The sequence below is a fragment of the Mesorhizobium sp. M1342 genome, from assembly GCF_040317955.1.
Classification (GTDB): Bacteria; Pseudomonadota; Alphaproteobacteria; order Rhizobiales; family Rhizobiaceae; genus Mesorhizobium.
In genome coordinates this window covers 57,241-111,033 of the sequence record NZ_JAMYLI010000022.1, presented here as the reverse complement: position 1 = coordinate 111,033, position 53,793 = coordinate 57,241, and the positions used below count along the sequence as shown (strand labels likewise).

General features: G+C 63.3%; 51 protein-coding genes and 1 other RNA gene (1 of these 52 only partly in view). 35 read left to right on the top strand and 17 right to left on the bottom strand.

Annotated elements, in window-relative coordinates:
• Positions 1-137: 137 nt before the first annotated feature.
• From NKH06_RS22605 to NKH06_RS22595, 3 genes are all read right to left on the bottom strand, one after another.
• Complete coding sequence (locus NKH06_RS22605) at positions 138-1,787, bottom strand: thiamine pyrophosphate-binding protein (RefSeq protein ID WP_023813179.1); 1,650 nt, start codon at positions 1,785-1,787, stop codon at positions 138-140.
• On the bottom strand, positions 1,784-2,959 hold the full coding sequence (locus tag NKH06_RS22600; RefSeq protein ID WP_128303462.1) for a CaiB/BaiF CoA transferase family protein: 1,176 nt from the start codon (positions 2,957-2,959) through the stop codon (positions 1,784-1,786). The genes NKH06_RS22605 and NKH06_RS22600 overlap by 4 nt, the downstream gene beginning before the upstream one ends.
• A 99-nt stretch (positions 2,960-3,058) precedes the next feature.
• A complete protein-coding gene (locus tag NKH06_RS22595; protein ID WP_352894046.1) occupies positions 3,059-3,991 on the bottom strand; it encodes an alpha/beta fold hydrolase in 933 nt (310 codons plus the stop codon).
• A gap of 182 nt (positions 3,992-4,173) precedes the next feature.
• On the opposite strand from NKH06_RS22595, the gene NKH06_RS22590 reads away from it, so the two are divergent.
• Positions 4,174-5,181: a ribonuclease T2 family protein gene (locus NKH06_RS22590; RefSeq protein WP_128303464.1), complete on the top strand. Its 1,008-nt coding sequence runs from the start codon at positions 4,174-4,176 to the stop codon at positions 5,179-5,181.
• Positions 5,182-5,270: 89 nt separating this feature from the next.
• Positions 5,271-5,873, top strand: coding sequence for a hypothetical protein (locus NKH06_RS22585; protein ID WP_352442212.1), 603 nt, complete (start codon positions 5,271-5,273; stop codon positions 5,871-5,873).
• A gap of 4 nt (positions 5,874-5,877) precedes the next feature.
• Here the strand turns inward: NKH06_RS22585 and NKH06_RS22580 are convergent, their stop codons facing one another.
• On the bottom strand, positions 5,878-7,164 hold the full coding sequence (locus tag NKH06_RS22580) for a GGDEF domain-containing protein (protein ID WP_023813174.1): 1,287 nt from the start codon (positions 7,162-7,164) through the stop codon (positions 5,878-5,880).
• Between the two features lie 275 nt (positions 7,165-7,439).
• On the opposite strand from NKH06_RS22580, the gene ettA reads away from it, so the two are divergent.
• The 3 genes from ettA to NKH06_RS22565 all read left to right on the top strand — a co-directional run bounded on the left by ettA (position 7,440) and on the right by NKH06_RS22565 (position 11,210).
• Positions 7,440-9,089, top strand: coding sequence for an energy-dependent translational throttle protein EttA (ettA, locus tag NKH06_RS22575; RefSeq protein ID WP_013530923.1), 1,650 nt, complete (start codon positions 7,440-7,442; stop codon positions 9,087-9,089).
• A gap of 46 nt (positions 9,090-9,135) precedes the next feature.
• A complete protein-coding gene (gene tam / locus NKH06_RS22570) occupies positions 9,136-9,903 on the top strand; it encodes a trans-aconitate 2-methyltransferase (RefSeq protein ID WP_023813173.1) in 768 nt (255 codons plus the stop codon).
• Positions 9,904-10,088: 185 nt separating this feature from the next.
• Positions 10,089-11,210, top strand: coding sequence for a beta-ketoacyl-ACP synthase III (locus NKH06_RS22565; protein ID WP_023813172.1), 1,122 nt, complete (start codon positions 10,089-10,091; stop codon positions 11,208-11,210).
• A gap of 10 nt (positions 11,211-11,220) precedes the next feature.
• On the opposite strand, the gene NKH06_RS22560 is transcribed toward NKH06_RS22565, so the two are convergent.
• On the bottom strand, positions 11,221-11,751 hold the full coding sequence (locus tag NKH06_RS22560) for a methyltransferase family protein (protein ID WP_352442213.1): 531 nt from the start codon (positions 11,749-11,751) through the stop codon (positions 11,221-11,223).
• A 197-nt stretch (positions 11,752-11,948) separates the two neighbouring features.
• On the opposite strand from NKH06_RS22560, the gene NKH06_RS22555 reads away from it, so the two are divergent.
• Entirely contained in the window at positions 11,949-12,566 is a 618-nt protein-coding gene (locus tag NKH06_RS22555) for an MOSC domain-containing protein (RefSeq protein ID WP_352442214.1), read from the top strand.
• 80 nt (positions 12,567-12,646) lie between these two features.
• Here the strand turns inward: NKH06_RS22555 and NKH06_RS22550 are convergent, their stop codons facing one another.
• Positions 12,647-13,609: a D-amino acid aminotransferase gene (locus NKH06_RS22550; RefSeq protein WP_352442215.1), complete on the bottom strand. Its 963-nt coding sequence runs from the start codon at positions 13,607-13,609 to the stop codon at positions 12,647-12,649.
• 150 nt (positions 13,610-13,759) lie between these two features.
• On the opposite strand from NKH06_RS22550, the gene NKH06_RS22545 reads away from it, so the two are divergent.
• Positions 13,760-14,263 carry a hypothetical protein gene (locus NKH06_RS22545; RefSeq protein WP_352442216.1) on the top strand — a complete coding sequence of 168 codons (504 nt, stop codon included), beginning with the start codon at positions 13,760-13,762 and terminating at the stop codon, positions 14,261-14,263.
• 6 nt (positions 14,264-14,269) lie between these two features.
• Here the strand turns inward: NKH06_RS22545 and NKH06_RS22540 are convergent, their stop codons facing one another.
• Both NKH06_RS22540 and tsaA read right to left on the bottom strand, forming a co-directional pair.
• Positions 14,270-14,584, bottom strand: a complete 315-nt coding sequence (locus tag NKH06_RS22540) for a DUF2293 domain-containing protein (RefSeq protein ID WP_127260329.1) — start codon at positions 14,582-14,584, stop codon at positions 14,270-14,272.
• Positions 14,581-15,120, bottom strand: a complete 540-nt coding sequence (gene tsaA, locus NKH06_RS22535) for a tRNA (N6-threonylcarbamoyladenosine(37)-N6)-methyltransferase TrmO (protein WP_352442217.1) — start codon at positions 15,118-15,120, stop codon at positions 14,581-14,583. The genes NKH06_RS22540 and tsaA overlap by 4 nt, the downstream gene beginning before the upstream one ends.
• A 122-nt stretch (positions 15,121-15,242) precedes the next feature.
• Here tsaA and NKH06_RS22530 point away from each other — a divergent pair, with 122 nt between their 5' ends.
• Both NKH06_RS22530 and metF read left to right on the top strand, forming a co-directional pair.
• Positions 15,243-16,265: an ArsR/SmtB family transcription factor gene (locus NKH06_RS22530; protein ID WP_352442218.1), complete on the top strand. Its 1,023-nt coding sequence runs from the start codon at positions 15,243-15,245 to the stop codon at positions 16,263-16,265.
• Positions 16,262-17,179 (top strand): methylenetetrahydrofolate reductase [NAD(P)H], encoded by a 918-nt coding sequence (gene metF / locus NKH06_RS22525; RefSeq protein WP_352442219.1) that lies wholly within the window; start codon positions 16,262-16,264, stop codon positions 17,177-17,179. Before NKH06_RS22530 ends, metF begins: the two co-directional genes overlap by 4 nt.
• Positions 17,180-17,650: 471 nt before the next feature.
• On the opposite strand, the gene NKH06_RS22520 is transcribed toward metF, so the two are convergent.
• Entirely contained in the window at positions 17,651-18,568 is a 918-nt protein-coding gene (locus NKH06_RS22520) for a DMT family transporter (protein WP_352442220.1), read from the bottom strand.
• 209 nt (positions 18,569-18,777) lie between these two features.
• On the opposite strand from NKH06_RS22520, the gene NKH06_RS22515 reads away from it, so the two are divergent.
• Positions 18,778-19,998, top strand: a complete 1,221-nt coding sequence (locus NKH06_RS22515; RefSeq protein ID WP_013530936.1) for an alanine racemase — start codon at positions 18,778-18,780, stop codon at positions 19,996-19,998.
• A 109-nt stretch (positions 19,999-20,107) separates the two neighbouring features.
• Here the strand turns inward: NKH06_RS22515 and NKH06_RS22510 are convergent, their stop codons facing one another.
• Together NKH06_RS22510 and NKH06_RS22505 are read right to left on the bottom strand one after the other, a co-directional pair.
• On the bottom strand, positions 20,108-21,289 hold the full coding sequence (locus tag NKH06_RS22510) for a lytic murein transglycosylase (RefSeq protein ID WP_128303477.1): 1,182 nt from the start codon (positions 21,287-21,289) through the stop codon (positions 20,108-20,110).
• A 123-nt stretch (positions 21,290-21,412) separates the two neighbouring features.
• On the bottom strand, positions 21,413-22,213 hold the full coding sequence (locus NKH06_RS22505; protein WP_352442222.1) for a glycoside hydrolase family 25 protein: 801 nt from the start codon (positions 22,211-22,213) through the stop codon (positions 21,413-21,415).
• 229 nt (positions 22,214-22,442) lie between these two features.
• Here NKH06_RS22505 and NKH06_RS22500 point away from each other — a divergent pair, with 229 nt between their 5' ends.
• Positions 22,443-23,822 (top strand): serine hydrolase domain-containing protein, encoded by a 1,380-nt coding sequence (locus NKH06_RS22500; protein ID WP_352442223.1) that lies wholly within the window; start codon positions 22,443-22,445, stop codon positions 23,820-23,822.
• 22 nt (positions 23,823-23,844) lie between these two features.
• Here NKH06_RS22500 and NKH06_RS22495 read toward each other — a convergent pair whose 3' ends face one another.
• The 5 genes from NKH06_RS22495 to NKH06_RS22475 all read right to left on the bottom strand — a co-directional run bounded on the left by NKH06_RS22495 (position 23,845) and on the right by NKH06_RS22475 (position 30,203).
• Positions 23,845-24,153 carry a HigA family addiction module antitoxin gene (locus NKH06_RS22495; protein WP_023813159.1) on the bottom strand — a complete coding sequence of 103 codons (309 nt, stop codon included), beginning with the start codon at positions 24,151-24,153 and terminating at the stop codon, positions 23,845-23,847.
• A gap of 9 nt (positions 24,154-24,162) precedes the next feature.
• Complete coding sequence (locus NKH06_RS22490) at positions 24,163-24,459, bottom strand: type II toxin-antitoxin system RelE/ParE family toxin (RefSeq protein WP_352442224.1); 297 nt, start codon at positions 24,457-24,459, stop codon at positions 24,163-24,165.
• A 110-nt stretch (positions 24,460-24,569) separates the two neighbouring features.
• On the bottom strand, positions 24,570-25,253 hold the full coding sequence (locus NKH06_RS22485) for a class I SAM-dependent methyltransferase (protein WP_352442225.1): 684 nt from the start codon (positions 25,251-25,253) through the stop codon (positions 24,570-24,572).
• Positions 25,250-26,548, bottom strand: a complete 1,299-nt coding sequence (locus NKH06_RS22480) for a BtaA family protein (RefSeq protein WP_128303481.1) — start codon at positions 26,546-26,548, stop codon at positions 25,250-25,252. Before NKH06_RS22480 ends, NKH06_RS22485 begins: the two co-directional genes overlap by 4 nt.
• Before the next feature lie 31 nt (positions 26,549-26,579).
• Positions 26,580-30,203, bottom strand: coding sequence for a hydantoinase B/oxoprolinase family protein (locus NKH06_RS22475; RefSeq protein ID WP_352442227.1), 3,624 nt, complete (start codon positions 30,201-30,203; stop codon positions 26,580-26,582).
• Between the two features lie 192 nt (positions 30,204-30,395).
• Between NKH06_RS22475 and NKH06_RS22470 the strand changes: the two genes are divergently transcribed.
• The 8 genes from NKH06_RS22470 (at position 30,396) to NKH06_RS22435 (ending at position 34,437) form a co-directional block, all read left to right on the top strand.
• Positions 30,396-30,656, top strand: coding sequence for a hypothetical protein (locus NKH06_RS22470; protein ID WP_081734943.1), 261 nt, complete (start codon positions 30,396-30,398; stop codon positions 30,654-30,656).
• Between the two features lie 164 nt (positions 30,657-30,820).
• Positions 30,821-31,540 (top strand): J domain-containing protein, encoded by a 720-nt coding sequence (locus NKH06_RS22465; protein ID WP_128303483.1) that lies wholly within the window; start codon positions 30,821-30,823, stop codon positions 31,538-31,540.
• Positions 31,537-32,292, top strand: a complete 756-nt coding sequence (locus tag NKH06_RS22460; protein WP_352442228.1) for an N-acetylmuramoyl-L-alanine amidase — start codon at positions 31,537-31,539, stop codon at positions 32,290-32,292. The genes NKH06_RS22465 and NKH06_RS22460 overlap by 4 nt, the downstream gene beginning before the upstream one ends.
• 208 nt (positions 32,293-32,500) lie before the next feature.
• The gene (locus NKH06_RS22455) at positions 32,501-33,226 is read left to right on the top strand and encodes a lytic transglycosylase domain-containing protein (RefSeq protein ID WP_352442229.1); all 726 of its coding nucleotides are present in this window, start codon (positions 32,501-32,503) and stop codon (positions 33,224-33,226) included.
• Between the two features lie 50 nt (positions 33,227-33,276).
• Positions 33,277-33,686: RNase P RNA component class A (gene rnpB / locus NKH06_RS22450), an RNA gene on the top strand.
• A 177-nt stretch (positions 33,687-33,863) separates the two neighbouring features.
• Positions 33,864-34,139 carry a type II toxin-antitoxin system ParD family antitoxin gene (locus NKH06_RS22445; RefSeq protein WP_352442230.1) on the top strand — a complete coding sequence of 92 codons (276 nt, stop codon included), beginning with the start codon at positions 33,864-33,866 and terminating at the stop codon, positions 34,137-34,139.
• The gene (locus NKH06_RS22440) at positions 34,136-34,288 is read left to right on the top strand and encodes a hypothetical protein (RefSeq protein WP_352442231.1); all 153 of its coding nucleotides are present in this window, start codon (positions 34,136-34,138) and stop codon (positions 34,286-34,288) included. The genes NKH06_RS22445 and NKH06_RS22440 overlap by 4 nt, the downstream gene beginning before the upstream one ends.
• Positions 34,258-34,437 (top strand): type II toxin-antitoxin system RelE/ParE family toxin, encoded by a 180-nt coding sequence (locus tag NKH06_RS22435; protein ID WP_352442232.1) that lies wholly within the window; start codon positions 34,258-34,260, stop codon positions 34,435-34,437. The genes NKH06_RS22440 and NKH06_RS22435 overlap by 31 nt, the downstream gene beginning before the upstream one ends.
• Positions 34,438-34,445: 8 nt before the next feature.
• Here NKH06_RS22435 and NKH06_RS22430 read toward each other — a convergent pair whose 3' ends face one another.
• Positions 34,446-35,561, bottom strand: a complete 1,116-nt coding sequence (locus tag NKH06_RS22430) for a cystathionine gamma-lyase (RefSeq protein ID WP_352442233.1) — start codon at positions 35,559-35,561, stop codon at positions 34,446-34,448.
• A 410-nt stretch (positions 35,562-35,971) separates the two neighbouring features.
• Between NKH06_RS22430 and mraZ the strand changes: the two genes are divergently transcribed.
• The 16 genes from mraZ to ftsZ form a co-directional block, all read left to right on the top strand.
• Positions 35,972-36,430, top strand: a complete 459-nt coding sequence (gene mraZ / locus NKH06_RS22425; RefSeq protein ID WP_056582893.1) for a division/cell wall cluster transcriptional repressor MraZ — start codon at positions 35,972-35,974, stop codon at positions 36,428-36,430.
• Positions 36,427-37,461: a 16S rRNA (cytosine(1402)-N(4))-methyltransferase RsmH gene (gene rsmH, locus NKH06_RS22420; protein ID WP_352442235.1), complete on the top strand. Its 1,035-nt coding sequence runs from the start codon at positions 36,427-36,429 to the stop codon at positions 37,459-37,461. Before mraZ ends, rsmH begins: the two co-directional genes overlap by 4 nt.
• Positions 37,462-37,465: 4 nt before the next feature.
• Positions 37,466-37,864, top strand: coding sequence for a cell division protein FtsL (gene ftsL / locus NKH06_RS22415; RefSeq protein ID WP_128303489.1), 399 nt, complete (start codon positions 37,466-37,468; stop codon positions 37,862-37,864).
• Positions 37,861-39,570: a peptidoglycan D,D-transpeptidase FtsI family protein gene (locus NKH06_RS22410; protein WP_128303490.1), complete on the top strand. Its 1,710-nt coding sequence runs from the start codon at positions 37,861-37,863 to the stop codon at positions 39,568-39,570. Before ftsL ends, NKH06_RS22410 begins: the two co-directional genes overlap by 4 nt.
• A 54-nt stretch (positions 39,571-39,624) precedes the next feature.
• Positions 39,625-41,079, top strand: a complete 1,455-nt coding sequence (locus NKH06_RS22405; RefSeq protein ID WP_128303491.1) for a UDP-N-acetylmuramoyl-L-alanyl-D-glutamate--2,6-diaminopimelate ligase — start codon at positions 39,625-39,627, stop codon at positions 41,077-41,079.
• Positions 41,076-42,533 carry a UDP-N-acetylmuramoylalanyl-D-glutamyl-2,6-diaminopimelate--D-alanyl-D-alanine ligase gene (locus NKH06_RS22400; protein WP_352442236.1) on the top strand — a complete coding sequence of 486 codons (1,458 nt, stop codon included), beginning with the start codon at positions 41,076-41,078 and terminating at the stop codon, positions 42,531-42,533. The genes NKH06_RS22405 and NKH06_RS22400 overlap by 4 nt, the downstream gene beginning before the upstream one ends.
• Positions 42,534-42,551: 18 nt before the next feature.
• Positions 42,552-43,634, top strand: a complete 1,083-nt coding sequence (gene mraY, locus NKH06_RS22395; protein WP_013530954.1) for a phospho-N-acetylmuramoyl-pentapeptide-transferase — start codon at positions 42,552-42,554, stop codon at positions 43,632-43,634.
• Positions 43,635-43,642: 8 nt separating this feature from the next.
• Positions 43,643-45,043 (top strand): UDP-N-acetylmuramoyl-L-alanine--D-glutamate ligase, encoded by a 1,401-nt coding sequence (murD, locus tag NKH06_RS22390; protein ID WP_352442237.1) that lies wholly within the window; start codon positions 43,643-43,645, stop codon positions 45,041-45,043.
• Complete coding sequence (gene ftsW, locus NKH06_RS22385; RefSeq protein ID WP_128303494.1) at positions 45,043-46,194, top strand: putative lipid II flippase FtsW; 1,152 nt, start codon at positions 45,043-45,045, stop codon at positions 46,192-46,194. The genes murD and ftsW overlap by 1 nt, the downstream gene beginning before the upstream one ends.
• Before the next feature lies 1 nt (position 46,195).
• On the top strand, positions 46,196-47,323 hold the full coding sequence (gene murG / locus NKH06_RS22380) for an undecaprenyldiphospho-muramoylpentapeptide beta-N-acetylglucosaminyltransferase (RefSeq protein ID WP_128303495.1): 1,128 nt from the start codon (positions 46,196-46,198) through the stop codon (positions 47,321-47,323).
• Positions 47,320-48,726 carry a UDP-N-acetylmuramate--L-alanine ligase gene (gene murC, locus NKH06_RS22375; protein ID WP_023813140.1) on the top strand — a complete coding sequence of 469 codons (1,407 nt, stop codon included), beginning with the start codon at positions 47,320-47,322 and terminating at the stop codon, positions 48,724-48,726. Before murG ends, murC begins: the two co-directional genes overlap by 4 nt.
• Entirely contained in the window at positions 48,723-49,688 is a 966-nt protein-coding gene (gene murB, locus NKH06_RS22370) for a UDP-N-acetylmuramate dehydrogenase (protein ID WP_031213597.1), read from the top strand. Before murC ends, murB begins: the two co-directional genes overlap by 4 nt.
• Before the next feature lie 313 nt (positions 49,689-50,001).
• The gene (locus tag NKH06_RS22365; protein WP_023813138.1) at positions 50,002-50,928 is read left to right on the top strand and encodes a D-alanine--D-alanine ligase; all 927 of its coding nucleotides are present in this window, start codon (positions 50,002-50,004) and stop codon (positions 50,926-50,928) included.
• The gene (locus NKH06_RS22360) at positions 50,916-51,857 is read left to right on the top strand and encodes a cell division protein FtsQ/DivIB (protein WP_352442239.1); all 942 of its coding nucleotides are present in this window, start codon (positions 50,916-50,918) and stop codon (positions 51,855-51,857) included. The genes NKH06_RS22365 and NKH06_RS22360 overlap by 13 nt, the downstream gene beginning before the upstream one ends.
• On the top strand, positions 51,854-53,161 hold the full coding sequence (gene ftsA / locus NKH06_RS22355; RefSeq protein ID WP_023813136.1) for a cell division protein FtsA: 1,308 nt from the start codon (positions 51,854-51,856) through the stop codon (positions 53,159-53,161). The genes NKH06_RS22360 and ftsA overlap by 4 nt, the downstream gene beginning before the upstream one ends.
• Before the next feature lie 68 nt (positions 53,162-53,229).
• Positions 53,230-53,793: the beginning of a cell division protein FtsZ gene (gene ftsZ, locus NKH06_RS22350; RefSeq protein WP_352551797.1), read on the top strand. It continues 1,119 nt past the right edge of the window; 564 of the gene's 1,683 nt are visible here — the first part of the coding sequence; its start codon is at positions 53,230-53,232; the stop codon falls past the right edge of the window.

Sequence of the window (53,793 nt, the reverse complement as noted above, 5' to 3'; positions counted from 1 at the left end):
CTCGTCGAAACCATCGAGGCAGCCGAATGCAAGAACTACTTCGAAAACGCAGGCTACGCTTCCGTCAAAATATGAAACGCTCTAGCGCAAGCCGCATGACGAAAAGGGGCGGGCGACCGCCTCTTTTTTTGTTTGGACTACGCCTTGTCGCGTATCTGCGTCATCGTCTTGGTCGGCGTGATCGCTTCGGGGTCGAGGCGGATTTCCACGATCGCCGGCTTGCCGCTGGCGCGGGCACGTTCGAAGGCGGGAGCGAAATCGGCGGTCTTGTCGACCGTTTCGCCATGGCCGCCATAGGCGCGGGCGAGAGCCGCGAAGTCGGGGTTCTTAAGATCGGTGGCGACGACGCGGCCGGGATATTCGCGCTCCTGATGCATGCGGATGGTGCCATAGATGCCGTTGTTGACGACGACCACAATGATAGGCAGGTCATACTGCACGGCGGTGGCGAATTCCTGCCCGTTCATCAGGAAGCAGCCGTCGCCGGCGAAGGCGACCACGGTGCGCTCCGGAAACAGCTCTTTGGCAGCGACGGCCGCAGGCGTGCCATAGCCCATCGAGCCCGATGTCGGCGCACCTTGAGTGGCGAAGCGGCGGAAGCGGTGGAAGCGATGCACCCAGGTCGCGTAATTGCCGGCGCCGTTGGTGAGAATGGCGTCGTCGGGCAGCATCTTTTCGAGGTAGTTCATGATCGGGCCCATCTGGACCGAGCCGGGGCCGCCTTCCGGTGGCGTCGACCAGTCGAGATAGGAGGCATGCAGCTTTGGTGTCTCGGCTGCCCAAGTCGGCTCAGAGGCCGGCTTGCGCTTGGCGAAAGCGTCGATGAAGGCAGAAGGCGAGGCGTTGATCGCCAGTGTCGGCCTGTAGACGCGGCCGAGCTCGCCAGCGTCGGCATGGACATGGACCAGTGTCTGGTCGGGGTAGGGGCTTTTCAGCAGCGTGTAGTCCGAGGACGGCATTTCGCCCATGCGGCCGCCGATCAGGAGCACGAGATCGGCCTGCTTGATCGCTGTGGCCAGCTTGGGGTTGATGCCGATGCCGACATCGCCGGCATAGTTCGGATGTAGATGATCGAACAGCATCTGCCGGCGGAAGGAACAACCGACCGGCAGCGACCACGCCTCGGCGACCGTGCGCATTTGCGCCACCGCCTCGGCGTCCCAGCGCGTGCCGCCGAGGATGACGAACGGCCGCTTGGCCTTAGCCAGCAGCTTTTCCAGCGCATCGAGCTCCGCTTCGCCCGGCCGTGTCTCAACCGGCGTGTGCGGCAAGGCGATAGGTGCTTCGACGATGCTGGTCAGCATGTCTTCGGGCAGCGAGATCACCACCGGGCCGGGCCGGCCCGATGTCGCCACCGCGAAGGCGCGGGTGACGAATTCGGGGATGCGCGAGGCGTCGTCGATCTCGACCACCCATTTGGCGATATCGCCGAAGAACCTCTTATAATCGACCTCTTGGAACGCTTCACGCTCCTTGGCGTGGCTGGCGACCTGGCCGATGAACAGGATGACGGGTATAGAATCCTGCATGGCGATGTGGATGCCGGCCGAGGCGTTGGTGGCGCCGGGGCCGCGGGTGACGAAGCAGATGCCGGGCTTCCCGGTCAGGCGGCCGTGGCAATCGGCCATCATCGCGGCACCGCCTTCCTGGCGGCAGACGATGGTGCGGATCGCAGAATCGTGCAGCGCGTCGAGCACCGCCAGATAGGATTCACCCGGCACACAATAGATGCGGTCGGTGCCGTTGGCTTCGAGCGCGTCGACGATGAGTTGTCCGCCGGTCTTCATTGTCCAGACTTCTCCAGTTCGGCAAGGATTTCTTGCGTGTGCTCGCCCAGGCGCGGCGAGGGGCGCTCATAGACCAGCGGCGTGCCCGACATCACCATCGGCGCACGCACCGAAGGCAGAAGATTGCCATGGCCGTCGTCGAGATCAAGCCGCATGCCGCGCGCGATCGTCTGCGGATCGGCAAACATCTGGCCGATCGTGTTGATCGGGCTCGCCGGCACGCTGGCCGCTTCCAGCTTGGCCAGCAGCGGATCGCGGTCAAAAACCTTCAGCGCCTCGATCATGCGCTCATGCAATTTCACCCGGTTGGCGACCCGGGCGGGGTTGGTGGCGAAGTCGGGATTGGCAGGCAGGTCGCCCAGTCCGACAGCGGCGCAGAATTTGGCGAACTGGCCGTCATTGCCGACCGCCAGGATGATGTGCCCATCCCGGACCGGCACCACCTCGTATGGGGCGATGTTCATATGCGCATTGCCCATCTGCACCGGCGATTTGCCGGAGACGAGATAGTTCAAATTCTGGTTGCCGAGCGCCGAGATTTGGGTGTCGAAGAGCGCCATGTCGACGTGCTGGCCTTCGCCGGTTTGTTCGGCATGGCGCAATGCTGCCTGGATGGCGATGACCGAATAAAGGCCGGTGAAGATGTCGGAGATGGCGACGCCCGCTTTTTGCGGCTCGCGGCCGACCTCGCCGGTGATCGACATCATGCCGGCCATGGCCTGGATGATGAAGTCGTAGCCGGCGCGCGGCGCATAGGGTCCGTCCTGGCCGAAGCCGGTGATCGAGCAATAGACGAGGCGCGGGTTGATCTTGCGCAGGCTGTCATAGTCGAGGCCGTATTTCTTCAGACCGCCGAGCTTGAAGTTCTCGATCAGCACGTCCGAGGTGGCGACCAGCCGGCGCACGGTCTCGGCCCCTTCCGGTGTCGAGAAATCGATGGCGATGGAGCGCTTGCCGCGATTGCAGGAATGGTAATAGGCGGCCGACAGGTTCTCGCCGTCCTTGCCCATGACGAAGGGTGGCCCCCATTTGCGGGTGTCGTCGCCGCCATCGGGGCTTTCGACCTTGATGACATCGGCGCCGAGATCGGCAAGCAACTGCCCGGCCCATGGCCCGGCAAGGATGCGGGCGAGTTCGACGACGCGGACGCCTTTCAGCGGGGGCTCAGCCATGGATCACCGTGGTTGCCGCAATCACCGTGACTGCTGCGAAAGCAGAGCCTCTATCAAGCCCTGCAACGGCTGTCACGGCTCTTGCAATGGGCCAATCCGTCACGCTTTGAGGACTTTGTCGGCCCAGGCGGCGAAATCATCCATGATGATGTCGCGATTCACCTCGTTCAGGCTTTCGTGGCGGGTGCCGGCGTAAACCTTTGAAACCAGATTCGAAAAGCCCATCGCGCGCATGCGGCTGGCAAGATGCGTGATCCCTTTGCCATAATCCGAGGCGGGATCTCTTTCGCCGCCGACGATGCTGATGGGCAGGTCGCGCCGGATGCCGGCAAAGCCGGCATCCTTGCCGCCGTTCAGCGCCATCGAGACCACATCGCGCCACATCGACACCGAGGCATCCCAGCCGCAGAGCGGATCGGCGATGTATTTCGCCACTTCCGCCTCGTCGCGCGACAGCCAGTCGAACAATGTGCGGTGATTGGGCACCGCCTTGCCCCAGGCCTGGAAGGTGAGCTTCGGCAGCAGACGCGATGGCACGTCGGAGCCGAGCCGCATCCGTTCCCAGGCAAGGATGCCCAGCGCCACCTGTCCGAGCAGGCCTTGGGAGAAATTGCCGTTCCAGATACCGGCGGCATGAACGCGCGGCGAGTGGCGTAACAGGTAGTTCAGCGCGACCGACGCTCCCATCGAATGACCAAACAGGATGACCGGTCTGTTTGGCTGTTCGCGGGCGATAAGATCATGGATGGCGCCGACGTCGGCTATCACCTTGGCCGGGCCGTCGCTGGCGGCGAACCTGCCGAGCGGCGCGTCGGGCGCCTTGGTCGCGCCATGGCCGCGATGATCGTGGACATAGACATCGAAGCCGCGGGAGCCAAGAAAATCGGCAAAGCGGGCATAGCGCGCTGCGTACTCGGCCAGGCCATGATTGATCTGGACGACGGCGCGTGCCCGGCCATCGGCCTGCCTGACGAAAAGATTGAGCTCGGCACCGGTTGGGGAGCGAACCACGCGCTGCTGGCTGAATGACATGCCGCTCGGTCCCGCCCTTGCATTATCGTCGTTGGCTTTGTTTGCGCCGGCCCACATTATGCGTCAATCCAGCAAACCCGCTTTTCGCGACGATGTTTCTTGCGTTTGGCCAGCAAAATATCGCAATTCTGACATGGAGACAGCTTCAGTCTGTCGCCCACTTGTCCAGCCGAGGATTTTCCATGCGCATTGGTGTCGTTTTCGGATTGGCCATGCTGGCCGCGTCGCTGGCCGGTGCCGCGCGTGCCGACGTCAAGATGAGCGGCTCCTTTGTGGCCGACGCTGCCTGTCCGGCAACGCAAGCCATCAAGAACGGCAAGAACCCCGGCAATGTCTCGACCGATGCCGGGCAGAGCTATCGGCTGCTTGCCGGCAACAAGGATACGCCGACGCATTATCTCATCCTGGTGCCGGGCGCCGATCCGGAGCGCCGCTGGGTGAAGGTCAGCTGCGGCCACGTTTCCGGCAGCAGCGCGGCGACCGTGCCGGCCGCACCTGACGGGCAAGGCAAGCCGGCGGCATCGGGGAAACCCGAATACGTCTTCGCGCTGAGCTGGCAGCCGGCGTTTTGCGAGACAAAGTCGAACAAGACCGAATGCAGGGCGCAGAGTGCTGGTGATTTCGACGCCACGCATTTCACCTTGCACGGTCTCTGGCCGCAGCCGAACGGCAATTTCTATTGCCAGGCGACGGCGAGCGACAAGGCCAACGACAATCCGGCCCACTGGAAAGACCTGCCGCCGGTCAATCTTGACGCCAACACCCGCACGGAACTCGATCAGGTGATGCCCGGCACGGCCTCCCACCTCGATCGGCATGAATGGATCAAGCACGGCACCTGCTACGGCAAGAGCCAGCAGGACTATTTCTCCGATGCGCTCAACCTGATGCGCGCGGTGAACAGCTCGCCGGTGCGCGAACTCTTTGCCAAGAACATCGGCGGCAAGCTGACGGCGGACCAGATCCGCGGCGCTTTCGACACTGCCTTCGGGGCGGGAGCAGGGGATCGCGTGCGCGTTTCCTGCGTCATCGATCCGTCGAGCGGCAGGCGGCTGATCGGCGAACTGACGCTCGGCCTCGCGGGTCCGATCGGGCCCAACAGCTCGCTTAAGGATCTGCTGCTGGCTTCGGTGCCGACCAACAAGGCCGGCTGCCCGACAGGCAATGTCGACGCGATCGGCTTCCAGTAACTCTCAACAGAGATACCGGACTGTCGCGCTGCCGCGCCCTGGTGCTATGCTGCGAGCGCATCATTCTGGCGGGGGCGGCAATGGATGGCATGACGAGCAGCGCGCTGGCGCGGCTGGCTTTCTGGGCCAAGGGCATGGTCTCGATAAACGATGCCCGCATGGAATGGCCGGGCTTTTCGTATACCGACGCCGAGTGGGCACGCATGCGGACGCTCTCCGAACCGATCGGCGTCGGCACCTACCAGCTGTTCACGATCGTCAATGCGGCGATCTTCATCACGATCGCGGCGATCGGCATTTTCGGTGTCTTCCTGCCGCTGGCGACGCTGCTGTTTCCCATAGCGGCGGAAACCAGCGCGCTGAAGTTTTCGCTCCTGCTGGCCGCTTGCGCTTTCCTGATCATCGGGCTCGGTCTGCCGATCTCGATGCACCTTTCGGCCATGCTGGTGGGCGGCAAGACGGTGCGGGCGGTGCTGGTTCCAGCACTCGGCGACGAGGCGTTGGCGTCAAAAGTGTCCTGGCAGATCAACCGCATCATGCTGGTCATGTGCGGCTTGCTGGTGCCGGGCATCCTGCTGTTCATTGCCTACGATATCCAGGCCGGGCCGATCATCACGGTGCTGAAATGGCTGGCGATCGCGCTGATGGCGGTTTCGACCGTGACGGGCTTTCGACGGCAGAGGAATTCGTAACGAACTAGATCTGTGCGGATTTGGTCCGCGCAGCGGCTGTGTCGGCTTCTTGGCCGCCCGGCTCGCCGACGACGCGATCGCGGCCGGTCGACTTCGCCTTGTAGAGACGCTGGTCGGCAAGCGCGAACAGGTCGGCAAGGCAGCGCGTGGTTTCGCTGACGCTGGAAACGCCAGCGCTGACGGTGAGCTCGAAGCGACTGGTGGCGGCCGAGCCCTTGACCGCGTGGCGAATGCTTTCGCCGAACAGCCTGGCGACCGAGTGCGGACGCGAACTGAGGATGGCGAATTCCTCGCCGCCGATGCGGAACACCTGGTCCTCGGCGCTTGCCGTCTCGCCAAGCAGGGCCGCGACCGCCTTCAACACCTTGTCGCCTTCGGCATGGCCGAAACGGTCATTGATCGATTTGAAATGGTCGACATCGATGATCAGCAGGCTGAGCGGCCTGGCGGTGCGCAGGCTGGCCTGGACGGCGGCTTCACCGTCGGCGTCGAAGCGCCCGCGGTGCAGCAGGCCGGTCAGGCCGTCCCGCCCGACATGTTCGACCAGCGCTTCGTAGCGTTCGCGATAGGTCAGCGTATCGAAGATATCGGTCAATCCGCGCGGCGCGGTGACTTGGCGCTCCTCGAACCATTTGAGATAGGCGACGAGCATGGTGCTGAACGTCACCGCCGCCGCCATCTTGGCGAACCAGCCGCCGAAAAAGACGGCTATCGGCGCGCCGGCAACGAAATGCAGGGCGGTGAAAAACCCGGCCTGGTCGAATGTCAGCACGCAAGCGACCGAAATCAGGATGCGCGCGAACGGCGCCTTGCGCAGATAACGCCCGAGCTTTTCATAAAGCAGGATGATCAGGATGGCATCGACGAACAGCAGCGTCGTGCCCCACACCATCAGCCAGCCCATCTGGTCGATGAAGCCGATGTCTGGGAGCCTGCCGTCGGGAAGTGCCGCGATGACGTGCAGGCGCAGCAGCAGCACCAGCCCGATCATCAGCGCATTGCCGAGCAGCAGGCCGTAGATCGGCTGACGCACAGTTGCAGCGTCCTCTTTCATATAGAGCAGCAAAAGCATCACCAGCTTGCCGGAAAACAGCACCGCCGAGCCAGGCGAGACCATGCCGAACGGCAAGGCGACATAAAAAACGCTGGCGAGGTAGGTCTCGAGGAAGTGCATGACACCGAGCGCGCAGATGAACACGCCGAGGCCGATGCGCCTCCGGAAGCGGAAAAGCGTCACCATGACGCTGAAATAGACGACCGCTTCGGCAAGGAGCAGGAAACTGTTCAGCAATGCCGTCGACCCGATCTCTTTCTCGAAATCGCGAATAGCGAGCGATTCCACTCCGATCCTGTTTTGACGCCGAAGAGTTAACCGGAGATTTCAGCACGCTTCGTGCTGGTGGAAAACTTCGGCGGTTGGCGGACACTTCCGCGTGTGACCGGGCAGATATGGCAAAAGCGATTGCCGTTCGCCGCCGCATCGCCTACATAGCGGCCAACCTCCACTCAATTCGACAGATCCAGTCAGTTTTCTGGGCCAGTCAGTTTTTTTCAGGGAAAGCGCGCGTGGCACGCCAGTTCATCTATCACATGGCCGGCCTCAACAAGGCCTATGGCACCAAGAAGGTGCTCGAGAATGTCCATCTCTCCTTCTATCCCGACGCCAAGATCGGCATCCTCGGCCCCAACGGTTCGGGCAAGTCGACGATCCTCAAGATCATGGCCGGGCTCGACAAGGAGTGGAACGGCGAAGCCTGGCTGGCCGAAGGCGCAACCGTCGGCTACCTGGCGCAGGAGCCGGCGCTCGATCCGGACAAGACCGTGTTCGAAAACATCATGGAAGGCGTCGCCGCCAAGACCGCGATCATCGAACGCTATAACGAATTGATGATGAACTACTCCGACGAGACGGCCGACGAGTCGGCCAAGCTTCAGGACGAGATGGACCGGCTCAACCTGTGGGATCTCGAACAGCAGGTCGAGATGGCGATGGAAGCGCTGGGCTGCCCGCCCAAGGATTCGGAAGTCACCAAGCTTTCGGGCGGCGAGCGGCGCCGCGTCGCGCTTTGCCAACTCTTGCTGCGCCAGCCCGACCTTTTGCTGCTCGACGAACCGACCAACCATCTCGACGCCGAAACCACGGCGTGGCTGGAAAAGCATTTGCGTGCCTATCCGGGCGCCGTGATGATCATCACCCACGATCGCTACTTCCTCGACAACGTCACCGGCTGGATCCTCGAACTCGATCGCGGCCGCGGCATTCCCTATGAGGGCAACTACACCAAATACCTCGAAGCCAAGGCCAAGCGGCTCAAGCAGGAAGGCCGCGAGGACGATGCCCGCCAGCGCGCCATCGGCCGCGAGCGCGAATGGATCCAGTCGAGCCCGAAGGCCCGCCAGACGAAGTCCAAGGCGCGTATCCAGGCGTTCCAGGATCTTTTGGATGCAGCCGACAAGCGGCGTCCGAGCGATACGCAGATCGTCATCCCGCATGGCGAGCGGCTCGGCAATGTGGTGATCGAGGCGGAAGGCCTGTCGAAGGGCTTTGGCGACACGCTTTTGATCGACGGCCTGGAATTCAAGCTGCCGCCCGGCGGCATCGTCGGCGTCATCGGCCCGAACGGCGCCGGCAAGACGACGCTGTTTCGCATGATCACCGGCCAGGAAAAGCCGGATGCGGGCTCAGTGCGCGTCGGCGAAACGGTGAAGCTCGGCTATGTCGACCAGAGCCGCGATGCGCTCGATCCGTCAAAGACGGTATGGGAAGAGATTTCCGGCGGCGCAGAAGTGGTCAAGCTCGGCAAATTCGAGGCCAACACGCGTGCCTATTGCGCGTCGTTCAACTTCCGTGGCGGCGACCAGCAGCAGAAGGTCGGCAATCTGTCCGGCGGCCAGCGCAACCGCGTGCATCTGGCCAAGATGCTGAAGACCGGCGGCAATGTGCTGCTGCTCGACGAACCGACCAACGATCTCGACACCGAAACGCTGGCGGCACTCGAAGACGCGCTGGAAAACTTCGGCGGCTGCGCCGTCATCATCTCGCACGATCGCATGTTCCTCGATCGCCTGGCGACGCACATCCTCGCCTTCGAGGGCGACAGCCATGTCGAATGGTTCGAGGGCAATTTCGAGGATTACGAGCAGGACAAGATCCGCCGCCTCGGGCCGGATGCCGTCAACCCGCACCGCATGACCTACAAGAGGCTGACGCGGTAAGGGGTTTTCCGGGCGGCGAATTCTCAAGAAGACGTGAGGAGTTCACATGGCTGATTGGTCCGCCGCCCAATATCTGAAATTCGAGGACGAGCGCACGCGGCCCGCGCGAGACCTGGTGGCACAGGTGCCGGTGGACTTCCCGCGCCGGGTCGTCGACATCGGCTGCGGGCCGGGCAACTCGACCGAGCTGCTCGTCGAGCGCTGGCCGGATGCGCAGGTGAGCGGCTTCGACACTTCGCCCGACATGATCGAGAAGGCGAGGGCGCGTCTGCCCGAGGTCACCTTTGATCTGGCCGATGCCTCCAAATGGCAGCCGGCGGAGCCGGTCGACGTGATCTTCGCCAATGCGGTGTTCCAGTGGCTGCCCGAGCATCCCGCTGTGTTCCAGCGGCTGATGGGTTTTCTTGCGCCAGGCGGCGCGCTGGCCATCCAGATGCCCGACAATATGGGCGAGGACTCGCACCGCCTGATGCGTGAAACCGCCGCCGAAATGCCGTTTGCCGAAAAGCTCAAGGGCGCGGCACGCGGGCCGTTGCCGCCGGTGTCGTTCTATTATGATCTTCTGTCGCCGCTCAGCGATCGGCTGGATATCTGGCACACCATCTACAACCACCCGCTTGCCGATGCGCAGGCGATCGTCGAATGGGTGAAGTCGACGGGCCTGAAACCGTTCCTCGATCCGCTGGGTGCCGATGAGCGGACGCTGTTCCTCGAATGTTACACGGCCAAGATCGCCAAGGCCTATCCGAAGACGGCTGATGGCAAGGTGCTCTTGCGCTTTCCGCGCATTTTCATTGTCGCAAAACGAGCTTGATTATCCGTGTTGCGCGGCGTCTTAGGGCCGCTTGGCTTTGCCTGTGGCCATGTCAAGGATCGGCTTAAGTCGGCCCAGATCTTTGGTTTAAGCCGGCGTAAACCGCCTCGGTGAGAAAACTGTTGCGCCGGAGCATTCCGGCGCCCACATGAAGCCGCAGCGCCTGCGGATGGGACGGACTGGACATGCATCGCGTCATCATCAGCGGCATCGGCGTTGAAATCCCCGAACCCACAATCACCAATGAAGAACTGGTCGCCAGCTTCAATGCCTGGGTCGACACGGAAAATGCGCGCCGCCAGGATACTGGCGAGCCGCCGCTGCCGAAATCGGACAGCGACTTCATCGTCCACGCCTCGGGCGTGCGCACCCGCCATGTCATCGAGCGCGAGGGCATTCTCGATCCGACCCGGATGGCGCCGCGCATTCCGGCGCGGCCCGACGACGCGCTGTCGCTGGAGGCGGAGTTCGGCATCGCCTCGGCGAAGAAGGCGCTCGACCACGCCGGGCTGCAGCCGTCGGATATCGACCTGGTGATCTGCTCGGCCTCGCATCACCAGCGGCCCTATCCGGCGATCGCCATCGAAATGCAGGAGGCGTTGGGCACCAAGGGCGCCGGCTTCGACATGGGGCTTGGCTGTTCCTCGGCCGCGGCCGCCTTGCACGTCGCCGTCAACCTGGTGCGGTCGGGCGCGCACAAACGCATCCTGGTGACGACGCCGGAGATCATCACCGGGCATCTCAATTTCCGCGACCGGCAGACGCATTTCATCTTCGGCGACGCTTCGGTGTCGATGGTGGTCGAAGGCCTGGCCAAGGGCGACAAGCGGCCGGGGCGCTTCGAGGTGCTCGACACGCGCGTCTGGACGCAGATGTCGAACAACATCCGCACCAATCTGGGCTATCACACCCGCACCGCCCAGGAAGATCCTTACATGATCAACCTGGAAGGCAATCTGATCAAGCAGGTCGGCAACAAGGTGTTCAAGGAAGTCACCGTCGCCGGGCAAAAATTCATCGTCGAATTCCTCGCCGAGCACGGGCTGACGCCGCAGGCGATCAGGCGCTTCTGGCTGCATCAGGCCAATGCGCGCATGAATGCGATGATCCTGAAACTGTCGTTCGGCCACGAAGTCGACCACGACCGCGCGCCGATGGTGCTGGAGCGGCTGGGCAACACGGCGGGCGCCGGCGCCATCGTCGCGCTGTCGGAGAACCACGCCGACATGAAGCCCGGCGATTTCGGCCTGATCTGCGCCTTTGGCGCGGGGTATTCGATAGGTGGTGCGCTGTTGCGGATGCTTTAAGCTTGTCTGGTCAAGCTGGTGCGAACGGGCACTGCCCAACTCGCCGCGTAGGAAGCTTTCTTCCAGTCTTGCCTTGGTCACGATGCCGATGATGAGCAGGGCGGTTCCGGCTATGCCCCAGAGGGTGCCCTTGGCCGCCATGGTGGCGAGGATCGCCAGGCAGCAATCCGGTGTAGATCGGATGCCGGACAACGCCATACGGGCCGGTATTGATGACCCGATGCCCGGCCTTGGCGGTGATGGCGCCCGACCACAGCCTGCCGAGATGCAGGCGCGCCCACCAGGCAAAGGCGATGCCGATGGCGATCAGGGCGACACAGATCCAGGCTTCGGAGAGATCAGGCATCCACAGCCTGAGCCGGCCTTCATAGCCGTGCGCCGGAATGAACAGCAGCACCGCGCCGGCCAGCCATAGACCCCGATAGCGGGCCTCCGCCCTGAACCCGGCGCGCTTCTGGGCAGGGTCGGACCACAGGGCGGCGACGGCCCAGATTCCTGCCCAGATCAACCAAAGCAACGTGATTGCCGTCACAGGTCGCATGATCAGCCTCCGCAAACTGTCTGGACGTAACCATGAAACCGGCACCGCGCGGCGGCAATGCGGCGCGAAATCGATGAAAGGTAAGAAAAGCGTGATCGCGATCCTATCGGTGCTGTTGATCGGACGATCAGCACTTTCGACTGGACGCCTCGGAGCCCGCCCGGCTAACTCGTCGAATGACGATTGGAAAGAACGCCATGTCGGATCTCTTCCCCGAGGCTGAAAAGCCGGTTGAAATCATCCCCGCGCGAAAGCTTGCCGCCAGGGCGGCAGCGCTTTACGTGGCGCCGGCGGATCATTTTCAGACCCGCCCGGTGGACGAATTGCGGCTGGGTTTCGACGGCATTTCAGGCGATTTCCATGCCGGACCGACACGGCGCTCGGGCGGGCGCGAGCCCTGGTATCCGCGCGGCACGGAAATACGCAACGAACGGCAATTGTCCGTCGTGGCGGCGGACGAGCTGGCGGTTGTCGCCGAACGCATGGGCCTGGCCGAGATCAGGCCGGAGTGGATCGGCGCCAATCTTGTGATCGAAGGGGTGCCGAACCTCTCCATGCTGCCGGCCGGCACGCTGCTGTTCTTCAAGGGCGGCGTCACCATCAAGGTCGACGCACAGAACGGCCCGTGCCGCATCGCCGGCCGGTCGATCGCCGAAAACGCCGGATTGGCCGACGTCGGAGCCGGCGCGCTGTTGTTCCCGAAAGTCGCGAAACGGCTGCGCGGCGTCGTCGCCTGGGTCGAGAAGCCGGGAACGGTCATGGCCGGCGAAGAAATCTCGGTGCGCGTGCCGGAGCAGTGGATCTATCAAGCCTGAGGGCAGGCTGCGCTGCCCATGGAGCGTAGCAAAAGTGGTGGCCTCAATCCTTGCGGTTTTTCTCGAGACCTTGCTGACTATCAGGGATAATTCACAGGGCTCGACCACGCCGGATCCTCGTGCTTCTCCCAATAGAGCGCCATCAGCCGGCTGGTGATCGCGCCGACCTTGCCGTCGGCGATCCGAACACCGTCGATCTCCGTCACCGGCATGATGCCGCCTGCGGTCGAGGTGATGAAAACCTCGTCTGCCTCGTGCAATGCGGCAACGCTGACATCGGTGGCGGTGGCTGCAAGACCTTCTTCGGCGCACAGATCAAAGACAGTGCGGCGGGTGATGCCGGGCAGCACACCGATGGAAGGCGTCGACAGTTTGCCATCCTTGACGCAGAAGACGTTGAAGCCCGGGCCTTCGGCGACATTGCCGTTGAAGTCCAGAAGCAACGCAGTCTCGGCGCCGCGATCATAGGCATCGTAGAGGCCGCGCACCAGATCGAGCCAGTGGTAGTTCTTGATCGCCGGATCGATCGAGGCCGGCGGAATGCGCACCTTGTCGCTGATGGCGACACGCAGGCCGCGATGCAGCTGCTCGGCATTGGCGACCGAGCCGAACGGCACGGCGAACGCCATGAAGCGGTTGAGTGCCTGGCGCGGGTCGCGGCTGAAAGTCGGGGAGGCGCCGCGCGTGCACAGCATCTCGACATAGGCGGCGCGATGACCCGACAGCGCCACGCAATTGTGCAGGATTTCGGCCACGCCTTTGCGGTCGAAGGGAATGGTCATGCGCAGTTTTTCCAGCCCGCCGAAGAAGCGGTCGAGATGCAAATCGAGGCGGAAGAAGCGGCCATTCCAGACATGCACGGTGTCGTAGGTTGCGTCGGAATGCAGAAAGCCCCAGTCCAGAACCGAGATCTTGGCCTGCGACATCGGCAAATATTGGCCGTCGAGGAAAGCGACGCCCTCGGGGTAGGAGTGCGGGTCGACATGGCGGTCGCCAACTATGGGCAGTTGCTTCTCGTCCTGTGTTGCCATCGTCCGGCTCATCGAGGCCTCCTGTCAAGCAGGCGAGAGGCTAGCGGCGCTGGGCAGAAGGCATAGAGCCACCCGCCCGGCGCTGTTCGGCCTCCATGACGATCTGGCCGATACATTCGATCGCGATTGCCCTATCGTTCCGGGTCTGAACGGGAGGGGAAAATGGGCAGGTTTGGGGCCGTCACAGCGGCAATGATGATGTTCGCCGCCGCGGGCCAAGCCAGCGCCCAGTGCCCACGCGAAGGCGAGGAATTGTGCCAGAGCGGCCAGACCTATCGCTGCGAGAAAACCGGCAGCGAATTGACGTCGATCTTCCAGAACGTGCCTTGCGCGGTGAATGTGCCGACGCTGAGCGGCACCTGGCTCGGCAGCGGCCACCAGAGCCCGGCCGGCGATGCCGGAGCTGATTGGGCGATCGCCATGACGATCAATGATGGGGGTGCGTCCATCGACTATCCGTCGCTCGGCTGCGGCGGATCCCTGTCGCAGACGTCCAGGGACGACATTTCGGCGGAATACCACGAGAGCATCACCTACGGGCAGGACAAGTGCATCGACGGCGGCAACATCACGGTCAGGTTTTTCAAGGGAAATCTGTCCTGGACTTGGGTCGGCCAGGCCGACGGCCAGCCTTATAATGCGGTCGCAGTGCTAAAGCGGAAGTAGCCGTGGTCATTCCTCCTCGTCGTCGGCGTCGAGCAGGCGGGTTGCGCGCCAGCGGGTGAGCACGATGTTGGTCTGCTCGATGACGAAGAAACGCGCCGAGTCGCGGTCATAGCCTTCGCTGAGCAGTTTTTCGTAATCGGTGTGCATGTGGCGGATATGGGCAATGGTCGCCAGCCATACGGCGATGCCCGGCGGCAGGGTCTTCATGTGAACCGCGCCGGCGTCGGTGCGGATCTTCTCCATATCGGCATAGGGCGCCAGCGGCAGAAGTGCGGTCAGCGCCTTGGCGATGGCGCGGCGGCGGCCGGTCGGCGCTGTCATCGCCGGATCCCATTGGGCTCGTCGCGCCCTTCGATGGTCGCCTCTGATATGGCGTCGGTCGAGGCGAAATAGGGTTTTAGGTCGATGACCGGCGTGCCGTCGAGCACGTCGATGGCGTCGAGATCGATGCGGCCGGTTTCGATGTTGACGGCAATCAGCCTGGCGATGTGCAGCCCGATGGGGTTCGGGCGGGCAGGGGAGCGCAGCGCAAATACACCTTTCGCTTCAACGGCATGGCGCGGTCTCTGCACAATCAGAGTCCGCGGCGCATGATGCAGCCAGGATAGGATGATGACGTGGCTGGCGCGCTCCAGCCCCTGCAGGCCCCTTCGGTAGGGCGCGTCGATGGTCAGCACCGCCTTCTGTCCGGTCTCGCGCGCGACGCGCATGTTCTTCGGGCAGGTTTCGCGCGTCGTCCACGGCGAGGCAATGCGGCCGATGAAGACGATGCCGCCATCAGGCGGCATCAGGGCCGGATCGTTTTCCAGCCTCTGCTCCCCTTCGCGCGCCTCAAACATCTCACGCGTTTCAGTCATGGCCCGCGTCTCTTAAAACGCCACACGAGCGGCATTTTCTGGTCCGGAAGCGACATAGCGCTTGCAAGGTTTCGAAAACCGACATAAACATATGTTTATATCTTTTCAAAGAGAATACGCTGATGCATGTCTCGCTCGACACCATGGTTGATACATTGAAGGCGGCGGCCGAATCCAGCCGATTGCGCATACTGGCACTTCTGTCGCGCGGCGACCTCACGGTTTCCGATCTTACCGAAATTCTCGGCCAGTCGCAGCCGCGCGTTTCGCGTCACCTGAAGCTCTTGCTGGAGGCCGGGCTGATCGGCCGCTACCAGGAAGGGTCCTGGGCCTTCTTCCGTCTGTCGGATGCGGATTCAGCGCGTGACTTCGTCATGGGACTGGTTTCCGGCATTCGCGGCGCCGATCCGCAGGTCGAGCGCGATCTTGAGCGTCTGGCCTCGGTCAAGCGCAAGCGGCAGGACCGCGCGGTCGCGTATTTTTCGGTGAATGCGGCAAGCTGGGACCATATCCGCTCGCTGCATGTGCCGGACCGCGCCGTCGAAGCCGCAATGTTGAAGCTGGTGGGCAAGCGGCCGTTCCAGTCGATGCTGGATCTCGGCACCGGCACCGGGCGGCTGCTTGAAATCTTCTCGCCGCTTTATCGGCGCGGTGTCGGCATCGACATGTCGCGCGAGATGCTGACCGTGGCGCGCGCCAATCTCGACAAGGCCGGGGTTTCGAACGCACAGGTTCGGCAGGGCGACATCTTCGCACCGCCGGTCGAGCGCGATGCCTTCGATCTCGTCACCATCCATCAGGTGCTGCACTATCTCGACGATCCCGCCCGCGCCATCCACGAGGCGGCGCGGCTTTTGCGTCCGGCCGGACGCCTGGTCATCGTCGATTTCGCGCCGCATGCGCTGGAATTCCTGCGCGAGGAGCACGCGCATATGCGGCTCGGTTTTTCCGACCGGCAGATCGCCGACTGGTTTTCGGACGCCGGCCTCGATCTTGAAGACAGTCAGGAATTCGAGCCGCGCGGCGGCAACGAGGCCAGGCTCACCGTAAAACTCTGGCTTGGCCGCGACCGGCGCCTCTTGATCGCCGATCCTTCCAACGACACAAGGCAGGCCAAAGCGAACTCGATAGGGGAAATCGCATGAACCAGTTCCGCTTTTCCCGCCGCCCCGACATTGGCGACAAGGTCAGGGTTTCCTTCGAATTCTTCCCGCCGAAGACGGACGAGATGGAAGCGAGGCTGTGGGAGACGGTAACAAAGTTGGAGCCGCTGAAGCCGAAATTCGTCTCGGTGACCTACGGCGCCGGCGGCTCGACGCGGGAGCGTACCGCGCGCACTGTAAAGCGCATCCTGACGGAAACCGGTATTCCTGCAGCGGCGCATCTGACCTGCGTCGGTGCAACACGCGACGAGGTCGACGCGGTCATCCAGGATTACAGGTCGATCGGCATCAACCGGTTCGTGGCGCTGCGCGGCGACCCGGCCTCCGGCGTCGGCGAACCGTATCGGCCGCATCCCGGTGGCTACGAGAACGGCGCGGAGCTGGTCGCCGGGCTCAAGGCAATCGCGGACTTCGACATCTCCGTCGCGGCTTATCCGGAAAAGCATCCGCAAAGTCCCGATTTCGCCACCGACATCGAGATGCTGAAGCGCAAGGTCGACAATGGCGCGACGCGCGCCATCACCCAGTTCTTCTTCGACAATGATCTCTACGAGCGCTATGTCGAGCGCGTCCGCCGCGCCGGCATCTACATCCCGATCGTGCCGGGAATCCAGCCGGTTCACAGTTTCAGGCAGGTCGCGAACTTTTCCGCCAGGGCGGGCGCGCATGTGCCCGGCTGGCTGGCGGAGCGTTTCGAAGGCCTTGACCGGGACCCGCAGACGCATGCGCTGGTGGCGTCGGCGGTGGCAGCCGAACAGGTGATGGATCTGGTCGAGCGCGGTGTCGGCGATTTCCACTTCTACACCATGAACCGCGCCGATCTGGTCTTTGCCATCTGCCATATGATCGGCATCCGCTCGCACGAGGCGGCGGCGGCCGGATCAGCCGCGGCTTGAGGTCGGGTTCAAACAAAAGGCCGGGAAAAACCCGGCCTTTTGAATTGGTTGGACTATTTGGGTGCTGGTCTTCCCCGCTTTGGCGGTCAGGGAAGGAAGCCCATAATAAGGGCTCCGATAAAGGCGAACGCAGCACAGATCATCAATGCGTTGATAGGCCTCGTAAGTCCCATGACATAGCCTCCTCTTAAAGAGCTATGTCATGGAGTCTAGGTTCATTTGTGCCACAGGCAAGCGGAAAATGTGCTGCATTGCGACGTGATTGTGAAATCCGCGACATGTCTTTTGCCGTTAGGCTTTGAAACTCCTAGGCAAAAACCGGCTTCAGACCTGTGAATAAAATGTGGCCCGCTCGTGTCGCTGCTGTGTCATGGCAGCGCTACCCCCGCGAAAGCCGAATTAGGCTTTCGCGATGCGGGGGCAATTAGGCGGTTAGAGCATTCTTTGCGCGTCCAGTGGACGCGCGGCGCTCTAACGTCGGCCGAACAACCGCCCGTCAATGGTGACGAGGCCGAGCGCGATCAGGACCACGCCGCCGATTTCGAACAGCTCCAGCCGCTCGCCAAGGAACAGGAAGCCGAGCAGCATGGCGCTGGCCGGCACGACAAGCGTGACCAGCGAGGCGTTGGTCGCGCCGGCCGAGGCGACGAGGTTGAAATAGAGGATGTAGGCGAAGGCGGTGGACAGAAGCGCCAGCGCCAGCACCGCCGCCCAGACCGGGGGCGAGGCCGAGAACAGGCCGGATGGACCGTAGGTGAAGAGCACGATCGGGATCATGATGATGGTCGACGCCGTCAACTGTCCGGTGGCGATGACCGGTGAGGGCACGCCCTTGAAGAGGCGGGCGACCATCAGCGCAATACCATAGGACAGCGAAGCACCGATCAGCGCGAACTTGGCCCAGACCGGGCCGCCGAGCCCGGTAAGCAGGCCGGGGCCGATCATGACGGCCGTACCGGCGATGCCGAGCGCAATGCCGGCGAGCTTGTTCCAGGAGAGCTTTTCGTCGGATGTCAGCGCGTTGGCGAGGATCAGCGTCCAGAATGGCGTCGTCGCGTTGAGCACCGAGGCGATGCCGGCGCCAAGCTCCGTCTGGCCGGCGAAGATCAGCGAGAAGGGCACGACATTGTTGGTGAGCGCCAGCAGGAAGAACAGGCCTGCATGCGGAAGCGCGAGGCGGAAGGACGGACCGCGCAGGCCGAGATAGATCTGCAGTGCGATCGCGGCGATGGCGACGCGAAACAGCACCAGCACCAGCGGGGGGAGTTCCGCCACCGCGATGCGCGCAAAGAAGAACGAGCCGCCCCAGATCGCGCCGAGCAGCAGGAGTTGCCCCCAATCCTTGAGCACCATCGGCCCGCGTGGTGCGGATGTCGCGGCCATTGCCATGTGAGTCGCCCTCCCAGACTGCCTGAATGCCAGTCACTCAGGCAGAAGCCATATCGGCGCCAGTGACAAGGGCCACCCGAAACCTGATCGCTGGCAAACGTTGCTGGCAAAGACCTAGCGCCGCTGCGTCAGCCGCACGAGACACAGAATTGTTTTCATTAGCCGCTAGCTTGGATTAATTGTGCGCAGGCTAGGTCAAGGATTCGTCGATGCAGCGATTCGAAAATGCCCGCGAGGCGGCACTGGCGCTTCGTCCGGACGATCCGGTCTATTGCTTCCGCCCGCAAGTGCTGATGGCGGATGCCAGGCAGTTCATGGGCATGTTCCCCGGCAAGACCGCCTATGCGGTCAAGACCAATGGCGAGCAGATCGTGCTGAAGACCCTGGTCGAAGCCGGTGTCAAGGCTTTCGACGTCGCTTCGCCGGGCGAGTTCGCCGCCGTGCGCGCGGTCTCTCCGGATGCCGAGATGCTCTACATGCATCCGGTCAAGGCGCAGTCGGACATCAAGCTGGCGCTGGAGAAATACGCCATCCGCGTCATTTCGCTGGATCACGAGGACGAGATCACCAAGCTGACGCGAGTGGTGCGGGCGCTCGACATCGATCCGGGCTCGATCAGCGTGTTCGTGCGGGTGCAGACCAAGGGGCATGCCGCCTACGAATTGTCGAAGAAGTTCGGCGCCGGGCCGGCCTATGCGGTCGAACTGGCCGAGCGGCTCAACCGCACCGGCTACAAGGTTGGTCTGTGTTTCCATGTCGGCAGTCAGATCGAGGATCCCGACACCTATGAGCGGGCGCTGGCTTCCGCCGATTGGGTGCGCAACCGGCTGACCTTCGATATTGCAGGGCTCGACGTCGGCGGCGGTTTCCCCGCCGAATACGGCCACGATCCCAACCGCAAGCAGATCGAGATGCCGTCGCTCGGCCAGATCATGTCGCGGCTTTCGGGCGATCTGAAAGAGTATCAGTTCGACCAGATGCCGCTGGTGGCCGAGCCGGGCAGGGTGATCGTGGCGCGCTGCCTGTCGCTGATCGTGCGGGTGCTGTTGCGCAAGGGCAAGCGGCTTTACATCAATGACGGCATCTGGGCGTCGCTGTCGGATTCATGGACCGGCAAGATCACGCTGCCGGCCCGCTTCATTCCCGATCCTGCGATCCGCTCGCGCAATGGCGAGGAGAAGAACATCGTGCCGTTCAAGGTCTGCGGCGCGACCTGCGATTCCGTCGACATCCTGTCGCGGCCATTCTGGCTGCCGGAAACGGTCGATACCGGCGACTGGATCGAGATCGGCCATATCGGCGCCTATTCGCTGTCGCTGAGGACCCGATTCAACGGGTTTTACCCCGACACCTTCGTCGAGGTGACGACGCCGTTCGACGAGGGCGACGCGCCGCAGGGGTTTGCGAGTCTGGAGACGATGGCGGATTAGGGAATAGGGAATAGGGAATAGGGAATAGGGGTGGCAGGCACGGCTTTCGGAGTAATTTTCTACTGCCTACTGCCTACTGCCTACTGCCTACTGCCTACTGCCTACTGCCCTAAAATTTCCCCAATAGCTCCGGCGTCGGCCAGCCATCCACCGGCAGGCCTAGCCGCATCTGCTCCTTGCGGATCGCCTCGCGGGTGTTGGTACCCAAAATGCCGTCGACAGTGCCGACATCGTAGCCCCTGGCTTCCAGCTTGGTCTGCAACGCCTTCATCTGCTCGTTGTTGAGGCCGGTTTCGGGATTGCGCGGGTCGAGCGGCGGCGCGCCTGCGAGTCGTGCGGCAAGGTTGGCTGCCGTCAGCGCATAGGTGAAGGACTGGTTCCATTCGAGATAGACGTCGAAATTGTCGTAGGTGAGGAAGGCAGGCCCCTTGCGGCCCATCGGCAGCGCCAGGCCTGCTTTCAGGCCGTTGTCGACCAGCGGCGCGCCGCTAGGGTAGGTGACGCCCCATTGCGCCCACTGCGACAGCGGCAGCTTGTTGGTGCGGCCGGTCTGGTCCCACGGCATGTCTTCGGGCGCGCGGACTTCCTGGATCCAGGGCTGGTCGCGTTTCCAGCCGCGCGACAGCACTTTGTTGGCGGTGGTCATGATCACATCGGGCACGCTGCCGCGCAGGTCGATCTTGCCGTCGCCGTCGCCGTCGACGCCGCGTGCCAGATAGTCGGAGGGCAGGATCTGCGTCTGGCCGATCTCGCCGGCCCAGGCGCCCCTGACATCGGCCGGCAGCACGCCGCGATCGATCAGCTCCAGAAGCGGCACCAGCTGCTGCCGGAAGAGCTGCGGCCGGCGGCAATCATGGGAAAGCGTCACCAGGGCGCTCAGCGTGTGGAAGTCGCCCTGCACGGCGCCGAAATCGGTCTCCAGCGCCCAGAAAGCGGCGATGATCGGCGCCTGGACGCCGAACTGCTGGTCGGCGCGGGCGAAGACGTCGGCGTATTTCTTCAGGTTTGCCGCACCTTGCTTCAGGCGATAGGCCGAGATCATGCGGTTGGAAAACTCGACAAAGGTTTGGGTGAAGACGCCCTGGGCGCGGTCGCGTGCCAACACCTTGTCGTCGAAGGTTGCCGCTCCAAGGGCGTCGAGACCCGCTGTACCTACGCCAGCCGCCTTGGCTTCCGCAGCGACGCCCTGCTTCCAGGATTCGAAGTCGCCGCCGCATTCCTGCGCCATCGCCGGCAAGGCCGTGGCGCACAGGGTCAGCGCAGCCGCGAGGACTTTGGAACGCAGTCGCATCAGCTTCCTCTCGAAACGAATAGCGGGCAGTTGTTGTGCTCCCCGGAAGCCCAACGCCCTGAATTACTGGCGGTTGCACTGTTCACCGCTGGCTGTGTCGAAAAGCAGGCGGTAGGCCCGGTGTCAACGGGTGTTCTGCCGCAGCCACTTGTTCCAGGAGGCTTCACTGCCGTTGAAGACGTTGATGTCGGACTTGCCGCTTACGCCCGGAACGATGCCGGTTCCCGTGTATTGCCAGAAGGTGAAGGGGTGGCTGCCGTATTTCTCACGCGGATGGCCGGCGACGGAGCGCAGCCAATAGGGATAGCCGCGAAAGCTCGACAGCTCGTTATCGTCGAAGAAGTCGATCGAGGTGTAGATGATCGGCTTCTTGCCGTAGTGCCGTTCGACGATTTCAAGGAAGGTGGTCATCTCCGCGCGCACCGTGGCAGCGTCGGGACGCAGCCTGCAGGTCGGCGATTGCGGGTTCCATTCCATGTCGAGGACCGGCGGCAGCGCCGAGCGGTCGACGGGGACGTTGCGGATGAACCAGCGCGCCTGCACGGCAGCCGGGGTGCAGAAATAGTAGAAGTGATAGGCGGCTCGCGGAACGCTGGCAGCTTTCGTGCGGGTCCAATGCTCGTTGAAATACTCATCGAAGCGATCGCCGCCCTCGGTCGCCTTGATGAAGGCGAAGGAGATGCCGCTGGCCTTGGCCGCCGGCCAGTCGACCGAGGTCTGGTATTTGGAGACGTCGGTGCCGTGAACGGCATAGTTCCAGGGCGCGCCGCTTTCCCATTCATGCGGTTTGGAATCGGCAAAGCGCGGCGCGCGCACGGCAACCGTCGGGCTGCTCGAAGCGGACGGCGACAGCGGCGAGAGATCGTCCACGGTCGAGCAGGCGCCAAGCAGCGTCAGCATGATGAGGCCCGCAAGACGGCGCATCGCAATTCCCGAGCCGGATTCAGCCGGTCGCTGATGGGTCTATACACTGATGGCCGGTTTTGTGATCGGGCCCCCTCCGAGCGATCGCCCCACAGCATCGCTCAGCATATCCTGTGATCGCCGATCATGGTTGATAATCCGTTGATGGCGCTCGACAAGCATTGTGATTTGCGGAAGCAATGGCGGCAAATCGATGACATAAGGGTCGCGCAGGGCCCGGAGGAAATAAATGCGGATCGTGGTCAAGATCGTCAAATGGCTGCTTGGCCTGATCGTTCTGGCGATCGCCGCCCTTTTTGCCTGGCTTTATATCGCGCCGCCGGAGTTGATCAGGGTCGGCTCGGGCTACTCGGCCAAGATCGTCTGTTCGAACGTCTTCATTGCCGGCCGCGATCCCAATGAGGTGCTTGCCGTCGACGTGCAGGCGCCCGGGCATCCCCTGCTGCGGCTAATGCGGGTTTCGGTGGACAAGAACAGGGGAACGGTGTCGGCGGGCCTGTTCGGCTTCCTCGGCAAGAGCATCGCCGTCGCCCGTGACGGGCTGGGCTGCGCTTCGGTTCCGGACGGCGATGTAGGCAAGGCGCGGCGGACCGCGATCCAAGCGGAGCCGTCGGCGGCCACCATGGGCGACCTGTGGCCGCAAGGCGAGCGCGTCGAGGCATCACAGGATCCGGTGATTGCCAAGCTGCTGGACGATGCGGCGCTGGCCGGCACCGGCATGCGCGCGGTGGTGGTGGTCAAGAATGGCCGCGTCGTCGGCGAGCGCTACGGCGATGGCTTTTCCGCCAAGACGCCGCTGCTCGGCTGGTCGATGACCAAGACGGTGAACGCCGCCATCGTCGGCACGCTGGTCAAGGACGGCAAGATGGCTTTCGACGACAAAAACCTGTTTGCGCCGTGGAAGGCGGACGGCCGCACTGCCATCCGCCTCGCCGACATGATGGCGATGTCGAGCGGGCTGGAGTTCAACGAGGATTATGGCGACGTCGCCGACGTCACGCGCATGCTCTATCTCGAACCTGACATGGCGGGCTTCGCCGAATCCAAGCCGCTGGCTGCAGAGGTCGGCAAACAGTTTTCCTATTCGAGCGGCACGGCGGTGATGCTGTCGCGCCTCTGGCAGGACGCGATCGGCGACAAGGCCAAGGCGCTGACGTGGCCGCGCACGGCGCTGTTCGAGCCGCTCGGCATGCACAGTGCGGTGCTCGAGACCGACGAGCAAGGCACCTTCGTCGGCTCATCCTATCTCTACGCGACTGCCCATGACTGGGCGCGCTTCGGCCAGTTCCTGCTGCAAAGCGGGGTGTGGAACGGCAACCAGATCCTGCCGGCCGGCTTCGTCGACTGGATGCGGGAGCCGGCAGCTGCCTCGAAAGTCTACGGCAAAGGCCAGTTGTGGATCGAGGCCCCTGGCGATGAGGAAAACCCCGGCGCCGGCGTCGCCGCAGGCCTGCCCAAGGACACCTACTGGATGGAAGGTCATGACGGGCAGACGGTCGCCATCATTCCCTCGGAACAACTGGTGGTCGTGCGGCTGGGGCTAACGCCGGCCAAGCTCGGCTACCGGCCGCAGACGATGGTGGCGGCGTTAATCAAGGCGTTACATTAGACTAGCGCGCCGTAACTCTTGTCTATGCAGCTGTCGCCAAAGGCTTGGCGCGATCAACCCGCGCCCGCTCGTCGGGCGAGTTCATGACCTGCCAAAGATCGCTGCGGCGCTGTACGTTCAACCAGAAATCCGGGCTGTTGCCGAACACCCGTGCCAGAATGAGCGCGGTCGCCGCCGTCACGTTGCGGCGGTCGTTGCACAATTCGTTCACATGTTTGCGCTGGACCCCCATCGCCTCGGCCAAAGCTGCCTGCGTAAGGCCAAGCGGTTGCATGAATTCTTCCGTGAGAATTTCGCCAACCGTTGCTGGCTTGCGTGCGGTCATCAACATGTTCTCACCTCACTTATAGCTGTGGTCGTCGAGATAGATGTCCGACGCCTCACCGCGGCCGCCGTCCCAGCGGAAGATCAGCCGCCATTGCTTGTTGACGCGTATTGAATGGAAGCCTTCGAGAATGCCACGCAGCTTCTCGAAATGATTGCTGGGCGGCACACGCAAATCCTGATCGATCATCGCGTCGTCAATCATCTGGAGCTTGCGGAACAAACGGCTTTCGAGATCGGACGGAATGTTGCGAGAATGGGTGTCTTCCACGAAGAAGGCCCGCAGCCATTCATCCCTGAAGCCGATGATCACCACATGCTTCCATGCATGTGAGATAGTGTACCGCTCTCGGGGTCATAAGGCAACGTTGATCCAACGGATCGTGGCTGCTTCGCCTTTATGTGCCTTTCCCACGGCAATATTCAGGAAGTGATCTTGATAACCGCCAGCCAGGCATAGCCGCGATAAAGCGTGCGGAAACGGAAGCTTGCGCTGGTTCGCCGCGATTCCGATTCCAGCACTTCGCGCAACGATTCACGCGGCGCGACGTGGAATTTTTTCAGCCAGCCGCGCAGCAAGGTCCGGAACCAGCCGGGCAGGCCTTCCTGCTGGCCGAAATCGACGATGTGCAGCGAACCGTTCGGTAACAGCGCGGCCAGCGCTGCCGACACAGTTTTTTCCCAGCCGGGGATCATCGACAGCGAATAGGACACGAAGACGCGATCGAAGCCGTTGCGCCCGAACAGCGCCTTGGCATCGAATCCCGTGGCGTCGCCCTGGGCGAGCGTGACACGATCGACCAGGCCCTCGCGGGCAATCGCGGCGCTGGCCGTCTCCAGCATTTCGGCTGAAATGTCGAGGCCGAAGAAGCCGGCGTCGGGGTAGCGACGCGCGGCCAGGATGATGTTGCGGCCGGTGCCGCAGCCGAGCTCCAGCACGGTGCCACCGACAGGCACGTCGAGCCCCGAGATCATTAGGTCGCGGCCGAGCAGGTAGTATTTGCGGGTCAGGTCGTAGATATGGCGCTGCCAGCGGTAGACGCGGTCCATCAGTTCGGCATGGTTGGCCTTGAATTCGGGGCTGGCCGGCAACTCGCTGGTGCTCATGCCGCACGCTTCACGTAGAGGTGGAAGCCGCCATAGATGGCCGAGCGGTCGCGGGCCAAAAATTCGCGCGAAGCCTGGTCCTGATAGTCCCACTGGTCGAGCAGCGAGCTGGAGACTCGGCCCGGCAACAGGCTGGGTTCGGCGGCGGTGCGGAAGATCACGCGGGCGCCGGCCGATGCGGTGCGGGTGATTTCCGCCCACAGCGCGTTGAGCTGGTCATCGGTCATCCAGTCCTGAGCGTCGAGCAGGACGAAGCGGTCGACCGCGCCTGCGTCCTTGCCGGCGAGGAACTCGATCAGATTGGCATGGTGGATGGCGACGCGGTCGACATTGCCGCGAATGGTCTCGTAGTTCTGTTTTTCGAGATAGGCGGGAAGGGCAGCCTCGCCGGGGTTCGGATAGCGCCGGGCGAAGGCCTGCCAGGCGAAATAGTTGTTCTCCAGCGGAAAATCGCAAGCGAGCTTTTCCAGCCGGGCTTTCAGCACGCTGGCCATGGTGCCGTCGCCAGAAGTGATCAGCGAATCGTACTGCGCCGGCGGAATGCCGAGGCCGAACAGAGAGGCCTTGCGCGACGTCGCCCATTTCAAAAGCTTCTTGTCGAAGACCGGCGCCAACTCCTCGTTGAAGAAGCGGCGCTGCTCGCCGATGTTCTTGGCCTGCATGATGCCGGCAGGGTCGACGCCGAAGAATTTTGCCGTGCGGTGGCCCATGGCGATGAACAGGCCGAGCAGGCCGGTCTGGTAGAAATTGCGGTCGAACACAGTGATGCGACGGCGGCCGCGCCAGTTGCGGCGCTCCCAGTAGTGACGGCTGACCGGATCGAGATGCGGCGCGATGAAACGGTCATACGCTTTCGAATTGTGGCTGGTGTCGGCGGCGCCGAAGAAGCGGAACAGGTCGCCCTGCGATGGCAAATGGCGCACCGCCTCCAGCTTCATGCGGTTCAGCGCGATGTGCGCGGTGTTGAGGTCGACGGCGTCGACCCGGGCCGGCGAGCGCGTGAGGTAGGCCAGGATGTTGCAGCCGCCGGAGGCGATGGTGACGACGCGGTGGCCCTGGCCAAGCTGCATCGCCTCCATGTCGACATCGGGGTCTTCCCAGATCTGCGGATAGACGAGGCCGGAAAACAGGAAGGCGAACAGCCGCTCCGAAATGCCGGCCTTCGACAGCGGGCGGTTCTGGTAGACGGCCTTTCCAACTTCCTTGCCGCGGCGAAAAACCAGATCAGCGGAAACGTCCGTCATGGCAAGATGATTCCCCATTTGCTTTGCCGCAAGCGGGTAGCTCAGGGTCATGACAGGCCGGTGACAGCCTGTTGACGCCTCCTTACAGTTTGCCAAACCCGCCCGGCGTCGGCGTCGTCAGGATGACGGCGTCGCCGGCCTGCAGCACGGTCTGGTCGCAGGCTTTCAGCATGTCGATCGTGCCGTCCTTGCGGCGGACCTTGGTCGAGCCGACCTCGCCATCGCCGCCTCCGTCCAGCCCTTGCGGCGGGCGGTTGCGGTGCGAGGAGAGGATCGCGCATTCCATCTTTTCGAGGAAGCGGATGGTGCGTTTGGTGCCGTCGCCGGCGCTCCATTTGCCCTTGCCGCCGGAGTTTTCCCGAATGTGGAAATCCTCGAGCAGCACGGGAAAGCGCAATTCCAGCACTTCCGGGTCGGTGAGGCGCGAGTTGGTCATGTGGGTGTGGACGCCGGAGGTGCCGGCAAAGCCGCGGCCCGAGTTCATCTGGCCGGCGGGCGAGCCGGAACAGATCGTCTCGTAGTATTGGTAGGTCTTGTTGCCGAAGGTCAGGTTGTTCATCGTGCCTTGCGCGTTGGCCATGGCGCCCATGGCGCCGAACAGCGCATTGGTGACATGCTGCGAGGTCTCCACATTGCCGGCGACGACGGCGGCGGGGTAGGCGGGTTTCAGCATGCAGCCGTCGGGAATGATGATGTTGATTGGCCGCAGACAGCCGGCATTCATCGGGATCATGTCCTCGACCATGACGCGGAAAGCATAGAGCACGGCCGCTCGGGCGACGGGTTCGGGCGCGTTGAAATTGTTCTTCATGCCCGGCGACGTGCCGGTCAAGTCAACGGTCGCCTCGCGCTTTTGCCGGTTGACCGTGATCTTCACCTTGATGATTTGGCCGGTGTCGGTCGGGTATTCGTACTGCGAACTATCGGGCAGCCGCTCCAGCACGCGGCGCACGCTTTCAGCCGCATTGTCCTGGACATGGCCCATATACGCTTCGACGACATCGAGGCCGAAATGCGCGACCATCTTGCGCAGTTCCGCGACGCCCTTCTCGTTGGCGGCGATCTGCGCTTTGAGGTCGGCGATGTTCTGGTGCGGATTGCGGGCCGGGTAGCGGTGGTCGGTGAGCAGCGTTTCCAGCTCCTTCTCGCGGAATTTTCCACGATCGACGATGCGGAAATTGTCGAACAGCACGCCTTCCTCGTCGACCGTGGTGGCAAGCGGCGTCATCGAGCCGGGTGCCGTGCCGCCGATATCCGCATGATGGCCGCGAGAGGCTGCCCAGAACAGGATTTCGCGTTGGGCGTCGTCGAACACCGGCGTCACCACGGTGATGTCGGGCAGATGCGTGCCGCCATTGTAGGGTGCGTTGAGGGCAAAGACGTCGCCGGGGTGGATGTCGCCGGAATTCAGCCGGATGACGGTTTCGACCGAGCGGTCCATCGAGCCGAGATGTACCGGCATGTGCGGCGCATTGGCGACCAGCGCGCCAGTGCGATCGAAGACGGCGCAGGAGAAATCCAGCCTTTCCTTGATGTTGACCGAATAGGCGGTGTTCTGCAGCGTCACACCCATCTGCTCGGCGATCGACATGAACAGATTGTTGAAGACCTCCAGCATGACCGGATCGGCCTCGGTGCCGAGCGCTGCCTGCCGGCGCTTTTTCTCGACGCGGCGCAGAAGCACATGATTCCTGGCGGTGATTTCGGCCTGCCAGCCCGGCTCGATGGCGATTGTCTGGTTCGGCTCGATAATCAAGGCGGGTCCCGCAATCCTGTTTCCCGGCTTCAGCGCCTCGCGGCGGAAGATGGGTGAAGTGTGCCACTCTCCTTCGGTGAAGATTTCGCGGGTTTGCGAAGGGCTTACGGCAAGGTCTTCGGTTCGCGATTCAGTTTCGTCGCGCCCGGTGCCGCCGGTGTCGGTGCCTTCGACGCCGACGGTCTCGACGATCATCGGCTTGTCGTCATAGACGAAACCGAACTGCGCCTTGTGGGCGATTTCAAAATCGCGCCTGGCCTGGAAAATCGAATCCGCCTCGAAATTCACCGGCAGTGTCGTGTCGGTGCCGTCATAGCGAATGTGCAGCACGGGCTTGGTGGCGACCGCATCCTCGCCGATGCCTTGCGCCGCGAGCTCGGCGATGACGGCTTTTCTCAAGATGGCAATGAGGTTGCCGATCTCCGTTCTGGACTCTTCGGCAAGCGGTTTCAGCAGCGCCTGCTGGCGCGAGGCAAAGACCGAGGACAGGCCGATGCCATAGGCCGACAGCAGACCTGAGAAGGGATGGATCAGCACCGCTTCCATGCCGAGCGCATCGGCGACCAGGCACGCGTGCTGGCCGCCGGCGCCGCCAAAACAGTTCAGGAGATATTCGGTGACGTCATAGCCGCGCTGGACGGAGATCTTCTTGATGGCGTTGGCCATGTTCTCCACGGCGATGGTGACGAACCCTTCGGCGACAGTCTCGGGCGACCGGCCATCGCCGATTTCGGCGGCAAGTGTTGCAAATTTTGCTCGCACCGTCTCGACGTCGAGCGGTTCGTCCTGGCCGGGTCCGAATATTGCCGGAAAGAAATCGGGCTGCAGCTTGCCAAGCATGACGTTGGCGTCGGTGACGGCGAGCGGGCCGCCGCGCCGGTAGGCTGCCGGGCCGGGATTGGCGCCAGCCGAATCCGGTCCGGCCCGGAAGCGACCGGCCTCATAGTGCAGGATCGAGCCGCCGCCGGCGGCGACGGTGTGGATGCGCATCATCGGCGCACGGATGCGCACGCCGGCGACCTCGGTGTCGAAGGCGCGCTCATACTCTCCGTCATAATGGGCGACGTCGGTGGAGGTGCCGCCCATGTCGAAGCCGATGACTTTGCCGAAACCGGCGAGCCTGGCCGTCTCGACCATGCCGACGACGCCGCCGGCGGGCCCCGACAGCAGCGCGTCCTTGCCCTGGAACATGTCGGCGGCGGTGAGACCGCCCGACGACATCATGAACATGAGGCGAGGCGATTGGCCGGGCGCCACGCCCAACTCTCCCGCCACCCTTTGCACGTATCGAGACAGGATCGGCGACAGATAGGCGTCGACCACGGTGGTGTCGCCGCGGCCGACCAGCTTGATCAGTGGCGAGACTTCATGGCTGACCGAGACCTGGCTGAAACCAAGTTTGCGGCAGACTTTCGCCACAGCCTTCTCGTGGTCGGGGTATTTCCAGGCGTGCATGAAGACAATGGCGACCGCATCGATGCCATCGGCCCTGGCCTGTTCGATCGCCGGCCGGCAGGCGGCGATGTCGAGCAATTGTTCGACGCGGCCATCGGCGCGCACGCGCTCGTTGATTTCGATGACCCGCTCGTACAGCTGTTCGGGAAGGATGATCTCCTTGGCGAAGATGTCGGGGCGCGCCTGGTAGGCGATCTTCAGCGCATCGCGAAAGCCCTTGGTGATGAGCAAAAGCACGCGGTCGCCCTTGCGCTCCAGCAGCGCATTGGTGGCGACCGTGGTGCCCATCTTGATGTCGCCGATCAGGCCGCTCGGGATCGTGTCGCCGACTGACAAGCCGAGAAGGTCGCGAATGCCCTGGATGGCGGCATCGTTATAGGCTTCGGGGTTTTCGGAGAGAAGCTTGCGCGGGTGCAGCCCGCCTTCCGGATCTCGGCCGATGATATCGGTGAATGTGCCGCCGCGGTCGATCCAGAAATCCCATTTTTCGGTCATGACAGCCCCTGGCGCTCTTCTGTTCGATCGGTGGTGCACATGCTGTTAGTTCGCCACGGCCTGAGCGGCAATCGCAAATGAACCAGACGATGTTACATGTCGAAACGCAACGTTACGAAACTCATGGTCGTCTGACGCATTTGTCCTTCGACCGCTCACGGCAACGTGAGCGTGTGTTGAAGGAGAGACAAAATGAAAAAGCTCATTCTCGCGTCCGTTTCCGCTCTGGCCTTGCTTGGCGTCGCCGCCTGCAGTGACAGCGGCACGGACAATACGACCACCCAGAGCACCAATCCGCCGGCCGCCGAGGAACCGATGAAGCCGGCTACCCCGGAAGCCACGCCGCCGGCCGCGACGCCTCCGGCAACGGATAATTCGACCACGAAGAGCATCACACCCGAGAAGCCTGCCGAGCCGGCTCCGGCAACACCAGCTCCTGCGCCCGCGCAGTAGTGAGCAAGCAGTACTTCGTGTGATGAATGAGAAAGGCCGGCTCGCGCTGGCCTTTTTCATATTGTCCGAGCGCCGTGGCGTTCGAGTCCGATCGATTTGTCGCGCAAAGCCTGCGGCACTGTCCCGGCTTGATAGGAGCGGGCGGTGGCTCTAAGAAGCAGGCCATGTCGATTTGGGATCGCCTCGGCGAATTCATCACCCGCGTTTCATCCTCAGCCTCGTCGGGTGTCGCCGACGTGGTCGAGGCCGTGCGCACGGTTTTCGCCGGCGATGCGGATTTGCGCCGGCGTGTCGCCTTTTCGGTGGCGATGATCGCGCTGTCGGCCAAGATGGCCAAGGCCGATGGCATCGTCACCCAGGACGAGGTGCGCGCGTTCCAGGAAATATTCGAAGTGCCGCCGAAGGAGACGCGCAATGTGGCGCGTCTGTTCGATCTCGCCCAGCGCGACGTGGCCGGTTTCGAGGCCTATGCCGAGCGGATGGCGCAGATGTGCGGTTCCGGGCATTCCAATTGTGTGATGCTGGAGGACATACTCGACGGTCTGTTCCACATCGCCAAGGCCGACGGGCTGGTGCACGAGCGCGAAGGCCACTTCCTGCACCGCATCGCCGAGATTTTCCGCATCGACGAAGCGCATTACGAGGCCATCATGGCGCGGCACGTCAATCTCGGCGCCGGGGATCCCTATGTCGTGCTTGGCATCGAGCGCGGCAAGCCGTTCGAAGAGGTCAGGAAACGCTATCGCAAGCTGGTTTCCGACAATCATCCGGACCGGCTGATCGCGCGCGGCCTGCCTCAGGAATTCATCAAGATCGCGACCACCAGGGTGGCGGCGATCAACGCCGCCTACGAGATGATCGAGCGGGGCCTGCGCCACGCATGAGCGGCTTTCTGCCCGACGAGCCACGTGCCGAAGTCAGGGTATCGCCGAATTTCGGCCCGCGGCGCGAGACGCCCAGGCCTGACATGATCGTGCTGCACTACACCGGTATGGCGACCGGCGCCGGGGCCGAGGCTTGGCTTTGCGACCCGGCCAGCGAGGTCTCGTCGCATTATCTCGTCCACGAGAATGGCCATATCCTGCAGATGGTCAGGGAAAGCGACCGCGCCTGGCATGCCGGCAAGAGTTCGTGGTTCGGACGGGCCGACATCAATTCCTGTTCGGTCGGCATCGAGATCGTCAATCCGGGGCATTCGCTGGGTTATCCCGGTTTTCCCCGGCGGCAGATCGATGCGGTGATCGGGCTGTGCCGTGGGATCGCCGGTCGGCATTCGATCGCCGCCGAGCGGGTACTCGCGCATTCCGATATTGCGCCGGGGCGCAAGATCGATCCCGGCGAGAAGTTTCCGTGGCGGACGCTGTTCGAGGCCGGTGTCGGTCATCTCGTGGCGGCCGCACCCGTCAGGCGAGGCGCCACTCTGACAACCGGCGACACCGGCGGCGACGTCGAAGCGTTGCAGTCGATGCTGGCGCTCTACGGTTATGGCGTTGAAATATCCGGCGTTTTCGACCGGCAGACCGAGGCGGTGGTCGAGGCCTTCCAGCGTCATTTCCGGCCGCGCAAGGTGGACGGCGTTGCCGACGGCTCGACGCTGCGGACGCTGCAAAGGCTGCTTGCTTCCGTGAGGCGCTGACCCCCGGGAAGCCTCTTCCAAGCAATTCTTTCCAATCCTTAAGTTACAAGCTGTCACTCAAAGTGACTTGCCTGGCCTTGTTTGACACCAATTCGGGCGTCAAACGGCTGACGTGTAGATGTCGGACCCCAAGCCCCCGGGTTGTTCCGACGTTGGTTAGGCGTTGCTGCGCGAACATCTTCGCGCGGTTCAGACAGAACAGGATCACATGCAGAAATTTACCGTTTTAACGGCAGCTCTTGCTGCCGGCGTAATGACTTTTGCCTTCAGTGCCGCAGATGCCGCGCCCCTCAGCCCGCGAGCCGATCAAGGGCCTGTCGTGGCATCCGCGAAAAGCGGCAAGGCCCCACAGGCCAGAAGCGGCAAGGCAGGCCAGGACGCCAAGGCGACGAAGCGGGCTTCCGCGAAAATGGAAAAAGCAAGCTGGTCCAAGCCGAAGAAGTCCGCCAGAAAGCAGACGAAGCGTGGCCGAAAAACCGTCGACATGACGGCAACGGCGTCGATCGGTGTCCGGAACGCGGCAGCCTCGGCGGCCACGGTGGCCAGCAGCGGGCAGTATTCCGCAATCGTTGCCCGCTATGCGGCGATCGAAGGCGTTCCGGTATCGCTCGCCTCGGCGGTTATCCAGATCGAAAGCAACTATCGGCCCAACATCGTCGGCGGCGCCGGCGAGATCGGCCTGATGCAGATCAAGCCGGCCACGGCTCGGATGATGGGCTATAGCGGCTCCGCCAAGGGTCTGTTCGATCCCGACACCAACATCAAATACGGGATGAAATACCTTGCCATGGCGCGGAGCCTCGGCGGCGGCACGACCTGCGGCACAATTCTGAAATACAATGCCGGCCACGCCGCAACGCGGATGAACCCGGTGTCGGCAGCCTATTGCGGCAAGGTGAAGGTGCAGATGGCTGCGCTGGGATCGCCCGCATAAGTCTGCTTTTTCGTTTGCGTTTTCGGGCGTGAACCCCTTTATACGCTCTGCCAGCTGGCTGGGCGGCCGCACCCGCAAACGCCGAAAGGTCGTGGGTGAGGAAAGTCCGGGCTCCATGGAAACACGGTGCCGGTTAATGGCCGGCGGGGGCGACCCCAGGGAAAGTGCCACAGAAAGCAAACCGCCACGATCCGGCTTGCCGGATTCGGGGTAAGGGTGAAAGGGTGGGGTAAGAGCCCACCGCGCGACTGGCAACAGGAGCGGCACGGTAAACCCCACCGGGAGCAAGACCGAATAGGGACGGTGCGAGGGGAAACTCTCGAGGGCTGTTTCCGGCTCACCGTCCGGGTAGGTTGCGTGAGGCGCATGGCAACATGCGCCCAAGATGAATGGCCGCCACGTTCTCGCCTCGCAAGGGGCGAGGGCCATACAGAACCCGGCTTACAGGCCAGCTGGCAATTTTTTCTCCCGCGATATCGAAGAGAAGTCTCTTGATATCAACAGGTTGCGCCCTCGGGCGCGCCTGCTGATTCAAGTTTGTTCACCGATCCATCCATGCGAGCGAGGGCCGGCTATTGCTTGAAACTGGTGCGATTAAATCGTACCATGGATCAGCTGATAGCATCGGGAGCCTCTCATGGGACAGGTCGACAAACGCAGCATCACGCTGTCGCCGGAACTGGCGGCGGCGGTGGACGGTGTAGTCGCCGCCGGCGAATATGCATCGGCCAGCGAAGTGATCCGCGACGCGCTCAGACAGTGGAAAGACCGGCGCGACCTGCATGGCTACACGGTCGAGGAATTGCGCAAGCTGGTGCAGGAAGGGATCGACAGCGGGCCTGGTCGATTTGCGTCAATGGATGACATCAAGGCTGAAGCGAGGAGACGCCTGCGATCTGACGACGCGGCATGAATCTGCTGCCCATCGTCCGGAATGCGCGCGCAGAAGACGATTTGATCGCGATCTGGCTTCATGTTGCACGCGACAGCGAGGCTGCGGCCGATCGGTTGCTCGATCGCATCGAGGCGCGGTGGCGGCAACTGCCACTTATCCCTTCTTAGGCGCACCGCGCGACGACATCGCGCCAGGCATCCGTCATCTGGTCGTTGGCGACTATCTCACCTTGTACCGGGTCGATGACGATGCGATCGAAATAATCCGCGTGCTGCATGGCAAGCGCAACATCGAGGCCGATGACGTCGGCGCGTAGCCGTTTCGTCAGCCGCCGATCTTGTCCAGTGACGCCTCGATCGCCTTCCAGAGCTCGTCCACCGGCTCGCAGCCGACCGAGAGGCGAACGAAGCCGGCGGCAACGGCATCGCCTCGCTTCAAGCGCCGCTCGGCGGAGGTGTGGACGCCGCCGAAGGATGTCGCGGCCTGCATCAAGGCGCAATTGTTGATGAAATCCTCGGCCTTGTCCTCCGAGGCGAGCTCGAAAGAAATGAGAAAGCCAAAGCGCTCCATCTGGGCGCGGGCAAGGTTGTGCGACGGATCGCCTTCCAGTCCGGGATAACGCAGACCGCTGATTGCCCGATGGCCCTGCAGCCGCCGCGCGATGACTTCCGCCGAGGAACACATGCGATCGAAGCGCACATCCAGTGTCTCCAGGCCGCGATGCACCAGCCAGGCTTCGAATGGTCCGGGAATGCTGCCGGAAACTTCGCGCCAGCCGGTCACGGCGGCGATGATATCGGCATTGCGGCTGGCCACATGGCCGAACAGCACGTCGGAGTGGCCATTGGGTGCCTTGGTGTCGGCGGCAACGACGATATCGGCGCCATGGTCGAGCGGCCGTTGGCCGAACGGTGTCATGGTCGTGTTGTCGACGACAAGGATCGCGCCGGCTTTGTGAACAGCATCGGCAACGGCGGCGATATCGCAGATATCCAGCCCCGGATTGGCAGGGGTTTCGACAAACGCCAGCCGATAGCCATCGAAGCCGCCATCGAGGAAGGTCGAGGTCGGCCTGACGTCGTAGGTGATGCCGAGCGGCTTGAGGAAGCGATCGGCCAAAGCCCGTGTCGTGTGATAGCCGTCTGAAGGCAGCAGGATACGGTCGCCGCCCTTGAGCATGGCAAAAAACCCCGCCGAGATTGCCGCCATTCCTGAAGGGAAGGCAACGCACGGCGCACTCTCCAGATGAGCCAGCATATGTTCGACCGCGTCCCAGGTCGGGTTGCTGAAGCGGCCATACTGGTTGAAGCCGGTGGCGTCGCCGGGCGCATGAAAAATGGCGGCCATGGTCAGGGGCAGGGGAATGGAATCGCCCATGGCAAGCCCGCTGCGACGCAGATGAGGAAGTGCTGCAGCGCGTGACTTTGCTGTTTCAGACATCGAATTTCCAACCCTGTTTGCGACCGACGAGATGTGGCGAGACGCTATGCCCTGCAGCGGCGCGCGGCAAGGCGCGTCCGGTTGGGCCAAGCGGCTCTAAACGCTTCGTTAGGCTTAATAGACGATAAAGACGAGACGTGTCGTCGAGGCTGTTCTCATTGGTCGCGGCGCGCGTGTTTGTGAAGCCTAATCCCGTTGACGCCCATAGTGCCCCATGATATCCCATCCAGACATCAAAGCCTTCGTTCCGTGTCAGGGTAAAGCGTACGCCAATCGGGCAGCCGCGGCGGCTGCGCGTTTGCCGGTCTTTGCCCGTGTGGACGAGGCTGATACGGGGCAGGGAACGCGCCGCGGCGGCGCGGGCGACAAGATGGAGAGGGGTGCGGCGGCGAAAGCGGCTGTAGCGTTTAATGGACCGGTTTCTGTCAAACACGGTGAGCAGGATCGATGCGAAGGGACGGGTGTCCGTTCCCGCGCATTTCCGTGCCGTCGTGCAGAAGCGCGGCTATTCGGAACTCTACGCGCTGCGCTGCCTCGACCTGCCGGCGATGGATGTCGGCGGGCTCGACCTGCTCGACCGCTACGAGCAGCGCATTGCGCTCGAGGATCCCTTCCTGCAGACGGCGGACGACATGTCGTTCTTCTGCCATGGCGATGGCACCTTCTTGAAACTCGACCAGGACGGCCGCATCACGATGAGCGATTTCATTCGCGAACACACCGGCATTTCGGCGGAAGTGGCCTTTGTCGGACGCGGCAATTTCTTTCAGATCTGGGAGCCGGGACGGCTTGCCGCCTATGGGGCGCAGGCGCGAGCCCGGCTTTTGCAGCTTCGGCAGGGGACGAAGCCTGGGGAGCGACCGGAATGACGGCGAGCCACGGCGATGACCTTCCTCACGCCGTTGGCGGATCGGCCCGCCACATTCCGGTCCTCCTTGGCGAAGTGCTCGAAGCGCTGGCGCCGGCGCAGGGCGACGTCATCATCGATGGCACATTCGGTGCCGGCGGCTACACCAGGGCCATTCTGGCGACGGGCGCCTCGGTTGTGGCGATCGATCGCGATCCGGATGCAATCGATGCCGGGCGCGATCTGGAAGCGCAGTCCGGCGGCCTGCTGCGGCTGGTGCAGGCGCCGTTCTCGACGCTGGACGAACATGTCGAGAGCGCCGAGGGCGTCGTGCTCGACATCGGCGTGTCCTCGATGCAGCTCGACCAGGCCGAGCGCGGGTTTTCGTTCCGCGCCGACGGGCCACTCGACATGCGCATGGCGCAATCGGGCCTCAGCGCCGCCGATGTCGTCAATTCCTTCAAGCCGGGCGACCTTGCCCGTATCTTCGGCTTTCTCGGCGAGGAGCGCCATGCCGGACGCATCGCCCGCATGATCGAGGCGCGCCGCGAAAAGCGCCCGTTCGAACGCACGCTGGAACTGGCCGACGCCATCGAGACGCATATCGGCCGGGCGCCGAAGGACAAGATCCATCCGGCGACGCGCGTCTTCCAGGCGCTGCGCATCTTCGTCAATGACGAGCTTGGCGAACTGGCCAAGGCGCTGTTCGCGGCCGAACGCGCGCTGAAGCCGGGCGGTCGGCTCGCCGTGGTGACGTTCCATTCGCTGGAAGACCGCATCGTCAAGCGCTTCATCGCCGACCGGGCCGATGTTGCGACCGGCTCACGTCACCTGCCCGAGGCTCATGCGCGCACCGCGACGTTCCGCAAGGCGGGCGGCGGCGTGACTGCCGGCGACGCCGAGGTGGCGGCCAATCCGCGCGCCCGTTCGGCCAGGCTGCGCGCGGCGATCCGCACCGAGGCGCCGGCGCGCAGCAGCGACTTTTCGATTTTCGGCCTTCCAAAGCTTCCCGGCCCAACACTTCCCGGCACAGGCCGACCGGGGGAGAGGTAGCTAAGTGTTTCGTACCAGCGACATTGTCCTGATCGCCGTCATGGTTGCGGTCGCGGCCCTTACCTACAAGGCCAAGCGCGAGGCCGAGGAACAATTGGCCGCGGTGCAGAAGATCCATGCGCAGATACGCTATGAGGAGGATACGATCGACCTGCTCAAGGCCGACTGGAGCCTGCTTACCCAGCCGTCGCGGCTGCAGAAGCTCGCCGAACTCTACAAATCGCAGCTCGAACTCGAGCCGGTCAGCGCTCGCCAGATCGGCGGCATCGGCGACCTGCCGGCCAAATCCCTTGACATCCAGGACATCCTGTCGGGACGCCAGGGAGGCATGGCCGACAATTCGGGTGGCAACGCGCCGCCGGACGGCAGGGATCCCGTGGTGACCGGAGGCATCGCCCAATGATCGGCAAACTGCTGAAGCGTCGCGCCAGGACGAGTGAAGATGGATCGATCGTGGTCGAGGGCGCCCGCAAGACGACCGGCGGCAAGGGCAGGACGCGCATCGTCATGACCATGGCGGTGTTCTTCGGTATCTTCTCGACCATATCAGGGCGGCTGGTCTATCTCGGCTTCCAGACCCCCGACATGTCGGGCGGTCCGCAGAGCCGGGTGACGGCATCGCGGCCCGACATCGTCGACCGCAACGGCGAAGTGCTGGCCACGGATATCAAGACGGCGTCGCTGTTTGCAGAACCGCGCCGCATTGTCGACGCCGACGAGGCGATCGAGAAGCTGTCGACGGTGCTTCCGGACATCGACTATGAGCAGACCTACCATAAGCTGAAGAGCGGCGCCGGTTTCGTCTGGCTGCAGCGGCAGCTGACGCCCAAGCAACAGTCCGACATCATGCAACTCGGCATTCCCGGTTTCGGCTTCCGCACCGAAAAGCGCCGCTTCTATCCGAGCGGCGAGACCTCGTCCTACATTGTCGGCCTCACCAACATCGACAACCAGGGCATCTCCGGAATGGAGAAATATGTCGACGAGCAGGGGCTGAGCGATCTGCAGGCATCGGGCCTTGCCATTGCCAAGGATCTCAAGCCGGTAAAGCTTTCGATCGATCTGCGCGTGCAGCATGTGGTGCGCGACGAGATCGCCGCCGGCCTGGAGCGCTATCGTGCCATGGGGGCCGGCGCCGTCGTGCTCAACGTCAAGACCGGCGAAGTGGTGGCCATGGCCTCGGTGCCGGATTTCGATCCGAACAATCCCTACAATGCACAGGACAAGGACCGGCTGAATCGCATGTCGGCGGGCCTCTACGAGATGGGCTCGACCTTCAAGAGCTTCACCTCAGCCATGGCGCTCGATTCCGGCAAGGCGACGATGGCGAGCCGCTTCGATGCTTCGCATCCAATCCGGGTCGGCCATCAGGCCATTCACGATTTCCACGGCAAGAACCGTGTGCTGTCGTTGCCGGAGGTGTTCCTCTACTCGTCCAACATCGGGTCGGCCAGGGAAGCCGAGATGGTCGGCATCGAGGGGCATCGCGAATTCCTGCATCGCCTTGGCCTTCTGGACAGGATGCAGACCGAATTGCCGGAGACTGCCCGTCCAACTGAACCGAAGGTCTGGAAACAGGTCAATTCATTCACCATCGCCTTCGGCCATGGCGTGTCGACGACGCCGTTGCAAGCGGCTGTGGGCTGCGCGGCGTTGATGAATGGCGGCTTCCTGATGAACCCTACCTTTCTGGTGCGTACGCAGGCGGAAGCGATGGCCACGGCCAAGAAGGTGGTCAGCGAAAAGACCGTTGAAGGCATGCGCTACCTCTATTCGCTCAACGCGGAGAAGGGCTCGGCCAGAAATGCCAGGGTCCCCGGCTACCGCGTTGGCGGCAAGACCGGAACGGCCGAGAAGGTCGTCAATGGCCGCTACTCCAAGGACTTGAATTTCAACACTTTCGTCGCCGCCTTCCCGATGGACGATCCACAGTATCTGGTGTTTACCATTGCCGATGCCCCGCACCCGGAAAAGCCTGGCATGACGGATGTCGCGGCCGCAAATGCGGGGGTCATGGCCGGCAATATCATCAGGCGTTCAGCTGCCATGCTTGGCGTGAAGCCAGATTTCAGCCATGAAAATGGTGCAACGCTGGTTTCCTATCAGTGATTCTTAGGGCGCGCCGGCAACAGCGCGCTATTTTGTTGCGGTGAACGGGACTCGATGAAGCTCAGAGATCTAGCCGGTATCCTGCCCGTCGAGGGAATAGCTTCCGTCGATCTGGAGGTTACAGGGATTTCTTCGGATTCCCGCCAGGTGAAACCGGGCGTTGTCTTTTTTGCGCTCGCCGGAACCAAGGCCGATGGTGCCGTTTATGCCGCCGACGCCGCCGCGCGCGGTGCGGCCGCGATCGTGGCGGGCAAGGGCAGCACCATTGCCGGGCTGTCGGTTCCGTTATTGGCGGTCGACGATCCCCGCCTGGCGCTGGCGCTGAGTGCCGCCCGTTATTCCGGCAAGCAGCCTGAGATCATGGTCGCGGTGACCGGCACCAGCGGCAAAACGTCGGTCGCCGCCTTCACCAGGCAGATCTGGGAGCAGGCCGGTTATGCCGCCGCTTCGATCGGCACCACCGGCGTGGTGGCGCCTGGACGCAACGACTATGGCTCGCTGACGACACCCGATCCGGTCGCCCTGCACCAATTGCTGCGGGAATTGGCGGATGCCGGCGTCACCCACGCTTCGATGGAAGCCTCCAGCCATGGGCTCGACCAGCGCCGCCTCGACGGCGTGAAGCTGGCCGCCGGCGGCTTCACCAATCTCGGCCGCGACCATATGGACTATCATCCGACCATCGAGGACTATCACCGCGCCAAACTGCGTCTGTTCGACACGCTGCTGCCGAAGGGCGCACCGGCCGTGATCTTCGCCGACGATCCATGGTCGGCGCCGACGATCGAGGCCGCACAGGCTGCCGGGCTCAATGTGCTGACGGTCGGCCGCCATGGCGATTTCCTCAGGCTGAAGCGGGTCGAGCACGAGCGCCACCGCCAACGCGCCGAAGTCGAGGCCGATGGCGTGCTCTACGAGATCGACCTGCCGTTGGCCGGTGATTTCCAGATTTCGAACGCGCTGGTTTCGGCGGGTCTTGCCATCTCCACGGGAACACCTGTCGCCAAGGCCTTGATGGCGTTGGAGAAACTGAAGGGCGCGCCGGGCCGGCTCGACCTCGTCGGCACCACCGCCAGCGGCGCGCCGGTCTATGTCGATTATGCCCACAAGCCGGACGCGCTGGAAAACGTTCTGGCCTCGGTCCGGCCGTTCACCACCGGCCGCGTCATCGTCGTGTTCGGCTGCGGCGGCGACCGCGACCGCGGCAAGCGACCGATCATGGGCGAGATTGCGACGCGACTTGCAGATGTCGTCATCGTCACCGACGACAATCCGCGCTCCGAAGTGCCGGAAACGATCCGCGCCGCTATTTTGGCCGCCGCTCCCGGTGCCATCGAGATCGGCGACCGGCGCCAGGCGATTCATGAGGCGGTCGCCATGCTGCATGCCGGCGACACGCTGATCGTGGCCGGCAAGGGGCACGAGGAGGGCCAGACGATCGGCTCCGAGACCTTGCATTTTTCCGATCACGAGGAGGTTCGCGCGGCACTCGTGGAGCGTGCCGCATGAGCTTGCTGTGGACCTCCGAGGCGCTGGTTGCCGCCATGGACGGGCGGCCGCTCGGGCCGATGCCGGAAGGCATTTCAGGCATTTCGATCGACAGCCGCAGCCTGCAGCCGGGCGACGCCTTCTTCGCTATCAAGGGCGAGGCGATGGACGGCCATGACTTCGCAACCGCCGCCATCAAGGCTGGCGCCGGCGTGCTGGTGGTGGCCGAAGGCAAGCTGCCGTCGCTCGGCCGGCTGACGGCGCCGATCATCGTCGTCGAGGACGTGCTGGTCGCGCTGGAAAAGCTTGGAGTTGCGTCGCGCGCCCGCTCGAGCGCGAAAATCATCGCTGTGACCGGTTCGGCCGGCAAGACCACCACCAAGGAAGCGCTGCGCCATGTGCTGCAAGCCGCCGGCAAGGTGCATGCCTCGGCGCAGTCCTTCAACAATCACTGGGGCGTGCCGCTGACTTTGGCACGCATGCCCGATGATTGCGACTATGCCGTGTTCGAGATCGGCATGAACCATCCCGACGAGATCCGTCCGCTGGTCAAGATGGTGAGGCCGCATGTCGCCATCGTCACCATGATCGCGGCCGCCCACCTAGGTTTCTTCCGCAATCTGGACGAGATCGCCAAGGCCAAGGCCGAGATTTTCGAGGGGCTGGAGCCCGAGGGGGCCGCCGTCCTCAACCGCGACGATACGCGCTTCAAGCTGCTCGACAAGATGGCCCATGCAGCCGGTGTCGAGCACGTCTACGGCTTCGGCGAGAATGCGCGCTCTACCTTCAAGCTCACCAAATGCGAACTGCATGCGGATCATTCCGATATCATCGCCAGGATCGGCGGCCACGAAGTGACGGCGCGGATCGGCGCGCCCGGCCGCCATATGGTGCAGAACGTGCTGGCGGTGCTGGGGGCGGCACATCTGGTCGGGGCCGATCTCGACAAGGTGACACTCGCACTGGCCGATCTTTCGGCCGAGCGCGGGCGCGGCAAGCGCCATGTGCTGCGCCATCCCGGTGGCTCGACTTCGAGCCACCCAGGTGGACCGATCACGCTGATCGACGAAAGCTACAACGCCAATCCGGCATCGATGGCTGCTGCCATGGCATTGCTCAACGCGACGCCTGTGACGGGCGAGGGCCGCCGCATCGCCGTGCTCGGCGACATGCTCGAACTCGGCGACCATTCGGCCAAGCTGCATGCAGCCCTTGCCGAACTCATCGTCGGCACCGGGACACAGACCGTCTTCCTCGGCGGCCCGGAAATGCGGGCGCTGGCCGAAGCGCTGCCGGCTGAGATCAAGACGGAATACCGCGCTGGTGTCGAGGAGCTGAAGCCGGTGCTGCTTGCCGCGCTTAAGCCGGGTGACGTGGTGATGATCAAATCGTCGAAGGGCATCGGTTTTGCAAAACTGGTCGATGCGCTGCTGGGCAAATTCCCGGCTGAATCGACAGCTAGAAAACAGACCTAGGTCGGGGGACGAAAACGCATGTTTACACTGCTCGTCGATTTTGCGGACAAGGTCTCGGTCTTCAATGTCTTCCGCTACATCACCTTCCGCACCGGCGGGGCGCTGATCACGTCGGCGCTGATCGTCTTCATCTTCGGACCGACCATCATCAATTCGCTGCGGCTGCGGCAAGGCAAGGGTCAGCCGATCCGCGCCGATGGGCCGCAGACACATTTCAAGAAGGCCGGCACGCCGACCATGGGCGGCCTGATGATCCTGTCGGGCATCATCGGCTCGTCGCTTTTGTGGGCGAACCTGTCGAGCATCTATGTCTGGGTGGTGCTGCTGGTGACGCTGGGCTTCGGGTCGATCGGCTTCTACGACGACTATCTCAAGGTAACCAAGCAGTCGCATCTCGGCTTTTCCGGCAAGGCACGCCTTGCGCTTGAATTTGTCATTGCCGGCATCGCCGCCTGGGTGATCATGCACAATGGCCAGGCGCCGTTCTCTTCGTCGCTGACATTTCCCTTCGCCAAGGAATTCATCGTCAATCTCGGCTGGTTCTTCATTCCGTTCTCCTGCTTCGTCATCGTCGGCGCCGGCAATGCTGTGAACCTCACCGACGGTCTGGACGGACTGGCGATCGTGCCGATCATGATCGCGGCGGCTTCCTTCGGTGTCATCGCCTATCTCTCCGGCAACGCCGTGTTCGCCGAATATCTGCAGATCCATTTCGTGCCCGGCACCGGTGAACTGGCGGTCGTGCTCGGCGCGGTCATCGGCGCTGGTCTGGGCTTCCTCTGGTTCAATGCGCCGCCTGCGGCGATCTTCATGGGCGACACCGGCTCGCTGGCCATGGGCGGCCTGATCGGCACCGTTGCGGTCGCCACCAAGCACGAGATCGTTCTGGTCATCGTCGGCGGATTGTTCGTCGTGGAAATCCTGTCGGTCATCATCCAGGTCGGCTACTTCAAGATGACCGGCAAGCGGGTGTTCCTGATGGCGCCGATCCACCATCATTTCGAAAAGCTCGGCTGGACCGAAAGCCAGGTGGTGATCCGCTTCTGGATCATCGCCGTCATCCTGGCGCTGGTCGGCCTGTCGACCCTCAAGCTGAGATAGGAAGCCCCTTGATCCCCGCCGCATCCTTTTCAGGCAAGCGCGTTTCGCTCTTCGGGCTCGGTGGCTCGGGGATCGCGACGGCGCGCGCACTGATCGAGGGCGGCGCGGACGTGCTGGCTTGGGACGACAATCCCGAAAGCGTGGCCAAGGCAACGGCTGCCGGCATCGCAACCGCCGATCTCCGCGGCGCCGACTGGGCGAAATTCTCGGCCTTCGTGCTGTCGCCAGGTGTGCCGCTGACGCATCCCAAGCCGCATTGGACGGTGGAGCTGGCGCGCGGTTCGGGCGTCGAGATCATCGGCGACATCGAGCTTTTCTGCCGCGAGCGGATGCTGAGCGCGCCAAATTCGCCTTTCATCGCCATCACCGGCACCAACGGCAAGTCGACGACGACCGCGCTGACCGCGCATATCCTGAAAGCCGCGGGACGCGACACCCAGATGGGCGGCAATATCGGCCGCGCGGTAATGACGCTCGATCCACCCGAGCCCGATCGGCACTATGTGGTCGAATGCTCGTCCTACCAGATCGACCTCGCGCCCTCGATCAATCCGACGGCAGGCATCCTGCTTAACCTGACGCCCGATCATCTCGACCGCCACGGCACCATGCAGCACTACGCCGCGATCAAGGAGCGGCTGGTGGCCGGCAGCGAGACGGCGATCGTCGGCATCGACGATTCCTGGTGCGCGCAGATCGCCGAGCGGTTGGAGCGGGCGGGCCGGCCTGTCATCCGCATTTCCAAGCGCCTGCCGCTGACCGATGGCTATTTCGCCGAAGGCAGCAATCTGATGGAAGCCGTGCACGGCCGTTACAGCCGTGTCGCCTTCCTCGAAGGCATCGGCTCGCTGCGTGGCCAGCACAATGCCCAGAACGCTCTGGCGGCGGTCGCCGCTTGCCTCAAGGTCGGGCTGGAGCTTGGCGAGATCCAGTCGGGGCTGGAAAGCTTTCCCGGCCTCGCGCACCGCATGGAGCAGGTCGGCCGCAAGGACCATGTGCTGTTCATCAACGATTCCAAGGCGACCAATGCCGATGCGGCGGCGCCGGCGCTGTCCAGCTTCGCGCGCATCTACTGGATCGCCGGCGGCCTGCCCAAGGAAGGCGGCATCGAACCCTTGCGCGGCTTCTTCCCGCGCATCGCCAAGGCCTATCTTATCGGCGAGGCGGCGCCGGCTTTTTCGGCGACGCTGGGCGAGGCAGTTCCCTACGAGATTTCAGGCACGCTGGCCGCGGCGGTCGAGCACGCCGCGCATGATGCGGCCAAGGACGACAGCGGTGAGGCGGTGGTGCTGCTGTCGCCGGCCTGCGCCAGCTTCGACCAGTTCAAGAATTTCGAAGTCCGCGGCGAAGCCTTCAGGCAAGCTGCGAATGCTATCGAGGGTGTGAAACCCATCGGAGGGGCACGATAATGCAGAGCCGTCTCGACAAAAGTCCGGTTGCGACCTGGTGGTGGACGATCGATCGCTGGTTCCTGGCGGCGTTCCTGTCGCTGATGGGGCTTGGCATCGTCTTGTCCTTCGCTGCCAGCCCGGCGGTGGCCGAACGCATCGGCCTCGACAGTTTCCACTTTGCCACCAGGCAGATCATCTTCACCGTGCCGGCGCTCGGCGTGATGCTGGCCGTTTCCTTCCTCGATTCCAGGCAGATCCGGCGCATGGCGCTGGTCATCCTGTGCCTGATGCTGGTGCTGATGGTGGCGGTGCTCTACATCGGCGTCGAGGTGAAGGGTGCGCGCCGCTGGGTGTCGCTTGCAGGCCTGTCGATCCAGCCGTCGGAATTCCTGAAGCCGGCCTTCGTCATCATGTGCGCCTGGCTGTTCGCCGAGCACAAGCGCCAGCCTGACATTCCGGGCAATCTGTTTGCCATGCTGCTGCTGGTGCTGGTCGTATCGCTGCTGGTGGCGCAACCGGACCTCGGCCAGACCATGCTGACGACCGGCACCTGGGGCATCATGTTCTTCATGGCCGGGCTGCCCTGGCTGTGGATCGTCGCGCTCGGCGCGGCCGGCGTCGGTGGCGTCTTTGCCGCCTATACGGTGTTCCCGCACGTTGCCTTGCGCATCGACAAGTTCCTCACCGGCGAGGGCGACACGTTCCAGGTCGACATGGGGCGCGAAGCGCTGATCAATGGCGGCTGGTTCGGTGTCGGGCCGGGCGAGGGCACAGTCAAGCGCGTCATTCCCGATAGCCATGCCGACTTCGTCTTCTCGGTCGCGGGCGAAGAGTTCGGGCTGATCATGTGCTTCTTCATCATGTCGATCTTCGCCTTCATCGTGCTGCGCGGCCTCAACACGGCGCTGAAGGAGCATGACGATTTCACCCGCTATGCGGTCGGCGGCCTCGTCACCGTGTTTGGCCTGCAAGCGGTCATCAACATGTGCGTCAATCTCCAGCTTGTGCCGGCCAAAGGTATGACGCTGCCGTTCATCTCCTATGGCGGCTCCTCGCAGATCGCCATCGCCATCTCGATGGGCATGGTGCTGGCGCTGACACGCAAGCGGCCGGAAAAGCGCAAGCAGATGGGCTTTGGCCTGTCGCAACGCGCCCTGCCGGCGGAGTGATATGGCCAGAGGCGTCATCCTTCTCGCGGCAGGCGGCACCGGTGGGCATCTTTTCCCGGCCGAAGCGCTGGCGCATGAGCTGAACGAGCGCGGCTGGTCAGTGCATCTGGCGACCGACGACCGTGCAGAGCGTTTCGCCGGCCATTTCCCGGCCGCAGCCGTCCATCCGATCCAGTCGGCGACGATGGGCTCGAAAAACCCCTTTGCCCTGCTTGGTGCCTTCTGGAAAATCTGGCGCGGCGTGCGCCAGGCTTCCGCCGTCATCGCCAGGATCAAGCCGGATGCGGTCGTCGGCTTTGGCGGCTATCCGACCTTGCCGCCGCTCTACGCGGCGACACGGCGCAAGGTGCCGACCCTGATCCATGAGCAGAACGCGGTGATGGGGCGCGCCAACCGGGCGCTGGCCGGCCGTGTCGATGCCATCGCCGGCGGCTTCCTGCCGCAGGACACCAGTGCTGCCGGGGTCAAGACGGTGACGACAGGCAATCCGGTCAGGCCGGCCGTGCTGGAAGCTGCCAGGACGAATTATGCGGCATCGACCGGGGAACAGCCGTTCCGCCTGCTGGTGTTCGGCGGCAGCCAGGGCGCTCAGTTCTTTTCCGATGCCGTGCCGGGGGCGATCGCGCTGCTTTCCGATGCTCAGCGCAAGCGGCTGGTCATTACCCAACAAGCTCGCGCCGATGATGTGGCGCGGGTCAAGGCGGCCTATGCGGCACTGGGCGTTGCTGCCGAGGTCTCACCCTTCTTCACCGACATGGCGCAGCGCATGGCGGCTGCGCACCTGGTGATCTCGCGCTCCGGCGCCTCGACCGTTTCGGAGATCGCCGTCATCGGCCGGCCGGCGCTGCTGGTGCCTTACCCCTACGCGCTCGACCACGACCAGGCGGCGAACGCGGCGGCCCTTGCCGCTGCCGGCGGCGGCGAAGTGCACCCGCAATCCTCGCTCTCGCCCGAACGCATCGCAGTGCTCCTCGGCGGGCTGATCGACCAGCCTGAGCGGCTTGTGGCGATGGCGGCGGGCGCGAAATCGGCCGGCCGGCCGAACGCGGCACGGTTGCTCGCTGATCTTACAGAGGCTATTGCGTCCAAAAAAACCATTTCGGATTTCAGGAAGGGGACGCAAGCATGAAGATGCCGCAGACCATCGGCCTTGTGCATTTCATCGGCATTGGCGGCATCGGCATGAGCGGCATTGCCGAAGTGCTGCACAATCTCGGCTACAAGGTGCAAGGGTCCGATCAGGCCGAAAGCGCCAATGTGCAGCGGCTGCGCGACAAGGGCATCGAATGCTTCGTCGGCCATAGGGCCGAGAATCTCGGCGATGCCGAGGTTGTCGTCGTCTCGACGGCGATCAAGAAATCCAACCCTGAGCTCAAGGCCGCGCGCGAAAAGCTGCTGCCGATCGTGCGCCGGGCCGAAATGCTGGCCGAGCTGATGCGCTTTCGCCAGGCGGTGGCGATCGGCGGCACGCATGGCAAGACGACCACGACCTCGATGGTGGCGACCTTGCTCGATGCCGGTGGGCTCGATCCGACCGTCATCAATGGCGGCATCATCAATGCCTACGGCACCAACGCGCGCATGGGCGACGGCGAATGGATGGTGGTCGAGGCCGACGAAAGCGACGGCACTTTCCTGAAACTGCCGGCCGAGATCGCGGTCGTCACCAACATCGATCCCGAGCATCTCGATCACTATGGCAGCTTCGACAAGGTGCGGGAGGCGTTCCGCCAGTTTGTCGAGAACGTGCCGTTCTACGGTTTTGGCGTGATGTGCACCGACCATCCCGAGGTGCAGGCGCTGGTCAGCCGCATCGAGGACCGCCGGGTCATCACCTATGGCGAGAATGCGCAGGCCGACGTGCGCTTTACCAATCACCGCATGGCAGGTGCCATTTCGGAATTCGACGTGGTGATCCGCGACCGCAAGACAGGCGGCCAGACTGTCATAGCAGGCCTGCGCCTGCCGATGCCCGGCCGCCACAACGTCTCCAACGCGACGGCAGCGATCGCGGTCGCGCATGAGCTCGGCCTGTCGGCCGAGGCGATCAAGAAGGGCCTGTCGTCCTTCGCCGGCGTCAAGCGCCGCTTCACCCATACCGGTTCGTGGGACGGCGTCGAAATATTCGACGATTACGGCCACCATCCGGTCGAGATCTCGGCGGTGCTGAAGGCGGCGCGCAGCGCCACCCAGGGTCGCGTCATCGCCATTGCCCAGCCGCATCGCTTCACCCGGCTGCATGATCTGTTCAACGAGTTTTCCACTTGCTTCAACGACGCCGACACAGTGATGGTGGCGCCGGTCTACGCGGCCGGCGAAGAGCCGATCGACGGCGTCAGCTCGGACGCGCTGGTGTCGCGCATCCGCGCCGGCGGCCATCGCGACGCGCGCTACATCGAGGGTCCGGCGGCGATCGCGCCCGTCATCCGTGATCTGGCCAAGCCGGGTGACTTCGTCGTCTTCCTGGGCGCCGGCAACATCACCCAATGGGCCTATGCGTTGCCCAAGGAGCTTGGCGGGACCGTCTCATGATGCACGGCCAGGCCCTGATCGACAGACTTGGCGACCGGCTTGCCGGCCTGCGCGGCCGCCTCACGCCGAACGCCGAGATGGACAAGATCACCTGGTTCCGTGCCGGGGGCCTGGCTGAAGCGTTGTTCCAGCCGGCTGATGAGGAGGATCTTGCGGTGTTCCTCAAAGCCGTTCCTGAAGAAATACCTCTTACCGTCGTTGGCGTCGGCTCGAACCTTTTGGTCCGCGACGGCGGCATCGAGGGCTTTGTCATCCGCCTTTCGGCCAAGGGCTTCGGCGAGGCCGAGGTGATTTCGCCGATCAGGATCAAGGCGGGAGCTGCGACCCCCGACAAGCGTGTCGCAGCGGTGGCGCTCGAGGCCGGCATTGGCGGCTTTCATTTCTACCACGGCATTCCGGGTGCAATCGGCGGTGCGCTGCGGATGAATGCCGGCGCCAATGGTGTCGAGACGCGCGAGCGCGTCGTCGAAGTGCGGGCGCTCGACCGCAAGGGCAATGTGCAGACGCTGAGCAATGCCGATATGGGATACGCCTATCGCCATTCAGCGGCGCCCTCCGGGCTGATCTTCACCTCGGCCGTGTTCGAAGGCTTTGCCGAGGAGAAAACGGCGATCAAGGCGGCGATGGAGGCCGTGCAGAACCATCGCGAGACCGTGCAGCCGATCCGCGAGAAGACCGGTGGCTCGACCTTCAAGAATCCGGAAGGCACGTCGGCCTGGAAGGAGATCGACAGAGCGGGCTGCCGCGGCCTGATGATCGGCGGGGCCCAGATGTCGCCGATGCATTGCAACTTCATGATCAACACGGGAACCGCGACCGGCTACGACCTTGAATATCTCGGCGAGACGGTGCGCACGCGGGTGCTGGAGAATTCCGGTATCCGGTTGCAATGGGAAATCAAGCGAATCGGCAATTTCCGGCCGGGGCATGCCGTGCAGGAGTTTCTCGGGCAGCTCCTTTAAGGTGCACTTTGGCGCGCGTTGAAGTTCATGTGATGCATGAACTTCAACGAGGCCGAAACGGTCCGCGACCGTTGCCGCAAAGACTCAACGACACGCTTTTCGCATCCATTTTCTCAGAAAGTGAATCTCTCGGAATCGTAAGCACTTGCCAGTGAATCAACTCTCTGATTCTCTGCTCGAAAGCGTTTCCTGATTTGAGTCGTTCGACGCGTTTTCAGCGTTTTCCGTCTGGGGGGCAACCTGCCGGGAGACTCTGACTCAATGTTGCGGAAAATCTGGTTTTGGTCCGCCGTGAGAGAGGGGATGCCGGGGAATGAAAAACAAGCATGTGGCCGTCCTGCTGGGTGGTTTTTCGTCCGAGCGGCCCGTGTCTCTTTCGTCGGGAAGGGCTTGTGCCGATGAGCTCGAGAAGGAAGGCTACCAGGTCACCCGTGTCGATGTCGGGCGCGATGTCGGCTCCGTGCTTGCCGAGCTCAAGCCGGATGTCGCCTTCAATGCGCTGCACGGCCCTTTTGGCGAGGACGGCACCATTCAGGGCATCCTTGAATATCTCGGCATTCCCTACACCCATTCTGGCGTGCTCGCCTCGGCTCTGGCCATGAACAAGGAGCAGGCCAAGCGGGTTGCCAAGTCGGTCGGCATCGTGGTCGCCGAATCGAAGGTCGCCAGCCGCTTTGCCATCCAGAACAAGCATCCGATGAAGCCGCCCTATGTGGTCAAGCCGGTCAATGAGGGTTCGAGCTTCGGTGTCGTCATCGTGCATGAGGGCCAGTCGCATCCGCCGCAGGTTCTTGGCTCGTCGGAGTGGAAATATGGCGATACCGTCATGGTCGAGCGCTACATCCACGGCAGGGAGCTGACCTGCGCGGTGATGGGCGATGTGGCGCTGGGGGTCTGCGAGATCATCCCGACCGGCCATTCCTTCTACGACTATGATTCAAAATATGTCGCCGGGGGATCAAAGCACGAATGCCCCGCAAAAGTTTCACCGAATATTTACCAAAAAATACAAACACTGGCGCTCAAGGCTCACCAAGCGATCGGCTGTCGAGGCGTTTCCCGTTCGGACTTCCGTTATGACGATCGTCATTCCGAAAACGGCGAGATTGTCTGGCTCGAGGTCAACACCCAGCCGGGTATGACGCCGACGTCTTTGGTGCCTGAAATCGCCGCCCATGCCGGGCACTCGTTTGGCGATTTGTTGAGTTGGATGGTGGAGGACGCTTCGTGTCTGCGTTGAAATGGGGACAAGGTAGGGAGAGGGGCGCGGCCGGGCCGGCGCTGTTCGGCCTGTCATTGTCGTTGGACCATTTCGTACTGCCGCGCATGCTTCGCCGCCCGGTGCGCATTCTGGCGCGCCTGGGCGTTGGGGAATTCCAGGCGCCGCGCTTTTCCGCGGCCATGATGTCGGCCGTGCTGATTTTCTCGAGCAGTGCCTATGGTGCCTACCTTGGCGGTCACGTCGACGGTATCGTGCAGAGCATCACCGCCCGTACCGGCTTTGCCGTTGATCAGGTCAAGGTGGTCGGCAATCGCCAGACCTCGGAAATCGATATACTCGACAGGCTTGAACTTGATGGCTGGACGTCGCTGATCGGCTTTAATGCCGAGGCAGCGCGCGAACGGATCTCCGGCCTGCCGTGGATCGAGGTTGCGGCCGTGCGCAAGGTCTACCCGCATACGCTGGAAGTACGTGTCGAGGAGCGCGAGGCTTTCGCGCTCTGGCAGCAGGGCGACGAGCTTTCGGTCATCGAGAGGAATGGTGCCATGATCGCGCCGTTCTCGGGCGGCAAGCAGGTGCTTCTGCCGCTGCTGATCGGCGCCGGCGCGCCGGCGAGCGCGCCCGATTTCCTGGCCAAGGTCGAAAAATATCCCGAGCTCGCGAGCCGGATCAAAGGGTATATCCGCGTAGGCGAGCGGCGCTGGGACCTGAAGCTGGACAATGGCATCACCATCAAGCTTCCCGAGGATGACGAGGAACAGGCGCTCGCCGAACTCGTGAAGATGGATCATGACAGCGGCTTGCTGTCGCGCGACATCGCCGCCGTCGACATGCGCCTGACGGACCGGCTGGTCGTGCAGTTGACGGCGGAAGCGGCGACGCAGCGCGAAGCCGCCCTCAACGAGAAACCCAAGAGCCTGAAGCGCAAGCCGGAGACGAAGATATGAACTGGCTTGGCGGTCCTGGCGATGCCGCGTCGCGCCGGTCCGGCACCCTGACGGTGCTGGATGTCGGTTCGAGCAAGGTCTGCTGCATGGTGGCCAAGCTGAAGCCGTGCGATGACGGCAAGCTGCTGCGCGGCCGCTCGCACCGGATCCAGGTGATCGGCATCGGTCACCAGAAGTCGCAAGGCGTGAAGTCGGGTGTCATCGTCGATCTCGACCGCGCCGAGCACGCCATCCGCCTTTCCGTCGACGCGGCCGAGCGCATGGCCGGGCTGACGGTCGATTCTCTGATCGTCAACATGACGGCCGGCCGGCTCAAGAGCGAAGCCTTCTCCGCCACCATCAATCTTGGCGGCCATGAGGCCGACGAGGCCGACATCAAGCGCGTTCTCGGTGCTGGCGCCAAGCAGGCGCTGAAGGCCGAGCGCGAGGTGATCCATTCGCTTCCCGTCGGCTTCTCGCTGGATGCCGAACGCGGCGTGCGCGATCCGCGCGGCATGGTCGGTGACGCACTCGGCGTCGACATGCATGTGCTGACCGGCGACGCCGCGCCGATGCGCAATCTGGAGCTTTCCATCAACCGCTCGCATCTGTCGGTCGAGCGCATGGTGGCGACGCCCTATGCCAGCGGTTTGGCGGCCCTGGTCGACGACGAGCTGGAAATGGGTGCGGCCTGCATCGACATGGGCGGCGGCACGACGACGATTTCGGTGTTTTCGGAAGGCAAGTTCGTCCATGGCGACGCCATCGCCATAGGCGGCAACCATGTCACGCTGGACATGGCCAAGGGGCTGTCGACCTCGCTCGATGCCGCCGAACGGCTGAAGGTGATGCATGGCTCGGCGTTGCCGGGCAGCGCGGACGACCGCGACCTGGTCTCGATCCAGCCGATCGGCGACGATGGCGACGTGCCCTTGCAGATCCCGCGCTCGGTGATGACGCGCATCGTGCGTGCCCGTATCGACGAGACGCTCGAACTGCTGCGCGACCGGCTCAACAGGTCCGGCTACGGCAATGCGGTGGGCAAGCGTGTGGTGCTCACCGGCGGCGCCAGCCAGCTTGCCGGCCTGCCGGAAGCGGCGCGCCGCATCCTGGGACGCAATGTGCGCATCGGCCGCCCGCTCGGCGTGGCCGGCCTGCCGGAAGCGGCGAAGGGGCCGGCCTTCTCGGCTGCGGTGGGGCTTCTGATCTATCCGCAGATGGCGAGCTTCGAGAGCCATCCTGCGAAAGGAATTTCCGGTCTCAAAATGACCGGAACGGGCGGAAAACTGCATCGCATGAGTCAGTGGTTGAGAGACAGTTTCTAAAATTGACGGGGACAGCCCCATAGGCGGCCGCGGCGGCGAAGCGGCGTGAAAGGCAAAGGACGGAGACAATGACCATCAATCTGCAGAAGCCGGACATCACCGAGCTTAAGCCGCGCATCACCGTGTTCGGTGTCGGCGGCGGCGGCGGCAATGCCGTCAACAACATGATCACCGCCGGTTTGCGCGGTGTCGAGTTCGTGGTGGCCAACACCGACGCGCAGGCGCTGACCATGTCGAAGGCGGGCCGCTTGATCCAGCTCGGCGCGCATGTCACCGAAGGCCTTGGCGCCGGCTCGCAGCCGGAAGTCGGCCGTGCGGCGGCGGAAGAGTGCATCGATGAAATCCTCGATCACCTGACCAACACCCATATGTGCTTCGTCACCGCCGGCATGGGCGGCGGCACCGGCACCGGTGCTGCTCCCGTCGTTGCCCGCGCGGCGCGCGAAAAGGGCATCCTCACCGTCGGCGTCGTCACCAAGCCGTTCCACTTCGAAGGCCAGCGCCGCATGAAGACCGCGGATTTCGGCATCGAGGAATTGCAGAAATGCGTCGATACGCTGATCGTCATCCCCAACCAGAACCTGTTCCGGCTGGCCAATGACAAGACCACCTTCGCCGACGCCTTCGCCATG

Coding starts and splice junctions, on each gene's coding strand:
- NKH06_RS22605 (WP_023813179.1), bottom strand. CDS start 1,787: ATGAAGACCGGCGGACAACTCATCGTCGACGCGCTCGAAGCCAACGGC.
- NKH06_RS22600 (WP_128303462.1), bottom strand. CDS start 2,959: ATGGCTGAGCCCCCGCTGAAAGGCGTCCGCGTCGTCGAACTCGCCCGC.
- NKH06_RS22595 (WP_352894046.1), bottom strand. CDS start 3,991: ATGTCATTCAGCCAGCAGCGCGTGGTTCGCTCCCCAACCGGTGCCGAG.
- NKH06_RS22590 (WP_128303464.1), top strand. CDS start 4,174: ATGCGCATTGGTGTCGTTTTCGGATTGGCCATGCTGGCCGCGTCGCTG.
- NKH06_RS22585 (WP_352442212.1), top strand. CDS start 5,271: ATGACGAGCAGCGCGCTGGCGCGGCTGGCTTTCTGGGCCAAGGGCATG.
- tam (WP_023813173.1), top strand. CDS start 9,136: ATGGCTGATTGGTCCGCCGCCCAATATCTGAAATTCGAGGACGAGCGC.
- NKH06_RS22565 (WP_023813172.1), top strand. CDS start 10,089: ATGCATCGCGTCATCATCAGCGGCATCGGCGTTGAAATCCCCGAACCC.
- NKH06_RS22560 (WP_352442213.1), bottom strand. CDS start 11,751: ATGCGACCTGTGACGGCAATCACGTTGCTTTGGTTGATCTGGGCAGGA.
- NKH06_RS22555 (WP_352442214.1), top strand. CDS start 11,949: ATGTCGGATCTCTTCCCCGAGGCTGAAAAGCCGGTTGAAATCATCCCC.
- NKH06_RS22550 (WP_352442215.1), bottom strand. CDS start 13,609: ATGAGCCGGACGATGGCAACACAGGACGAGAAGCAACTGCCCATAGTT.
- NKH06_RS22545 (WP_352442216.1), top strand. CDS start 13,760: ATGGGCAGGTTTGGGGCCGTCACAGCGGCAATGATGATGTTCGCCGCC.
- NKH06_RS22540 (WP_127260329.1), bottom strand. CDS start 14,584: ATGACAGCGCCGACCGGCCGCCGCCGCGCCATCGCCAAGGCGCTGACC.
- tsaA (WP_352442217.1), bottom strand. CDS start 15,120: ATGACTGAAACGCGTGAGATGTTTGAGGCGCGCGAAGGGGAGCAGAGG.
- NKH06_RS22530 (WP_352442218.1), top strand. CDS start 15,243: ATGCATGTCTCGCTCGACACCATGGTTGATACATTGAAGGCGGCGGCC.
- metF (WP_352442219.1), top strand. CDS start 16,262: ATGAACCAGTTCCGCTTTTCCCGCCGCCCCGACATTGGCGACAAGGTC.
- NKH06_RS22520 (WP_352442220.1), bottom strand. CDS start 18,568: ATGGCAATGGCCGCGACATCCGCACCACGCGGGCCGATGGTGCTCAAG.
- NKH06_RS22515 (WP_013530936.1), top strand. CDS start 18,778: ATGCAGCGATTCGAAAATGCCCGCGAGGCGGCACTGGCGCTTCGTCCG.
- NKH06_RS22510 (WP_128303477.1), bottom strand. CDS start 21,289: ATGCGACTGCGTTCCAAAGTCCTCGCGGCTGCGCTGACCCTGTGCGCC.
- NKH06_RS22505 (WP_352442222.1), bottom strand. CDS start 22,213: ATGCGCCGTCTTGCGGGCCTCATCATGCTGACGCTGCTTGGCGCCTGC.
- NKH06_RS22500 (WP_352442223.1), top strand. CDS start 22,443: ATGCGGATCGTGGTCAAGATCGTCAAATGGCTGCTTGGCCTGATCGTT.
- NKH06_RS22495 (WP_023813159.1), bottom strand. CDS start 24,153: ATGTTGATGACCGCACGCAAGCCAGCAACGGTTGGCGAAATTCTCACG.
- NKH06_RS22485 (WP_352442225.1), bottom strand. CDS start 25,253: ATGAGCACCAGCGAGTTGCCGGCCAGCCCCGAATTCAAGGCCAACCAT.
- NKH06_RS22480 (WP_128303481.1), bottom strand. CDS start 26,548: ATGACCCTGAGCTACCCGCTTGCGGCAAAGCAAATGGGGAATCATCTT.
- NKH06_RS22475 (WP_352442227.1), bottom strand. CDS start 30,203: ATGACCGAAAAATGGGATTTCTGGATCGACCGCGGCGGCACATTCACC.
- NKH06_RS22470 (WP_081734943.1), top strand. CDS start 30,396: ATGAAAAAGCTCATTCTCGCGTCCGTTTCCGCTCTGGCCTTGCTTGGC.
- NKH06_RS22465 (WP_128303483.1), top strand. CDS start 30,821: ATGTCGATTTGGGATCGCCTCGGCGAATTCATCACCCGCGTTTCATCC.
- NKH06_RS22460 (WP_352442228.1), top strand. CDS start 31,537: ATGAGCGGCTTTCTGCCCGACGAGCCACGTGCCGAAGTCAGGGTATCG.
- NKH06_RS22455 (WP_352442229.1), top strand. CDS start 32,501: ATGCAGAAATTTACCGTTTTAACGGCAGCTCTTGCTGCCGGCGTAATG.
- NKH06_RS22445 (WP_352442230.1), top strand. CDS start 33,864: ATGGGACAGGTCGACAAACGCAGCATCACGCTGTCGCCGGAACTGGCG.
- NKH06_RS22440 (WP_352442231.1), top strand. CDS start 34,136: ATGAATCTGCTGCCCATCGTCCGGAATGCGCGCGCAGAAGACGATTTG.
- NKH06_RS22430 (WP_352442233.1), bottom strand. CDS start 35,561: ATGTCTGAAACAGCAAAGTCACGCGCTGCAGCACTTCCTCATCTGCGT.
- mraZ (WP_056582893.1), top strand. CDS start 35,972: ATGGACCGGTTTCTGTCAAACACGGTGAGCAGGATCGATGCGAAGGGA.
- rsmH (WP_352442235.1), top strand. CDS start 36,427: ATGACGGCGAGCCACGGCGATGACCTTCCTCACGCCGTTGGCGGATCG.
- NKH06_RS22410 (WP_128303490.1), top strand. CDS start 37,861: ATGATCGGCAAACTGCTGAAGCGTCGCGCCAGGACGAGTGAAGATGGA.
- NKH06_RS22405 (WP_128303491.1), top strand. CDS start 39,625: ATGAAGCTCAGAGATCTAGCCGGTATCCTGCCCGTCGAGGGAATAGCT.
- NKH06_RS22400 (WP_352442236.1), top strand. CDS start 41,076: ATGAGCTTGCTGTGGACCTCCGAGGCGCTGGTTGCCGCCATGGACGGG.
- mraY (WP_013530954.1), top strand. CDS start 42,552: ATGTTTACACTGCTCGTCGATTTTGCGGACAAGGTCTCGGTCTTCAAT.
- ftsW (WP_128303494.1), top strand. CDS start 45,043: ATGCAGAGCCGTCTCGACAAAAGTCCGGTTGCGACCTGGTGGTGGACG.
- murG (WP_128303495.1), top strand. CDS start 46,196: ATGGCCAGAGGCGTCATCCTTCTCGCGGCAGGCGGCACCGGTGGGCAT.
- murC (WP_023813140.1), top strand. CDS start 47,320: ATGAAGATGCCGCAGACCATCGGCCTTGTGCATTTCATCGGCATTGGC.
- murB (WP_031213597.1), top strand. CDS start 48,723: ATGATGCACGGCCAGGCCCTGATCGACAGACTTGGCGACCGGCTTGCC.
- NKH06_RS22365 (WP_023813138.1), top strand. CDS start 50,002: ATGAAAAACAAGCATGTGGCCGTCCTGCTGGGTGGTTTTTCGTCCGAG.
- ftsA (WP_023813136.1), top strand. CDS start 51,854: ATGAACTGGCTTGGCGGTCCTGGCGATGCCGCGTCGCGCCGGTCCGGC.